At 41.9% G+C, this 57,671-nt stretch carries 50 protein-coding genes, 1 tRNA gene and 1 rRNA gene (1 of these 52 running past the window's edge); 23 read left to right on the forward strand and 29 right to left on the reverse strand.

Features of this window, described 5'->3' with window-relative positions; genetic code table 11:
* Positions 1 to 3: 3 nt before the first annotated feature.
* Positions 4 to 121, forward strand: a 5S ribosomal RNA gene (gene rrf, locus NWP22_RS01905).
* Positions 122 to 172: 51 nt separating this feature from the next.
* Here the strand turns inward: rrf and nadA are convergent.
* Complete coding sequence (gene nadA / locus NWP22_RS01910) at positions 173 to 1,147, reverse strand: quinolinate synthase NadA (protein WP_271732313.1); 975 nt, start codon at positions 1,145 to 1,147, stop codon at positions 173 to 175.
* A 150-nt stretch (positions 1,148 to 1,297) separates the two neighbouring features.
* Between nadA and NWP22_RS01915 the strand changes: the two genes are divergently transcribed.
* Entirely contained in the window at positions 1,298 to 2,203 is a 906-nt protein-coding gene (locus NWP22_RS01915) for a TIGR04168 family protein (protein WP_271732311.1), read from the forward strand.
* A gap of 145 nt (positions 2,204 to 2,348) precedes the next feature.
* Positions 2,349 to 2,433 (forward strand) — tRNA-Ser (locus NWP22_RS01920).
* 92 nt (positions 2,434 to 2,525) lie between these two features.
* Here NWP22_RS01920 and NWP22_RS01925 read toward each other — a convergent pair.
* Both NWP22_RS01925 and NWP22_RS01930 read right to left on the reverse strand, forming a co-directional pair.
* Positions 2,526 to 3,428 (reverse strand): S1 RNA-binding domain-containing protein, encoded by a 903-nt coding sequence (locus NWP22_RS01925; RefSeq protein ID WP_271732309.1) that lies wholly within the window; start codon positions 3,426 to 3,428, stop codon positions 2,526 to 2,528.
* A 175-nt stretch (positions 3,429 to 3,603) separates the two neighbouring features.
* Positions 3,604 to 4,353, reverse strand: coding sequence for a dienelactone hydrolase family protein (locus NWP22_RS01930; protein WP_271732307.1), 750 nt, complete (start codon positions 4,351 to 4,353; stop codon positions 3,604 to 3,606).
* Positions 4,354 to 4,560: 207 nt separating this feature from the next.
* Between NWP22_RS01930 and NWP22_RS01935 the strand changes: the two genes are divergently transcribed.
* Positions 4,561 to 5,544: a GntR family transcriptional regulator gene (locus NWP22_RS01935; protein ID WP_271732305.1), complete on the forward strand. Its 984-nt coding sequence runs from the start codon at positions 4,561 to 4,563 to the stop codon at positions 5,542 to 5,544.
* 73 nt (positions 5,545 to 5,617) lie between these two features.
* Here the strand turns inward: NWP22_RS01935 and NWP22_RS01940 are convergent, their stop codons facing one another.
* The 4 genes from NWP22_RS01940 to tig form a co-directional block, all read right to left on the reverse strand.
* A complete protein-coding gene (locus tag NWP22_RS01940) occupies positions 5,618 to 6,529 on the reverse strand; it encodes an alpha/beta fold hydrolase (protein WP_271732304.1) in 912 nt (303 codons plus the stop codon).
* Positions 6,530 to 6,626: 97 nt separating this feature from the next.
* Positions 6,627 to 7,961 (reverse strand): ATP-dependent protease ATP-binding subunit ClpX, encoded by a 1,335-nt coding sequence (gene clpX / locus NWP22_RS01945; RefSeq protein ID WP_271732303.1) that lies wholly within the window; start codon positions 7,959 to 7,961, stop codon positions 6,627 to 6,629.
* A 9-nt stretch (positions 7,962 to 7,970) separates the two neighbouring features.
* Positions 7,971 to 8,669 (reverse strand): ATP-dependent Clp endopeptidase proteolytic subunit ClpP, encoded by a 699-nt coding sequence (gene clpP / locus NWP22_RS01950; protein WP_271732301.1) that lies wholly within the window; start codon positions 8,667 to 8,669, stop codon positions 7,971 to 7,973.
* 265 nt (positions 8,670 to 8,934) lie between these two features.
* Complete coding sequence (gene tig / locus NWP22_RS01955) at positions 8,935 to 10,356, reverse strand: trigger factor (protein WP_271732300.1); 1,422 nt, start codon at positions 10,354 to 10,356, stop codon at positions 8,935 to 8,937.
* Between the two features lie 769 nt (positions 10,357 to 11,125).
* Between tig and NWP22_RS01960 the strand changes: the two genes are divergently transcribed.
* The 4 genes from NWP22_RS01960 to NWP22_RS01975 all read left to right on the forward strand — a co-directional run bounded on the left by NWP22_RS01960 (position 11,126) and on the right by NWP22_RS01975 (position 16,285).
* Complete coding sequence (locus NWP22_RS01960; protein ID WP_271732298.1) at positions 11,126 to 12,157, forward strand: aspartate-semialdehyde dehydrogenase; 1,032 nt, start codon at positions 11,126 to 11,128, stop codon at positions 12,155 to 12,157.
* Positions 12,158 to 12,312: 155 nt separating this feature from the next.
* Complete coding sequence (gene dapA / locus NWP22_RS01965; protein WP_271732296.1) at positions 12,313 to 13,200, forward strand: 4-hydroxy-tetrahydrodipicolinate synthase; 888 nt, start codon at positions 12,313 to 12,315, stop codon at positions 13,198 to 13,200.
* Between the two features lie 310 nt (positions 13,201 to 13,510).
* Positions 13,511 to 15,283: a ribonuclease J gene (locus tag NWP22_RS01970; RefSeq protein WP_271732295.1), complete on the forward strand. Its 1,773-nt coding sequence runs from the start codon at positions 13,511 to 13,513 to the stop codon at positions 15,281 to 15,283.
* 624 nt (positions 15,284 to 15,907) lie between these two features.
* Positions 15,908 to 16,285 carry a Mo-dependent nitrogenase C-terminal domain-containing protein gene (locus tag NWP22_RS01975; RefSeq protein ID WP_271732293.1) on the forward strand — a complete coding sequence of 126 codons (378 nt, stop codon included), beginning with the start codon at positions 15,908 to 15,910 and terminating at the stop codon, positions 16,283 to 16,285.
* Positions 16,286 to 16,352: 67 nt separating this feature from the next.
* Here NWP22_RS01975 and NWP22_RS01980 read toward each other — a convergent pair whose 3' ends face one another.
* Entirely contained in the window at positions 16,353 to 18,293 is a 1,941-nt protein-coding gene (locus NWP22_RS01980) for a caspase family protein (protein WP_271732291.1), read from the reverse strand.
* Between the two features lie 443 nt (positions 18,294 to 18,736).
* On the opposite strand from NWP22_RS01980, the gene rpmF reads away from it, so the two are divergent.
* Positions 18,737 to 18,910, forward strand: coding sequence for a 50S ribosomal protein L32 (gene rpmF, locus NWP22_RS01985; RefSeq protein WP_271732290.1), 174 nt, complete (start codon positions 18,737 to 18,739; stop codon positions 18,908 to 18,910).
* A gap of 94 nt (positions 18,911 to 19,004) precedes the next feature.
* Here rpmF and NWP22_RS01990 read toward each other — a convergent pair whose 3' ends face one another.
* From NWP22_RS01990 to NWP22_RS02040, 11 genes are all read right to left on the reverse strand, one after another.
* Entirely contained in the window at positions 19,005 to 20,387 is a 1,383-nt protein-coding gene (locus NWP22_RS01990; protein WP_271732318.1) for an aldehyde dehydrogenase, read from the reverse strand.
* A 53-nt stretch (positions 20,388 to 20,440) separates the two neighbouring features.
* Complete coding sequence (ureC, locus tag NWP22_RS01995) at positions 20,441 to 22,147, reverse strand: urease subunit alpha (protein ID WP_271732289.1); 1,707 nt, start codon at positions 22,145 to 22,147, stop codon at positions 20,441 to 20,443.
* Positions 22,148 to 22,213: 66 nt separating this feature from the next.
* A complete protein-coding gene (locus NWP22_RS02000; RefSeq protein ID WP_271732287.1) occupies positions 22,214 to 22,591 on the reverse strand; it encodes a GxxExxY protein in 378 nt (125 codons plus the stop codon).
* Positions 22,592 to 22,633: 42 nt separating this feature from the next.
* Positions 22,634 to 22,939 carry an urease subunit beta gene (locus tag NWP22_RS02005; protein ID WP_271732286.1) on the reverse strand — a complete coding sequence of 102 codons (306 nt, stop codon included), beginning with the start codon at positions 22,937 to 22,939 and terminating at the stop codon, positions 22,634 to 22,636.
* Between the two features lie 21 nt (positions 22,940 to 22,960).
* Positions 22,961 to 23,263: an urease subunit gamma gene (gene ureA, locus NWP22_RS02010; protein ID WP_271732285.1), complete on the reverse strand. Its 303-nt coding sequence runs from the start codon at positions 23,261 to 23,263 to the stop codon at positions 22,961 to 22,963.
* Between the two features lie 22 nt (positions 23,264 to 23,285).
* On the reverse strand, positions 23,286 to 24,119 hold the full coding sequence (locus NWP22_RS02015) for an urease accessory protein UreD (RefSeq protein WP_271732284.1): 834 nt from the start codon (positions 24,117 to 24,119) through the stop codon (positions 23,286 to 23,288).
* A 73-nt stretch (positions 24,120 to 24,192) separates the two neighbouring features.
* Positions 24,193 to 25,488 (reverse strand): photosystem II assembly protein, encoded by a 1,296-nt coding sequence (locus NWP22_RS02020; protein WP_271732283.1) that lies wholly within the window; start codon positions 25,486 to 25,488, stop codon positions 24,193 to 24,195.
* Complete coding sequence (locus tag NWP22_RS02025; RefSeq protein WP_271732281.1) at positions 25,481 to 26,419, reverse strand: SPL family radical SAM protein; 939 nt, start codon at positions 26,417 to 26,419, stop codon at positions 25,481 to 25,483. The genes NWP22_RS02020 and NWP22_RS02025 overlap by 8 nt, the downstream gene beginning before the upstream one ends.
* A gap of 451 nt (positions 26,420 to 26,870) precedes the next feature.
* On the reverse strand, positions 26,871 to 28,508 hold the full coding sequence (gene groL, locus NWP22_RS02030) for a chaperonin GroEL (protein ID WP_271732280.1): 1,638 nt from the start codon (positions 28,506 to 28,508) through the stop codon (positions 26,871 to 26,873).
* 101 nt (positions 28,509 to 28,609) lie between these two features.
* A complete protein-coding gene (gene groES / locus NWP22_RS02035; RefSeq protein WP_200989836.1) occupies positions 28,610 to 28,921 on the reverse strand; it encodes a co-chaperone GroES in 312 nt (103 codons plus the stop codon).
* 417 nt (positions 28,922 to 29,338) lie between these two features.
* Positions 29,339 to 29,620: a hypothetical protein gene (locus tag NWP22_RS02040; RefSeq protein WP_271732278.1), complete on the reverse strand. Its 282-nt coding sequence runs from the start codon at positions 29,618 to 29,620 to the stop codon at positions 29,339 to 29,341.
* Positions 29,621 to 29,952: 332 nt separating this feature from the next.
* Here NWP22_RS02040 and NWP22_RS02045 point away from each other — a divergent pair, with 332 nt between their 5' ends.
* Positions 29,953 to 30,630, forward strand: coding sequence for a response regulator transcription factor (locus tag NWP22_RS02045; RefSeq protein ID WP_271732315.1), 678 nt, complete (start codon positions 29,953 to 29,955; stop codon positions 30,628 to 30,630).
* Between the two features lie 394 nt (positions 30,631 to 31,024).
* Here the strand turns inward: NWP22_RS02045 and asnS are convergent, their stop codons facing one another.
* Both asnS and NWP22_RS18280 read right to left on the reverse strand, forming a co-directional pair.
* Positions 31,025 to 32,416 (reverse strand): asparagine--tRNA ligase, encoded by a 1,392-nt coding sequence (gene asnS, locus NWP22_RS02050; protein WP_271732277.1) that lies wholly within the window; start codon positions 32,414 to 32,416, stop codon positions 31,025 to 31,027.
* Between the two features lie 221 nt (positions 32,417 to 32,637).
* Positions 32,638 to 32,850: a hypothetical protein gene (locus tag NWP22_RS18280; protein WP_334310750.1), complete on the reverse strand. Its 213-nt coding sequence runs from the start codon at positions 32,848 to 32,850 to the stop codon at positions 32,638 to 32,640.
* A 119-nt stretch (positions 32,851 to 32,969) separates the two neighbouring features.
* Here NWP22_RS18280 and NWP22_RS02060 point away from each other — a divergent pair, with 119 nt between their 5' ends.
* Positions 32,970 to 33,251, forward strand: coding sequence for a DUF6439 family protein (locus NWP22_RS02060; RefSeq protein ID WP_271732276.1), 282 nt, complete (start codon positions 32,970 to 32,972; stop codon positions 33,249 to 33,251).
* A gap of 41 nt (positions 33,252 to 33,292) precedes the next feature.
* Here NWP22_RS02060 and NWP22_RS02065 read toward each other — a convergent pair whose 3' ends face one another.
* Both NWP22_RS02065 and rlmD read right to left on the reverse strand, forming a co-directional pair.
* Complete coding sequence (locus tag NWP22_RS02065) at positions 33,293 to 33,742, reverse strand: ATP-binding protein (protein WP_271732275.1); 450 nt, start codon at positions 33,740 to 33,742, stop codon at positions 33,293 to 33,295.
* Positions 33,743 to 34,169: 427 nt separating this feature from the next.
* Positions 34,170 to 35,528, reverse strand: coding sequence for a 23S rRNA (uracil(1939)-C(5))-methyltransferase RlmD (gene rlmD, locus NWP22_RS02070; protein ID WP_271732274.1), 1,359 nt, complete (start codon positions 35,526 to 35,528; stop codon positions 34,170 to 34,172).
* Positions 35,529 to 35,670: 142 nt separating this feature from the next.
* Here rlmD and NWP22_RS02075 point away from each other — a divergent pair, with 142 nt between their 5' ends.
* The 3 genes from NWP22_RS02075 (at position 35,671) to purF (ending at position 40,600) form a co-directional block, all read left to right on the forward strand.
* Positions 35,671 to 36,156 carry an allophycocyanin subunit alpha-B gene (locus NWP22_RS02075; protein ID WP_271732272.1) on the forward strand — a complete coding sequence of 162 codons (486 nt, stop codon included), beginning with the start codon at positions 35,671 to 35,673 and terminating at the stop codon, positions 36,154 to 36,156.
* Between the two features lie 264 nt (positions 36,157 to 36,420).
* A complete protein-coding gene (gene purL / locus NWP22_RS02080; protein WP_271732270.1) occupies positions 36,421 to 38,802 on the forward strand; it encodes a phosphoribosylformylglycinamidine synthase subunit PurL in 2,382 nt (793 codons plus the stop codon).
* Positions 38,803 to 39,079: 277 nt separating this feature from the next.
* Positions 39,080 to 40,600, forward strand: a complete 1,521-nt coding sequence (gene purF / locus NWP22_RS02085) for an amidophosphoribosyltransferase (protein ID WP_271732269.1) — start codon at positions 39,080 to 39,082, stop codon at positions 40,598 to 40,600.
* A 189-nt stretch (positions 40,601 to 40,789) separates the two neighbouring features.
* On the opposite strand, the gene NWP22_RS02090 is transcribed toward purF, so the two are convergent.
* Genes NWP22_RS02090 through NWP22_RS02100 form a run of 3 tightly spaced genes read right to left on the reverse strand, consistent with a single transcriptional unit; the run spans position 40,790 to position 42,696 of the window.
* Entirely contained in the window at positions 40,790 to 41,071 is a 282-nt protein-coding gene (locus NWP22_RS02090; protein WP_271732268.1) for a hypothetical protein, read from the reverse strand.
* A 6-nt stretch (positions 41,072 to 41,077) separates the two neighbouring features.
* Complete coding sequence (locus NWP22_RS02095; protein WP_271732266.1) at positions 41,078 to 42,118, reverse strand: ABC transporter permease; 1,041 nt, start codon at positions 42,116 to 42,118, stop codon at positions 41,078 to 41,080.
* Positions 42,119 to 42,177: 59 nt separating this feature from the next.
* A complete protein-coding gene (locus NWP22_RS02100; RefSeq protein WP_271732264.1) occupies positions 42,178 to 42,696 on the reverse strand; it encodes an adenine phosphoribosyltransferase in 519 nt (172 codons plus the stop codon).
* Positions 42,697 to 43,276: 580 nt separating this feature from the next.
* Between NWP22_RS02100 and NWP22_RS02105 the strand changes: the two genes are divergently transcribed.
* Positions 43,277 to 43,924 carry a DUF3038 domain-containing protein gene (locus NWP22_RS02105; RefSeq protein WP_271734133.1) on the forward strand — a complete coding sequence of 216 codons (648 nt, stop codon included), beginning with the start codon at positions 43,277 to 43,279 and terminating at the stop codon, positions 43,922 to 43,924.
* On the forward strand, positions 43,921 to 45,030 hold the full coding sequence (locus NWP22_RS02110) for a DUF4335 domain-containing protein (RefSeq protein WP_334310771.1): 1,110 nt from the start codon (positions 43,921 to 43,923) through the stop codon (positions 45,028 to 45,030). Before NWP22_RS02105 ends, NWP22_RS02110 begins: the two co-directional genes overlap by 4 nt.
* Before the next feature lie 15 nt (positions 45,031 to 45,045).
* Here the strand turns inward: NWP22_RS02110 and NWP22_RS02115 are convergent, their stop codons facing one another.
* The 3 genes from NWP22_RS02115 to NWP22_RS02125 form a co-directional block, all read right to left on the reverse strand.
* Entirely contained in the window at positions 45,046 to 47,310 is a 2,265-nt protein-coding gene (locus NWP22_RS02115) for a transglycosylase domain-containing protein (protein ID WP_271734132.1), read from the reverse strand.
* Positions 47,311 to 47,651: 341 nt separating this feature from the next.
* Positions 47,652 to 48,122, reverse strand: a complete 471-nt coding sequence (lspA, locus tag NWP22_RS02120; protein ID WP_271734134.1) for a signal peptidase II — start codon at positions 48,120 to 48,122, stop codon at positions 47,652 to 47,654.
* 217 nt (positions 48,123 to 48,339) lie between these two features.
* Positions 48,340 to 48,942: a biotin transporter BioY gene (locus tag NWP22_RS02125; protein WP_271734130.1), complete on the reverse strand. Its 603-nt coding sequence runs from the start codon at positions 48,940 to 48,942 to the stop codon at positions 48,340 to 48,342.
* 1,084 nt (positions 48,943 to 50,026) lie between these two features.
* Here NWP22_RS02125 and NWP22_RS02130 point away from each other — a divergent pair.
* From NWP22_RS02130 to pstB (NWP22_RS02160), 7 genes are all read left to right on the forward strand, one after another.
* Positions 50,027 to 51,535, forward strand: coding sequence for a sensor histidine kinase (locus NWP22_RS02130; protein WP_271734129.1), 1,509 nt, complete (start codon positions 50,027 to 50,029; stop codon positions 51,533 to 51,535).
* Positions 51,536 to 51,645: 110 nt separating this feature from the next.
* Complete coding sequence (locus NWP22_RS02135; protein WP_271734128.1) at positions 51,646 to 52,479, forward strand: response regulator transcription factor; 834 nt, start codon at positions 51,646 to 51,648, stop codon at positions 52,477 to 52,479.
* 646 nt (positions 52,480 to 53,125) lie between these two features.
* A complete protein-coding gene (gene pstS, locus NWP22_RS02140; RefSeq protein WP_271734127.1) occupies positions 53,126 to 54,196 on the forward strand; it encodes a phosphate ABC transporter substrate-binding protein PstS in 1,071 nt (356 codons plus the stop codon).
* Positions 54,197 to 54,311: 115 nt separating this feature from the next.
* Positions 54,312 to 55,277 carry a phosphate ABC transporter permease subunit PstC gene (gene pstC / locus NWP22_RS02145; RefSeq protein ID WP_271734126.1) on the forward strand — a complete coding sequence of 322 codons (966 nt, stop codon included), beginning with the start codon at positions 54,312 to 54,314 and terminating at the stop codon, positions 55,275 to 55,277.
* A gap of 72 nt (positions 55,278 to 55,349) precedes the next feature.
* Positions 55,350 to 56,279 (forward strand): phosphate ABC transporter permease PstA, encoded by a 930-nt coding sequence (gene pstA, locus NWP22_RS02150; RefSeq protein ID WP_271734125.1) that lies wholly within the window; start codon positions 55,350 to 55,352, stop codon positions 56,277 to 56,279.
* 68 nt (positions 56,280 to 56,347) lie between these two features.
* Complete coding sequence (pstB, locus tag NWP22_RS02155; protein WP_271734124.1) at positions 56,348 to 57,160, forward strand: phosphate ABC transporter ATP-binding protein PstB; 813 nt, start codon at positions 56,348 to 56,350, stop codon at positions 57,158 to 57,160.
* 53 nt (positions 57,161 to 57,213) lie between these two features.
* A protein-coding gene (gene pstB, locus NWP22_RS02160; protein WP_271734123.1) for a phosphate ABC transporter ATP-binding protein PstB crosses the window boundary here: on the forward strand, positions 57,214 to 57,671 show its 5' portion. The gene runs 346 nt beyond the window's last position; 458 of the gene's 804 nt are visible here — the first part of the coding sequence; the start codon lies at positions 57,214 to 57,216; the stop codon falls past the right edge of the window.

The following is a 57,671-nucleotide window of genomic DNA, read 5'->3' on the forward strand; positions in this document are numbered from 1 at the left end:
TTTCCTGGTGTCTATGGCGCGGTGGAACCACACTGATCCCTTCCCGAACTCAGAGGTGAAACGCTGCAGCGGCCACGATAGTTGAGGGGTAGCCCTCCGCAAAAATAGCTCGATGCCAGGTTTAATATTATACGACAAAACACCCCCCCAAGGGGTGTTTTGTTTATACAGATTAACTGCTCATCTCCAGCATCCGTTGTATTGGTCGCAGCGCAGCCTGGCGGATATCCTCTGACATTGTGATTTCCGGAATACAATTTTTCATCGCTAAATATAATTTTTCCAAAGTATTTAACCGCATAAATGGACATTCGTTACAAGCACAGTTGTTCAATGGCGGGGCAGGAATAAAGTGCTTTTCCGGGGAAAGTTTCTGCATTTGGTGAATAATACCCGGCTCTGTAGCCACTATAAATTCTTTTGTAGGGCTGTTTTGACAATATGTGAGTAAGGCGGCTGTTGAGCCGATGAAACTTGCGTGGCGCAATACGCTAGTTTCACATTCTGGGTGAGCGATCGCCTCAGCTTGTGGGTGTGTAATTTTCAACTCCACAATCTTCTTTTCAGAAAATGTTTCATGAACAATACAGCTCCCGTCCCATAGCAACAAATCTCGTCCGGTTTGTTCCATCACATACCGTCCCAAATTCCGATCCGGAGCAAAAATAATCGGCTGTGTCGGTGGTATTTGTTGCACAATCTTGACAGCATTGGAACTGGTGCAGATAATGTCACTCATGGCCTTAATGTCGGCAGAGCAGTTGATGTATGAAACCACTAGATGATCTGGATGTGCTGCTTTAAAAGCTGCAAAAGCTTCTGGTGGACAACTATCTGCTAAAGAACAACCAGCATTTAAATCTGGTAAAAGCACTAACTTATCAGGGTTAAGTATCTTTGCTGTCTCCGCCATAAAGTGAACACCAGCAAAGACAATCACATCTGCATTTGTCTGGGCTGCAGCTTTGGCTAATTGCAAGGAATCCCCAATAAAGTCGGCGATATCCTGAATATCCGGATCTTGATAGTAATGAGCCAGGATCACTGCATTGAGTTCCTTTTTTAGACTCTCAATGGCAGTAAATAAATCTAGTGGTAGTTCACCAGTTTGGGTTTTGTTTTTTTGAGGTAGTGCGGTGGTAAACACAGTTAGGAGTTGCCTTAAGTTCCACGTTTTTGTTCTGTGGATTCAATTATAGTAGTTTTTACCAAAAATAGTAGGGGGTCGATATCCCGTCTGTTCTGTGCAAATCCGGCGGAGTTTCATATGCTGGATATAGACGGCAAGGAAAGTGGCATGACCAGTCAGAAAACCAAATCAATAACCCTAAAAATTGCTGTAGTTGGAGATGTTCACGACCAGTGGGAAGTAGAAGATGGCATTGCACTCAAGTACCTAGGTGTTGACTTGGTGCTGTTTGTGGGCGATTTTGGCAATGAATCGGTGGATGTGGTCAAAGCGATAGCCTCCCTGGATATTCCCAAAGCAGCAGTGATGGGAAACCACGATGCCTGGTATACTGCCACGGAATGGGGACGGCGGAAATGTCCATATGACCGTTCTAAGTCAGATTGGGTACAAGAACAACTCGATTTATTAGGACCTGCCCACGTAGGTTACAGTCGGCTGGATTTTCCCACCTGGAATTTAACTGTGGTGGGAGGTCGTCCTTTTACCTGGGGTGGACCAGAGTGGAAATTTGCGGACATCCTGCAACAACGGTATGGTGTGACGAGTATGGAGGAATCCACTGACCTGATTGTCAAAGCCGCAAACAGCGCCGCTCATGACACGATTATTTTTCTGGGACACAATGGACCTAGTGGTTTAGGCGATCGACCCGAAGACCCCTGCGGTAAGGACTGGCATCCCATCGGTGGTGACTTTGGCGACCCAGACCTGGGCGCGGCGATTTCTCAGGCTCTCACGTCCGGTAAAAAAATTCCTCTGGTGACGTTTGGTCATATGCACCGCACCCTCAGACATACAAAAACAGTCCAGCGCAAAGCTGTATTTAAAAGTCCAGAGGGAATCATTTACCTAAACGCAGCAAATGTACCCAGGATTTTGGAAAATCAGGGGCAAAGGCTGCGCAATTTTTCCATTGTCTCCCTAGAAGCCGGTGAGGTCTCCCAAGTCTCCTTAGTCTGGGTAGGCTATGATTTCCAGGTGACTGTAGAGGAAATTCTCTATAGGCGATAGCCCAGGATGCCAAAGATATTTTTCTTTAGTAGTGCCATCTGTGTAGATGATCAGATATATTATGATATGTCGGCTTGTTAATATTTGGCAAAGGCGCTATAATCCTATATTGTCGTATGTTTATTATAAGTTCGACAGTTTTATTGGAGAGGTGGCAGAGTGGTCGATTGCGTCCGACTTGAAATCGGATGAGGCTAAAACCTCCGGGAGTTCGAATCTCCCCCTCTCCGTTTGCAAATATATTAAGCTTACCCGGGTTAGAAAACCGGGTAAGCTTAAGCCAAGACGCAAAAGCGCAAATAATTGCCGTGAAACTATGCCCCTATTCCGCAGATTTCTTACTAGCTCGATTAGCACGCGCTTCGGCTGAAGCCATTACTTCATCAAAATTCTCCAAGATTTCACCAGGGAAATTTTCTAAAATTCTTGTAGAAAGAGCAACACGACCTTTACCTTCATCTAAGTCAATAATTACAGCCTTAATTGTTTGACCAATTTGAAAGACCTTTTCTAGAGAGTCAATGAATTTTTGGCTGACTTGCTTAATATGTAGCAAACCACTCAGACCATCTAAATCTACAAATACTCCAAAAGGTTTAATACCAGTAACTTTACCTTCTACTAGCTCATTTAGTTCTAATAAGCTGAAGTTGCTAGAACGAGTAGCCAAACGTTGGGAAAGTATAAGTTTTTTAGTGTCAGGATTAATTTCTAAAAAACTCACGGTCAAACTTTGGCCTTTTAGCGCTTCTAGATTATCACGTTCGGCTAAGTGCGATCGCGGAATAAACCCTCGCAAGGAAAGCAGGTCAACAGTAACACCACCTTTATTCACACCGGTGACCCTGACTTGCACCGTTTGACCGCCTTCTTGCATTTCGGCGAGTCGTTCCCAGATTTGCCGAATTTCCAACTGTTTTCGGGAAAGGGTGACTTGACCTTCTGCATCCTGATCTCGGATAATCAAAAACTCTAGTTCCTCATGCAATGGCAGCACCTCCGATAAATCGGTCACTGCTCTCAAAGAAGCCTCATCACGGGGGAGAAAAGCGGATGATTTGCCACCAATATCTACATAGGCTCCATTAGGGTCAAGTTGAAATACTTTCCCGCTTACAACTTGTCCCTTTTGAAACTGGTAGTCGTGTACTTCTAGTGCTTTGGCAAAATCGTCCATAGTAAAAGACGAATTGGCTAGTTGAGAAAGTTTCGATTCGGAGTTCATGACGATTAAAGATAAATTATTATTTGATGTGATGCCACTGGAGTTGTACTAAACCCCTAACAAGTTCCGAGCTAGTAGGAGTGTTAGGTAATTATGGCATGATTATTTGGTAGGGAAAACAACCTAAAATAGCTTGAATAGTCCCCAATCCAGGGACTTTCCCCTGCTTTTGTCTCTAGGCTCCTAACACACTGCCAAAAAGTTGTTTCACCTGCTCCCAAGCATCACCTGCGGCTTTAGGATTATAGCTGGCGCGATGGTTACAGAAAAATCCGTGTTCAGATCCATCGTAGCGAAACACTCGATGAGAAATTTTATATTTTTCTAATTCTGCGGCAATTTCATCGACCTCTGCTGCGGGGATGCTGACATCTTCCAAGCCAAAAAAAGTATATATTGTGCCTCGGATATCCGGGGTACGGGTGATGGTAGGAGCGCCACCGCCAGGGGTGCGAGTAGTAATACCAGCACCATAGAAGGAAGCAGTAGCTTTAATATCTGGTAGGGTAGCAGCAAGATAAGCCACATGACCACCAAAACAAAAGCCAATACAGCCAAAGCTATCGGGTTTCAGGTGGGGCAGGGTCTTGAGATAGTCAATGGCTGATTGAATATCACGCAATAACTCTGATGCTTGAGTCTGTTTCCAAGCATATTTTCTGCCAATTTCAATATCCTCTGCGGTGTAGCCTGTTTCAAAATCAGGGGCTTGACGTTGAAAAAGTGCCGGGGCGATCGCCACATATCCTTGTTGAGCAATTCGTTCTGTAACTTCCCGAATGTGAACATTGACACCAAAAATCTCTTGTAATACCACAACACCAGAATAAGAACCAGGTGCTTGTGGCTGTGCTAAATAAGCGGATATTTGTAGATTATCTTGCGAAATCTTCAACTTTGCTGTCTGTATAATTTTTTCTTCCATAAAAATTTCTACCTGTGTTGTGTAATTAAGTATTTAATGATTTGATATCAATATGGCAGTAAATGTAGCTATTTCCCAAGAAAATTATCAATTAGCAAAAATTGCGGGAAAAAATTTTCCCTCGAAAAAATAAATGTGTACATAACATCTTTAATACTAATCGATACACTCGGTTAGTTGCCTTTACTAATATCAATAGGTTTGGTCATGATTAAATTCCGTATTCAGCCAGACAGTGAAATACCCGCTTCCAGTCAGCTATTTAATCAAATTCAGTTTGTCATCGCCTCCCGACAATATCCACCTGGATATAAATTGCCGAGCACAAGAGCGTTAGCAATGCAAACTGGGTTACACCGTAATACCATTAGCAAAGTTTACCGGCAGTTGGAAGAGGACGGTTTTGTAGAAAGTATAGCTGGTTCGGGAATTTATGTGCGGAGTCAAGGTCATGAATACGGTAGCAAGCTGCAATACCCATTCATCAGAAAAGAAACTGAAGATGGGTATAAACTAGTGCAAAAAGCACTGGATGAGATGTTATCTCAAGGCTATTCACTGCATCAAGCGCGGGAGATATTTTTAGGTGAAATTGATTGGCGCTTAAGTTGTAGCGCCCAAGTATTGGTTGCAGTTCCCTCCCATGATATAGGTGTCGGGGAATTGATGGTATATGAATTAAAAATATCTCTAAAGATACCTGTACAGTTGGTAGCGATAGAAGAATTAACGGCCTTGTTAGATAAAACTACTTCGGCTACAGTGGTCACAAATCGTTATTTTATCAGCGATGTAGAGGCGATCGCCGCCCCAAAAGGCGTACGTGTGATTCCCCTGGATATCTACGACTACAGCAAAGAACTGGAACTACTCAAAAGCTTACCGAAGGAGAATTGTGTAGGTATAGTGAGTCTGAGTTCCGGGATTGTTCGTGCTGCACAAGCAATTCTTCATGGTTTACGAGGCGATGAACTATTAATCATGACTTCCCAGCCAAAAGATGCTTATCAAATCAGAGCCATTGTCAAGCGGGCGGAAGTAATTATCAGCGATCAAGCCAGTTTCCCAACAGTACAGGCCGCACTACAAGCATCACTAGAAGAGATTATTCGTCCACCCAAACTGATTAAAGTGGAAAATTATATTGGGGCTACATCGATTAATTTGTTAAAACGTGAACTGGGACTTTAGCCACATAGCCTTTCCCAATATGAAATTTATCTGTGTTTATCTGTGGTTTAACTTTATGGCTACGCCACGCCAGCTATTGGTATACCTGACTCACCTGTAGAAACTCGTCTAATACTTGTAAGTAAGTTGAAGCATCTTCTAACATAGGAAAATGGGATGTATTAGGAATAATGGTAAACTTAATATTTTCGCTCCCTGATGCGGCCTGACGACCCATTTGCGCCGGAATAATTTGGTCATACTCACCAGCCACCAGCAAAACTGGTACTTGCACCTTGGCAAACTCTTGGGGCATTATCTCCGCTTGCGCTTTACTAACTGAGGTATAAATTGTACCTAAAGCTGTATCATAGTCTGCTTGCAGAAAATCTTGCAAAAAAGCCTGACGTTCAGAACTAGCAATTGGGCTATGCAAGAATCTAGCCATAAATATTCGGTCAACTAATGGTATTTTACTTAGCCACTTAGGACGAAATTTGACTACATAACCACCAAATTTATGAAAAGCCGTAAAGGCTTTTTCGTCGTACTGAAAAATACCACTACAGGTTAAAATAGCTCGTTCTACTCGTTGGGGATAGCGGTTAATAAACAATGTTGCAATAGATGCACCCATGGAATGAGAGTTAATATAAACGCGTTGGAGTTGCAACTCATCTAGTAAAGTTGCTAAATCCTCAGCATACTCTTCTAATTCATAGCTTAACTCTTTGATTGCTACTGATTTGTCTGGGTTTGACTGGGACGTTACAACAGATGCACCGGATTCGACTATATTAGGTTTTCCGCGAGAACGACCAAAACCCCGCAGATCGTAGAGTAAACAATCAAATTGGTCTGCTAAAGCATCAGCCGTACTTTTCCAGTACCTCGCTGACCCCCCCCAACCATGAATAAAAACCATTACTGGCTTTACCGAAGAACCAGATGGTTTTTTCACCCACTCATAGTAATGCTCAACACGACGAACACAAATATAAGGCATTTTTCCAGAGTCGAAAATCAAAAGTCAAAAGTCAAAAGTCAAAAATCAAAAGTCAAAAGTCAAAAGTCAATGACCAGTGACCAGTGACTAATGATACCTACGCTGATTCTGGCTTAGGTAGGGAAGAAGGATGTACTATTAATTCAGCTGTTGAGCGCTTCTCTACCATTTCCTTAGTAATCATGCACCGAGTGACATCCTCGCGGGATGGTAATTCGTACATGACATCAAGCATTAGTTCTTCCACAATACCCCGCAAGGCTCTAGCGCCCGTTTTCCTGCGGTAGGCTTCTTGAGCGATCGCCCGCAAAGCATCCTGTTTAAAATCTAATTGAACGTTATCCATGTTGAGCAGCTTCTGGTACTGTTTGACCAAAGCACTGCGTGGTTGGGTGAGGATTGCCATCAGCGCTTCTTCATCCAAAGGATCTACTACAGCTACCATTGGTACTCGTCCGATAAATTCAGGAATCATACCAAACTTAACTAAGTCATCGGGTTCGAGATGGCGCAGAGTATCAGCAACCCGCTTTTCTTTGGACTGACTGTCCCCCGGTTGGACAAAACCCATTGACTTTTTACCCACTCTCTGATCTACTACCTTCTCTAAACCCACGAAGGCACCACCACACACAAAGAGAATATTGCTCGTATCAATCTGGATACAATCTTGATAAGGATGCTTACGACCTCCTTGAGGTGGCACATTGGCGATTGTTCCCTCTAACATTTTCAGCAAAGCTTGCTGAACGCCTTCACCGGAAACATCGCGGGTAATGGAAGGATTTTCACTCTTGCGAGCTACTTTATCTATCTCGTCAATGTAGATAATTCCTCGCTGGGCTTCCTCCACATCCAAATCTGCCACTTGTAACAGTCGCAGCAGAATATTTTCTACATCCTCACCAACATAACCTGCTTCTGTGAGTGTCGTGGCATCAGCCACAGCAAAGGGTACATCCAAGATTGTGGCTAAGGTTTGAGCCAAAAGGGTTTTGCCACAACCAGTTGGACCAATTAACAAAATATTGGACTTTTGCAGTTCTACAGCATCGTCTGCGCCATTTTTACCTTTCGATTGAATGACTGCCAGCCGTTTGTAGTGGTTATAAACTGCCACAGACAGAACTTTTTTGGCCTCGTCTTGACCGATAACGTGTTCGTCTAGATAATTTTTAATTTCTCTAGGCTTGGGAATTTGGTTAAATGAGAGATTAGAAGAGCGGGCACGACGTTTTGGAGGTGTTTCTGACCTTGGTGCTGGTTGTGACGCAGCCGTATTCGTGTCCAGTAGCTCTTCGTCTAGGATTTCATTACACAAGTCAACGCATTCATCGCAGATGTAGACTCCCGGACCTGCGATTAATTTACGAACCTGCTCTTGAGACTTGCCACAAAAAGAACATTTTAAATGGGAGTCGTACTTAGACATACCAGCCTCTTATTTCAGAATGGTGACGTTTTCCCCGGCGGTGGGAATATTTTGTCTGGAGATGACTTGATCAATCAAACCGTAGTTTTTTGCTTCTTCTGCCGACATAAAAAAGTCGCGTTCGGTATCTGCCTCAAGTCTTTCTAGAGGCTGACCAGTATGATGACCGAGTAACTGATTCAACTTAGCCTTCACATAAAGAATTTCTCGCGCTTGAATCTCAATATCAATGGCTTGACCTTGAGCCCCACCCAGTGGTTGGTGAATCATGATGCGAGAGTCAGGTAAAGACATCCGTTTACCAGCAGAACCGGCGGCCAACAGGAAAGCCCCCATACTTGCGGCTAATCCAAAACATATAGTAACAACATCCGGGCGTATTTGTTGTATTGTATCATAAATTGCCATCCCCGCGTAGACAGAACCCCCGGGGGAATTGATATACAACTGAATATCTTTCTCCGAATCTTCCGCGTCTAAGAACAGCAATTGAGCAACAATGGAATTAGCAACAGCATCATCTATGGGAGTACCCAAGAATATAATCCGCTCTCGCAGCAAGCGGGAGTAAATGTCAAAAGCACGTTCTCCCATGCCAGACTGTTCTACCACCATCGGTACAATGTTGCTGGGTCGGCTCAAGTGAGAGCTAATTTTGATTGTGCTTAAACTATGGATGGGATGATTTCCCGACTGGGATAGAAGCATATAAGAATAATTGAGAATTAAGTTAGGAGGGGTTTGCTGGCAGTTATTGCCGCCTTGTGAACTGATGCAGTTTTATTTGAGCTATTTGTTAACCATTATGCCTCATATATATAGCTGTGGGTAAACACCCCACCCACGCTAATTTTCAGGCAATATTTCCCTCACAGAGGTGATTAATCACTCTGCGACAAGGAAGTACCGAGTAGGAAAGATTGTTACTCAGCACTTTCTTATACAGACACGATAATTCGCGTCTGTACACCAATTATATTGATTCTGTACTAGCAGAGGTGCTTTGTTCCTCGCCCTGATCTACAGGTGTCTCTAACTCGCCGGAAATTTCTGCTGCTGAACTCAGAGATCCTTCAGGAACAAGTTCCACTGATGAGTGTTGTAGAAGCCAATCGACTATTTTTTCAGTTAACAGTTCGTTTTCCACCACTGAGCGCATTCTTTGGGCGTCAACTTCTTGGTCTGCGTACTGTTCCATCACTTCAGCCACTCTGGTTTCCACTTCTTCAGGCGTGACCTCGATAGATTCCCGTTTACCTACTTCCAGTAATCCCAAAGACTGTTTCAGACGTTGAATGGCTTCATCGCGCGATCGCTCCCGTAATTGGGGTATGATTTCTTGGGTAAACAGCTGTCTCACATCTAATCCTTGCTGAGAAAGCCGCATTGCAGTTTGTGTTAGCATCGCGTCTATTTCCTTATCAATCAAGGTTTGTGGTAGGTCAACCTCCACGTACTTCAACATTTCTGCCAACAAAGCTTGCTGCTGGTTGGATTTAGTTTTTTCCTCAGCCTCTTTTTGATATCGTGCTTCTAAAGAAGCACGCAGTTCATCCAAGCTCTCAAATTCACTAACTTCCTGAGCGAAGTCATCGTTTAATTCTGGTAGTTCTTTTTCCTTCAGTTCTTTAAGTGTAACTGTGAAAATTGCTGCTTTTCCGGCTAAATCTTCGTTTGCGTAAGGATCTGGGAACTGAGCAGCAATTTCTCTGGTTTCTCCCGGATTCATCCCCACCATCCCTGATACAAAGCCGGGGATAAATTTATCTTCTTGCAATTCCAGTTGAAAATCTGTGGCCTCGGCTCCCGGAATTGCTGTCGGTTCGGTTGTTTCCTCTTCGCCTTCACCTTTGGCCAGCACACCTTTAAAATCAACCACAGCCACATCACCAATTTGAGATCCACGTCCTTCCACAGGGATCAGCGTCGCCAACTGTTCCCTTTCCTTTTCTATGACTTCATCAACTCGACTGGATTGGTATTTGATTTCCTCCGCTTTAGCTGTTAAACCGGTATACTGTAGCAGATTAACCTCTGGTTCTACATCTACAGCCGCTAAAAAGGTTAGGGGTTTTCCTGGTTCATAATTACTAATCAATTCCTCAAAAGAAGTCCGCAGTTGTGGTTGTCCAATTGCGGGTATTTCTTCCTGTTTGAGTGCCTTTTCCACGCCATCTTGAAGTATTTCTTCGAGGGCTGCTGCTTTAATACGAGTTATACCCAGCCGTTGTAGCAATATTGGCCGCGGTACTTTACCTTTACGAAACCCAGGAATACTTGTACTACTGGCTAAGTTTTTAATTACCTGTTCATAAGTTTGCTTAGTAATTTCTGGCGTAATCTCGATTTCCAAGCCGATTTGGCTGGCGGGAAGTTTTTCCTGGGTAACTTTCATGCTTCGTCTCTGTATTTATTTCTGATTTTTTTGTCTCCCAGTTGGCACTTGATGCGATTTACCGCTTCTGTGGCTTGATTGCTCTTGCCCTGGGAATGGGGGGAACCCACAAGTTACTCAAAATCCCATATTATTATATGGATGAGTCTTTTCAGTAGATATCCAGTTTACTGCTCATGGCAAAGGACTTGACAATTTATTGCCATAAGTTTAACTATGGAAACTCGCAGTTATGCAAGAACTTTAGCAGTTCTTGTTTTTTCAAATACTGTGATATCTTGTTTCTCAAGTTGTATCTTATGCTAGGAATGGTTCTACTGTTGGTTCTGTGTACCTTGTGGGGCTGAAAGTGACTGTTACCTAAACAGGAAGCTACATTTTTAACTGTGCTGGTTGCAGTCAATCTGAATCATAGTACACCCATCGTGATTCGCAACCCACTTGACAATCTCGATAGTTGTTCGGTTAAAAACTGTCAGCATTACACCATGCTCAAGTGTAGACACTCCTTTTCTTGTACTGGACATGAGGTTGTTGTATAATATTATTATATAATTTTCGGGATAAGTGGAGGAATTGAGCAGCAATAGTAGTTAAATTAAATGTCTTTAACTTCATGTCACCTATAAAATCAATGCACTTTTTGCCGAAAAATCCCATAGAATTAAAAAAAATATTCAAAATAGACCATCACTATTTAGAGATTTAAGTATAAAATATCATCCGGTTGAAAAACAATACAGAGAATCTGGGAAAGGAGAAAGCCGATTTGTCAAAATCATATAGTGTAGGTATTTTGGGAGCAACTGGTGCTGTGGGCACAGAGTTGCTGGAATTACTAGAAAGCCGGAACTTTCCAGTGGGGGAGTTGAAGCTATTGGCATCAGAGCGCAGTGTAGGGAGATCGCTGCGGTTTAAAGGTGAGGATTTACCGGTAGAATTAGTGAGCGATCGCACCTTGGAAAATCTGGACTTAGTTCTAGCCAGTGCTGGGGGTTCTACATCGAAAACTTGGGCAGCAGTGGCTGTGGAAAAAGGTGCGGTAGTAATAGATAATTCCAGCGCCTTTCGGATGAACCCGGAAATTCCCTTGGTAGTACCAGAGGTGAATCCCCTAGCGGCCGCTAACCACAAAGGTATTATCGCCAACCCCAACTGCACAACAATTTTGATGACAGTGGCAATTTGGCCTCTGCATCAAATTAACCCTATTAAACGGATTGTAGTCTCAACCTATCAATCAGCCAGCGGTGCAGGTGCCAAGGCCATGGCAGAAGTCAAAACCCAAGCTAGCGCTATACTACAAGGACAGCAACCGGTGACGGAAGTTTTGCCTTACCCATTGGCGTTTAACTTATTTCCACATAACTCAGCTTTAAACAATTTGGGTTACTGTGAGGAAGAAATGAAAATGGTCAACGAAACCCGCAAGATTTTTAACGACCAACAAATTAGAATTACTGCTACTTGTATTCGGGTTCCTGTACTACGCGCCCATTCCGAAGCAATTAATTTAGAATTTGAAAATCCATTTAGTCCAGATACAGCCAGGGAAATTTTAAGTCACTCTCCTGGCGTAAAATTAATCGAAGATTGGGAAAAGAATTACTTTCCCATGCCCATGGAAGCCACATCTCAGGACGATGTTCTAGTGGGGAGAATTCGTCAGGATATTTCTCACCCTTGCGGCTTGGAACTTTGGCTTTCTGGTGACCAAATCCGTAAAGGGGCGGCGTTAAATGCAGTCCAAATTGCCGAATTATTAGTAGAAAAAAATCTACTAAAATCTGCAAAAAGATAGGTTTATACTGAATAATAGCAATGGAATTTCAGTTATTTTTGGGGAGAAAAATCAAGATGAGTGAATTACCCTTGAAACAAGTTCAGCAATAGGTTATTAAAATAGAGAACCACCAAGAGATAAAAAACTAAAAGGCTAATTAGGAGTGAAACAGGGTGGGAGAATTTGGCAGAGTTTTAACCGCTATGATTACGCCGTTCAAGGCAGACGGCAGTGTCAACTATGATGTAGCCTCAAAACTAGCAGCACATCTAGCTAACAACGGTACAGATACATTGATAGTATGTGGCACAACGGGTGAATCCCCTACCCTAAGCTGGGAAGAGGAATACCAGTTGTTTGTGGAAGTATTGCAAGCGGTGAGTGGAAAAGCCAAGGTGATAGCAGGATGTGGTTCTAATTCCACAAAAGAAGCGATCGCCGCCACCCAAAAAGCTGCTACAATAGGGGTGCATGGTTCATTACAGGTTGTACCTTATTACAACAAACCACCACAATCGGGTCTCTACCAGCACTTTCAAGCCATCGCCCAAGCTTGTCCAGAACTGCCAATACTGTTATATAATGTTCCTGGGCGTACTGGTCAAAATCTGAGTCCAGATACAGTTGCTAAGTTAGCGGAAATTGATAATATTGTTGGTATCAAAGAAGCTAGTGGCAATTTAGACCAGGCGAGTGAAATCCGCCGGTTGACACCAAAAGAATTTGACATTTACTCTGGAGATGATTCCCTAACCCTGCCCTTGTTAGCAATTGGAGCTACAGGCGTTGTGAGTGTAGCTTCTCATCTGGTAGGCAATCAACTACAAGAGATGATCCAAGCTTTTAGTGTGGGAAAAATCGCCAGTGCTAATGAAACTCATCTACAACTATTTCCATTGTTTAAAGCTTTATTTTTAACTACAAATCCCATTCCAATTAAACAAGCATTGAAACTTCAAGGTTGGGATGTCGGTTCAACTCGTCTACCCCTGTGGGAAGCTGACTCAGATGTTACTGATAAGTTAAGAGCAGTGCTGGAAGAACTTAATTTAACTAGATAGTAACTTATTGAATGCTTACTAACTTGAGTGAGAGTAATTTTAACTGGTTTACCAGAGAAATTACTCCGCTAAGACTGTCATAGATATCTGATTTTGTAGATGTAAAAGTGTAGAAGCCCACCGCACAGTAGAGAGATTAGATAAAAGTTATATATGTAAAATGCTTTTTTTTTATAACAGGAATAAATGAACAATCTCACGCAAAATATAGCTGCTTTCAGATAGGAAGCTGGTATTTGATTTCATAACAAGATTGCTGAATTTGAATTTATTAACTCTGAAGAAAAACAACAACAATCCAAGGAAAATAATGGTAAACAACGAAACTAAATCTGCCCTCAAAATTATTCCATTGGGCGGATTACATGAGATTGGCAAAAATACTTGCGTTTTTGAGTATGAGGACGAAATTATTCTTTTAGATGCGGGATTAGCCTTTCCGACCAAAGGAATGCTAGGGGTAAATATTGTCCTACCAGATACAACCTATCTACGGGAGAATCGCCAGAAAATTAAAGGTATGATCGTCACCCACGGTCATGAAGACCATATAGGCGGTATTGCCTTCCACCTCAAGCAATTTGATATCCCGGTAATCTATGGTCCTAGACTAGCAATGGCAATGCTAGAGGGTAAACTAGAAGAAGCAGGGGTACGCGATCGCACCGATTTAAGATCAGTTAGACCCCGGGATGTGGTGCGCATTGGTCAACATTTCTTTGTGGAATATATTCGCAATACCCACTCCATTGCCGACAGCTTTACAGTGGCTATTCATACCCCTTTAGGTGTGGTCATCCACACGGGAGACTTTAAAATCGACCATACACCTGTAGACGGCGAAAACTTTGACTTGCAAAGGCTAGCAGAACACGGTGAACAGGGTGTACTTTGCTTACTGAGTGATTCAACTAACGCAGAAGTACCAGGATATACCCCTTCAGAACGCTCTGTTTATCCCAACCTTGACCGGGAATTTGGTAAAGCTACCGGGCGCTTATTTGTCACTACCTTTGCTTCCAGTGTGCATCGGATCAACATAATTTTACAGTTGGCGCAGAAGCATAAGCGGGTGGTATCAGTTGTTGGTCGCTCCATGCTGAATTTGATTGCTCATGCTCGCAATCTGGGTTACATCAAGTGTGATGATAGTCTGTTCCAGCCATTGCATGCAGTTCGCAATTTGCCCGATGAAAAAGTCTTGATTTTGACAACTGGCTCACAGGGTGAAACCATGGCAGCCATGACCCGCATTGCCAACAAAGAACACTCCCAAATCAAAATCCGCCCAGGGGACACAGTAATATTCTCTGCTAACCCCATTCCTGGCAATACGATCGCGGTGGTCAACACCATCGATAAATTGATGATTCAAGGGGCAAACGTGGTATATGGACGGGACAAGGGTATTCACGTTTCTGGTCACGCCTGTCAAGAAGAACAAAAACTGATGATTGCCTTAACTCGTCCCAAGTTCTTTGTACCATTTCACGGTGAACATAGAATGCTGGTTAAGCACTCGGAAACCGCTCAGAGTATGGGTATTCCTGCCGACAACATGGTAATTATCCAAAATGGCAACATTGTGGAATTAACACAAGATTCTATCCGTGTGGCGGGTACAGTCAGATGTGGTATAGAACTTGTGGATACTACTAGTTCTGGAATGGTGAGCGCTCAAGTTCTCCAAGAACGACAACGTATGTCAGAAGAAGGTATTGTCACCATCGCCACCGCCATTGATTGGAACGGCCAGCTCCTGGCTAAACCAGAAACTCATCTGCGGGGTGTAGTAACTAATGTAGAGCGATCGCTTGTGCAAAAATGGGTACAACAGCGCATTGAAGAAATGCTCAGTGTGCGCTGGTCAGAATTTGCCCAAGTTCGTGAAGGGGAAAGACCCGAAGTAGACTGGGGTGGATTGCAAGGGATGCTAGAGCGAGAGTTGCAACGCTCTATCCGTCGAGAACTACAATGTCAACCAACAGTAACTTTGTTGATGCAAATTCCCGAAGAACCACCTGTCAAGGTTGCTGATGGTAGAAGACGGCGGACTCGCCCCACAGCCCAGGTAGCATCCTAATCATCGCGCCGCACCGGGGTTGAAGATTTGAGAACCCCTGACTTTGACGAGTCGGGGGTTTTTTGGTTCTTCTTAACTAATGATAATAATAGGACTTATGCAAGATTGGACTAAAAACCTGGTTCTGATGTAGGGGTGATTCATGAATTACCCCTACTTTCGTTCTGTTTTGCGTAAGTCCTGAGACATTTAAACGCGGCGATGAATTTAAAACAAGAAGCGGTCAGATTGACCGTGTTAGCCTGTGGACTTCGGTTCATAGTTATCACGTAAGTCATTCTATGGAGCAGATCGGACAAAAGTACTATTTTGGTTTACCAAAGATATTCCCAGCCTTTTTTATGTTAAGTTTTATAAAAGTTACACTAAACCCTGTCTAATGACAGATGGCTTTATTAAAATTTAAAGTATGTCAAGTTATGAATAAGATTGCATGATCACACTACCGATATAGCGACAATTACGATTAACTTGACGTAGTCATAAGTTGGATTATGGCCTAAGTGGCTAGTGTAACGCCCGATTGTGACTTAGTCAGAGAATAATTCCTCCGGCAAAAATCATTGCTACGTTGTATATATTCATCAGTAAGGTGAATAACCTCATTAATATAGAGGATTAACCATGAAGGTATTTGATAATACCACAAAGAAGTTTTTGTTAACAAGCTGGGTATCTTTTAATCAAGGCGATACTAACAAAGCTCCTATAAGTCAGTTACAAGATTCAACTTCCCAGTCTAACCGTGATCTCCTCCAACCCCTGCGCCATTGGGTAGATAGCATTCCAGTTAATAATCGCCAACGATCTCATCTGTTGTGTAAACTGATTCCGGCTCAATGTCCCTTTGAGCGCGATATCAAATTATTTGGTAAAACCCTGTTTCACATTCCGCCCATGTGTAAACTCAATCCTTTATACGAGGAACTCGTGGGTTTACGTTTCCGCGCTCTGTGCTACCTTGCTGACGAATGTGGCGAGGATGTGTCGCAATACTGCTAATACTCAATGCTTTGTTCTTCAGTGAAAAGTTAAGAGTTGGGGGTTAATCCTTAATTCCTAACTCTTTTTAATTCTTCTGGGTAGCCCGCCATTTTTGGATGGCTTCTTGAGCATCTTCGTAAGTTCCTGTCATCTCTGGGACTAAAGTAGCGGTTTCAATTGCTGCTTCGATATTACCTTGCTCTGCTCGAGTCTTCGCCAGTGCCAAAATTTGTGTACTCCATTCATTGATGGATTTTTGGGCGCGATCAAATCCTGGTTGACCTGGTGGTACTCTTTTAGCGACTTCAATGGCACGATTATATGATGATGCTTGTCCCGGTCTAATTAACGCCTCAGCTGCATCTATAACAATATTATTACTTAAATATTGTTTAGCTTCTAACTGCCATTGGGTAATTGCCAGTTGTGCTTGAGAATAAAGGTCTTGGTCAAGAGTAATTAATTGGGCTGCAGCAATGGCACTTGTATATTCTTTTTTTTCGGCACGACCCTCTGCTAACTCTAGGATCATGCGACTCCAAACTTGAATATTCTCCTGAGCTTGTTTGTAGAGTGGGTCACCTGGTTGAATTGCCTTAGCATTGGCGATCGCTTTGCTCAGATCACTGGCTTGGGTTGCTCTCAGAGACATTCTTGATAATTCTGAAACTGCTTGACTGCGCTTTTTAGACTCAGAATTAGAGGAAACTTGGGCATTAGATGGGGTTTGTTGTCTCGGAGTTAATGGTGGTGTTTCAGAGGCTGAAGAATGATTTTGTTCAACTGTTTCGGTGGGAGGTGATGAAGGTGATATTTCTGTAGTCTGTTTGACTTGCAAATATCTTACTTGATTGCGGAGAATAACTATAGAAATCAAAGCGACTACCAGCATAGTACCGCCTCCCCAAAATAAAAACTGTTTCCATAGCGGGGGATCTGTCTGATTCTCGGGTAATGGCGAGTCATCGGCTTGAGGTACATGATGAATGAAGCTCTCCCCTGTAGTAGTTGGGGTGTTCTCTTGGTTGAGATACTGCCCCTGCTGTGAGCCTGGGACTTGTGATTCTGATAATTTGCCAATATCTGGTATAAAGTTCGGCAAATTCACAGAGGGTGATTGACTACCCAGGGTAGTTTCCACACCCAGGTATTCTCCCCACATAGTCACGTTTTGCGTCTTGGGTAAATTGGGGGGGGTTGTTGCGCCCAGAACAGGCGCTGTGACGGACACGGCAAAGCTTTCCTCCGGAAAAATAACTGGTTCGGCTTTAACTGGTTCCTTGTGGCTTTGCATCTCAAACTGCGGTAATATCGCTTCTGGGTGAGATGGAAATATCGTTACCGGGGTTTGGACAGGTCGCCAATAGTGTTGACATAATTCTGGGGTAAGAACACTTAAATAGCTGTCTAGATCGGCTAAGTGAGTGGCATTACCAGAACGCAAAGCTTCTAATAATGCGGCTGTGAAGAACCCATGACCCAGTTCGCTACTTTCATGGGAGAATTCATCACATTGGCAAGAAAGAATGGCCGCAATTTGTAGTTCTTTAGCCAGTTCTATGGTTTCTGCTCCCACGGGGCTATTTGCTTGGGTGCCAAAAGCACGATTGATGTCCAGCAGCAGCACTGTATTAACTTCAGCCAATTGCAGACTTTGCATCAGCGATCGCAATTCTATGCCAGTTTCTGCCACCAATTCCGGATTTCCTTCCACTGGCATTAAGTAATCTTTGCCCTTGTAACTCACCCCATAACCGCTAAAGAATAACCACAGATGATCTTGTGGTTGCCAACAACCCGCGGTCAAATCCTCCAACAACAGCAGAATATTCTGCTTAGTGGGATAGGTCGATATATCCCCAATGGGAGGCGAGGACTGTGTCATCAATAAACAGCGCTGCTGTAGTAACCCTCCCTCTTCAACCAAAAAACTATTTAACACCTCGGCATCTGCTTGAGCGCAACGTAAGGGTTGAAAGAACTGATATTGATTGATGCCAATTGTGATCGCCCAGTAATTTGCCATCCCGCTCTTTGTAGGTTATTGATTCTTGTATTGCCTAAAATTGCGCTCGGCTTTGCTGAAAAAACAAAGCTAACCTATGTTTTATACTTTTTGCAGAATCTGATCCAGTAACTGAAATATAAGCATTTTTTATGCTATCATGATTAAATTATGATATTTATTAAATATCATATTACCAGTGATCACTGAGGTCGATTAGGCTACACTCAAGAATATTGCTCAAGCAAGATCATTGATCATCCTCTTTACATTTATTTATTGGCCAAATTGGCAAAAAGATCCGGATATTTCCCTGAATTATTTGACTGTAAACGGCAATTGATTTGTAAATATTCCCAAATTGATCGCGCAAATCGGAATTTTGCCATTTGAAACCGCCCCTATAAAAGTCGAGTTTATAGCTTAGAATAGGGAGGTTGTCAAAAATTGCGAGATCCGCTAGTATGGCTGTCCCTAAGAAGAAAACATCCAAATCAAAACGAGATAAGCGTCGAGCCACCTGGAGACATAAAGCTGCTGTCGAAGCCCAAAAGGCTCTTTCTCTGGGTAAGTCAATTTTGTCTGGACGTTCTACCTTTGTCTATCCCACCGCTGAAGAAGACGAAGCAGAATCATAATTTTCTGGACAAGCTAGGCTTTAGATTTATAGGTTACGGTAATGAGTAATCGGGAAACCCCGTTACCCATTACTGGTGGTCTTCAATAGAAGTTCTAGCCCAGAATTCGTTTTAAGGCAGATAATTTGCCTTGGTAGGGAGCGTATCGCCAGTCTAAATCCAACCAAAAAGAATTTTTTAACACACTTTTGTCATGAGAAAAGGTGTCAAAACTTGCTTTTCCATGATAGCTACCAATCCCACTGTCACCTACACCACCAAAGGGTAAAGATGACACACCTACTTGCATTACTGTGTCGTTTATACACACTCCACCCGATGAGGTTGCCTGTAAAACTTGTTTTTGCAGGGTCTGATTCTGAGTAAATATATATAAAGCTAAGGGTTTGGGACGGGAGTTAATTAAGGCGATCGCTTCTGTAATATCTGTATATTCAATTATAGGCAGGATAGGGCCAAATATTTCTTCTTCCATGACTGGATCTGTTAAAGAAACATGATCAAGTAACGTAGGAGCGATATAAAGTTCCTCAGCTTTGGTTTCTCCCCCTATAATAATTTGCCCGTTTTCAATCAGATTAACCAATCTGTCAAATTGCTTTCGACTGATTATCCTGGCATAATCTGGACTATTTGCCGGATTATCTCCATAAAATTCTTTGAGGCATTTTTTCAGACCATCTACTAAATCTTGTTTGATTTTTTGATGAACTAACAAATAATCAGGTGCAATACAAGTTTGTCCTGCATTGATAAATTTTCCCCAAGTTATGCGTTTAACCGTATGTTCAAGATGAATATCAGTATCTACAATACAGGGACTTTTACCGCCTAATTCTAAAGTAACTGGTGTGAGATGTTTAGCTGCGGCGGCCATGATAATTTTGCCAACTTTTGTCCCACCAGTGAAAAAGATATGATCAAACTTTTCTGCTAGGAGTTTTTCACTGGTTTCTATACCTCCTTCTACTACGGCGATATACTCTGACGGAAAATACTTACCAATGATTTCAGCTAATAAATTAGAAGTATGGGGCGCAATTTCTGAAGGCTTGATAATAGCACAATTACCCGCTGCGATCGCACCTACTAAAGGAGAAATAATTAGCTGTAAAGGATAGTTCCAAGGACCGATAATTAAAACCACCCCTAGAGGTTCTGGATATATTTTAGCCGAGTAGGTGAAAAACTTCCAGGGAACTGGTGCTTGTTTCGGTTTAGTCCAACTCTTGAGGTGTTTGATAGCGTAATCTATTTCAGTGACTACACCAATTTCTATAGCATAAGTTTCAAATTCCGGTTTATGTAAGTCTGCTTTTAGTGCTTGAATTATTGCTTGTTCATTGTCAAGTACTGCTTGTTTAAGAATTTTCAGTTGTTCCAGGCGAAAAGTAATATCTTTTGTTTTACCAGTTTGAAAAAATTCCCGTTGATTATAGAGCATCTCAGGAATATTGAGTAAATTGTCACATAACATATTTGTAACTATTTGTCCAGGCATTTAAATTTATTCTCCAGTAGTTAAATGATCTAAAACAGAAAATATCTTTGCGCCATGGGTAAAACCTTGGCGGGTTCACAAGTCAACAATTCACCATCAGCTCTCACCTCATAGGTTTCTGGGTCAACTTCAATGCGTGGGAGCGCATCATTTAGCCTCATATCTCCTTTACTGATTTGACGTGTCCCCGAAACAGCAACTATGGACTTTTGTAAACCCAATTGGCTGTTAATTTCCCTTTGTACTGCAGCTTGGGAAACAAAAGTTAAAGATGTAGCGTGACGCGCACCCGCAAAACTAGCAAACATAGGGCGCATATGTACTGGTTGGGGTGTGGGAATACTAGCATTAGCATCACCCATCTGTGACCACGCAATCATCCCACCTTTAATGACAATTTCTGGTTTCACACCAAAAAACGCTGGTCGCCACAAGCACAAGTCTGCTAGTTTCCCTGGTTCTACAGAGCCGACATACTGAGAAATACCATGAGTAACTGCAGGATTAATCGTATATTTTGCAATATATCTCTTGGCGCGATTATTATCCGCAAGTCCATCCCCCGCAAGGCTCCCCCGTTGCACCTTCATTTTATGGGCTGTTTGCCAGGTACGAATTATTACTTCTCCTACCCTACCCATAGCTTGAGAATCGGAGGCAATCATACTAAACGCGCCTAGGTCATGTAGAATATCCTCAGCGGCGATGGTTTCTCGGCGGATACGGGACTCAGCAAAAGCCACATCTTCGGGAATGCTAGGGTCGAGGTGATGACATACCATCAACATATCTAGATGTTCCTCTAAGGTGTTGACAGTGTAAGGGCGTGTGGGGTTGGTAGAAGATGGTAAAACATTGGCTTGTCCGCAAACCTTAATAATATCTGGAGCGTGTCCACCCCCTGCACCTTCAGTATGGTAAGTATGGATAGCACGATGTTTAAAAGCGGCGATGGTATCCTCTACAAACCCGGCTTCGTTGAGAGTGTCTGTGTGAATTGCTACTTGCACATCATATTCATCAGCTACACCCAAACAAGTATCAATAGTGGTGGGGGTAGTTCCCCAGTCTTCATGGAGTTTTAACCCCATCGCACCTGCTAAAATTTGTTCTACTATTCCTTGGGGTTGACTGGTGTTACCTTTACCCAAAAAGCCTAAATTCATGGGGAACGCATCAGCAGCTTGTAACATCCGGTGCATATTCCAAGGTCCAGGGGTGCAGGTGGTAGCGTTTGTTCCTGTAGCAGGTCCAGTACCACCACCCAACATAGTAGTAATCCCAGAAGCGATCGCCACCTCAATTTGCTGAGGACAAATAAAATGAATATGACTATCAATACCCCCAGCAGTGATGATCATTCCCTCCCCAGCTAAAGCTTCCGTACCCGGGCCAATAATAATATCTATATTGTCTTGAATATAAGGATTTCCCGCCTTACCGATTTTGAAAATTTTACCGTCTTTAATGCCAATATCTGCCTTGACCACACCCCACCAGTCGAGAATTAAGGCGTTTGTAATCACTAAATCTACCGCGCCATCGGCGTTAGAAATGGGGGATTGTCCCATTCCGTCTCTAATAACTTTACCGCCACCAAATTTCACTTCATCGCCATAGGTGGTAAAATCTTGTTCTACTTCAATAAATAATTCTGTGTCAGCTAGTCTAATGCGATCGCCTACTGTAGGGCCATAGGTTTCGGCGTAGGCTTGACGAGAAATTCTATAAGGCATAGTAAATTGCTCCTAATTATATTTAAACGCAAAGGTACGCAAAGGAAAGCGCAAAGGTACGCAAAGTTAGAGTTGGTGAACTACACGTTTGATTCCTTCTTTGAGGAGGGTGACATTAAAGTTGATGAGGAGACCAAGTTTACAGTTAGCCAGTTTTAGGTAAGTTAAAAGTTGTACTGCGTGAATTGGTTTAAATGATTCTACGGTTTTGACTTCAATAATTACCTTATTTTCTACCATTAAATCTAATCTATAGACACAATCCAATTTGACATTTTCATACATCAGGTGTAGTGGAACTTGCTTACTCACATTTAATCCCTGTTTCCTCAATTCATAATCCAAACATTCCTCATAGGCCGACTCTAATAAACCTGGACCTAGGACAGTATGCACCCGCATTGCACAACCAATAATTATCCGACTCAAATCATTCTCATCCATACCTTTGCGTCCCTTTGCGTCTACCTTTGCGCCCCTTTGCGTTTAAAGACTTCCATTAACTTTGCTATTAAACCCGTAAACTTGACGACTCCCTACTAAGGGTATTAGGGTAACTTGTTTTTGGTCTCCCGGTTCAAATCTTATTGCTGTTCCTGCGGGAATATCAAGTCGCATTCCCCGCGCTTGTTCCCGGTCAAAATCTAAGGCTGGATTCACTTCATAAAAGTGAAAATGGGAACCTACTTGAATCGGTCGATCGCCTGTATTTGCAACTTGTAGTTTAATGGTAGGACGACCTGCATTTAATTCTATGTCGCCATCTGGTGTAATAATTTCCCCTGGAATCATGGTTTTACTTTTACCTAATAATTATCTAATGGGATTATGTACAGTTACTAACTTAGTACCATCGGGAAAGGTTGCTTCTATCTGGACTTCTTGTACCATTTCGGGTATACCTGGCATAACATCATCTTTTGTTAATACGGTTGTCCCATAAGTCATTAGTTCTGCTACAGTTTGCCCATCTCTTGCTCCTTCTAAAATAGCAGCGGAAATATAGGCGACTGCTTCTGGATAGTTTAATTTTAAACCCCTATTTTTACGTCTCTCTGCTAATAAGGCGGCGGTGAAAATCAGCAGTTTATCTTTTTCCTGGGGTGTCAGTTGCATTCTCTTATCCTCTATGCTTTGTTCAAACCTGCCATACTCTGGGTACGCAGCTACTACGATTTAAAACGGATACTCGTAGTAATTGCCAAATAGCTGTAAACCAGTTTCTCACTTCTGATGTGGAAGTACCACGATATCGACACAAAAATCCATTTTGTAACTGTGTCATACCGATATCCCCAGTACCCACCCATAAATTCCGCATTTTTGCCAAGGTTTCCCCAGAAATAGGGTTTCCTACCCAAACCAGACTACCTACTATTGGTTGTCCCGCTAAACCATGAGGACTGTGAAAAACCTCTTCGCTACCGGGTAACCATTGGCGATCAATCCACAGGGGAAGGCCTTCCTGCCAAATTTCTGTGTGCGATCGCCATTCTCCTTGGAAAAATTTTTCACCCCTCGCAGTCCGACCAAATCGGGTAATTTCCCAACCTAACCAACTGGCTCCCGGTGCTAATTCTACCCGTAAATCTTGGCGATAAATTGCTCCGTTAAATATTATTGTTTCTTGGGGGAGCCATTCTAAACAAGCACCTGCATCAATTTGGATGTTTATATTTTGCCTGGCTTGTAGTCCGTTACTTCTGTATATTTTACTGGCTGCTGCTGTGGTAATTAATGCTTTTGCTTGGGGTTGGAGGTGGAGGTTATAGGATAGGCGATCGCCCCCTACGACACCCCCCGCAGTGTGTAATATCACACTATGACAAATTTTTGCCCCCTCTGGATAAAAAGGCCGTTGTACCTTCAGGGGTGCTTGCTGGTGACTGTGAATTAACTCGGTATTATTCAGGCGATCGGCATATACTAGATTAAGTTTGCCATGCCAACCTTCTGCGGGATTAGAACTCATTTATAAAATTAAACCTTTACACCTTCAGGACTGAGTTTATATAATTAAAAAACTTTAAATTTTACCCTTTTCATCAAGCTTTGATATTCTGCTGTTGTGCCAAAATTACATAATCATCTAATTTATAGTGAGAATCATGCTTTTGATCAAAATATTTCTGGATCATTGGACTCATATTTACTTGCTTCGGTAAATTTTCCGTAGCAAACCTAGCAAATTTAGCAGGATCGGATGATCGGGAATCTGTAGATGTTAAATATCTATACCAAACCAGCTTTAAACCTAAATCAGAAACAAACTTAATAACAATATTTCTTTCCTGTTCTAAATCTTCACTTTGTGGACATTTATAAAACTTAAATAATTTCTTATCTTGTATTACTAGGATAACATAACCTTGTGCATTTAAACTTTTAGCAATAATTTGTTGATAAATATGATGAACCTGTATCCTTTTATTTCTATCAGAAAAGAAACAGTGCGAAATAATAATGAAGTCAAAAAAATCACCAGGTAAATTAGCAGCTTGATAATTCCAACTAAAAACGTCAGAAGTAACAAAGCGAAAGTAGGTATTAATAGGCGTTATCTGGGACTCAATATATCGGCGCCAAAACTGCAGTCCTCTAAACTGGAAATCATCTTGCTGTTCTAAAGAGTAATAAGATATATGAATTGGAGGAATTTTACAAAAATTAACAGCACTTTTAAAAAATAAAGCTAAAGCATAAGCAACTGTTCCTGGACCTGCTGCAATATCAAGAATTTTTACCTGACTTGGTAGTAAGCCATCCTGATAAACCAAAAACCAAGCTAAATATAAACAATATACATTCTCTAAAAAAAACTTCATAAAATAGACATGGGGAGTTAAACTGAAATTATAGTTTGGATCTTGTCCAATTTTTAACTTATTAATGTCTTTTACGGCATCTTTTATTCTAATATCTAACTGTTCTTGAGAAAATTTTCTAAACTCTACTTTTAGATATTCAACCAGAGTAGCTTCAAACTCATCAAATATTTGTTGGTCGATACCGGTAACCTGTAGTTTATATTCATCATGCTGAACTAAATTAAAATTTTCATTGACAAATTTAATAAAGTTTTTTTCTGGTACTAATGTTATATTATCTGTTTGATGACGCTCATCTGTTATTTGTTTAGTTAAATTTGCTACTTCCCTTTTATAGTCTTGAGAATAACGGTCAAGTTGCAATTTATCTCTAAATAATTTCTCTATCCAGGAAAAACTTGCACCTGATTGTTGAATAGCTTGCAATAATTGCTCTGCTTTTTTAGTATCACCACGTTTTAATGCTGAGTTAAATTGCTGACTACGCCACCAATTAGCAATCGGATTACTCATATCCAAATCCCTCTTTACCTTCTTTAATTTCTACACCAGGAAGTTGATTAAATAGTTTTTCTTTAAATTTGACATAGCTAAAATTTTCTGCATTATACCACCAATCATATTTTTGCTTTATCTCCCTGGCTTCCTGACGAGTTGATGCTATGAGAGAACGATTATGATTAAGATGAAAATCTTGAATTACGACTCTATCAGCAACAGCTAACTTACTAATAAAAGCAGCTTCATCACTGGGTAAAGTAGGTAGTAATGGAGTGATTGTAATAGATATTTTTGGTACGAAACCTTTGAAGGAGTCAATACTTTGCTTAAGTTTAATTATGGCATTTAATCTGGCTTTAATGCTAGGCGATCGCGATTCAAAATCTTTTCTAACTGATTCACTTCCAGTGGGAATACTCATATTAATACGTAAGCGTTTAAATCGTTGTAAATAATCAATATCTCTTGTAATAATTGGACTTCGAGTTTGAATTACTAATGTTGGTGTGGCATAGCCATCATTCCTAACATCTAGCATTACGTCTAACAACCTCCGAGTCAACTGATGGCGAGATTCCAGAGGTTGATAAGGATCTGTAACGCTACTCATGTAAATTCTGGGAGGAGTTTGAGGGTGTTGCTTATACCATTTTTGTAATTCCTTAGTCAAAACTTGGGCAGAATTTTCTTTAAAAATTACCCATTTACCCCAATCATCCCGCATCTTACTATTGGGACTAAATGCAGCCGCATAACAATAACTACACCCATACTGACAACCCCGATAAGGATTCAGCGTAAAATCATAATCACCAATAAAACCAGTTGCCTTTGTCAGTAATGATTTAGCATTTTGTCCATAAACATTAGTGTCTCCAAATTTTTCTCTAACTAATTTATTTAGTTTTACTTCGTAATAACCTTCATATTTTAAGTGTGTCATGTCAGAATATTAGTTACTTTTTGGGGTAATTGGGATAATAAAGTTTGTGGTCGTTCATTTGATATTAAAGATTATAAGCTTTGTATTTCTTCTATTAATCACGTAAGAATTGCTCTAATATTCTTTGAATCGCTAGGTTGCATAACAACCTCATTCCTCATCATGTTCATGTGGGGAAAATTGGGTAAATCAGGAAAATATCGACATTGTGCGCAAATTTATAGCATTTCCTAAGCAACTGAGGTACGCCTAAATCTTTCTAAACAAGCTTGTTACCATTGAATCTGTACTTCACAAAATTGAGACACGCTATATTTAATTAAGTTGATGATATTATAAGACGTCTTTTTTATTAATTATTACATTTACTCACTCTGGGTTGTGATTGCCACAAAAAAAGCCCCACCCACAAGGGAATGGAGCTTTTTTAATTTATGTGACTTAGAGAGTATTAGTAATCGAAGTCACCGCCACCCATACCAGCGCCACCAGCAGGAGCAGCGTCTTTAGGTTCTGGCTTGTCAACGATAATACATTCGGTTGTCAACACCATACCAGCGATCGAAGCAGCATTTTGCAGAGCAGAACGAGTTACTTTCGCAGGGTCAACAATACCAGCGGCTAACAAATCAACGAATTCATTGGTAGCAGCATTGTAACCAACGTTGAATTCTTTCTCTTTGACCCGTTCAGCAATGACAGCACCATTCTGACCGGCGTTTTCAGCAATCCGCTTCAGAGGCGCTGGTAAAGCCCGAACTACAATCAAAGCACCTGTTAATTCTTCACCGGTAAGGGTGCTGTTAGCCCACTCTTCCAGGCTAGGAGCCAGATGAGCTAAAGTTGTACCACCGCCGGGAACGATACCTTCTTCTACAGCCGCTTTGGTAGCGTTGATAGCATCTTCCAGGCGTAGCTTCTTATCTTTCATTTCGGTTTCGGTGGCAGCACCCACTTTGACCACAGCTACACCACCAGAGAGTTTAGCAAGACGTTCTTGTAACTTCTCTTTGTCGTAGGAAGATTCGGTTTCTTCCATCTGACGACGGATTTGTTCACAACGAGCCTTAACAGCAACTTCATTACCTTCAGCAACAATGGTGGTGTTGTCTTTGGTAATGGTCACACGGCGAGCTTTACCCAGGCTTTCTAGCTTGGTGTTTTCTAGCTTCAAACCAGCGTCTTCGGTAATTAATTGACCACCAGTGAGAACGGCGATATCTTCGAGCATAGCTTTACGGCGATCGCCAAAGCCAGGAGCTTTTACAGCCGCAACATTTAACACACCACGCAGACGGTTAACCACCAAGGTAGCTAAAGCTTCTTTTTCAATATCCTCAGCGATAATCACTAAAGGACGACCAGCACGAGCTACTTGCTCGAGAACTGGTACCAAATCTTGTACCAAAGCGATTTTTTTATCGGTGAGCAGCAGGAAAGGCTCATCAAAAACCGTTTCCATGCGTTCAGCATCGGTGGCAAAGTAGGGAGAGATATAGCCCTTGTCAAAGCGCATCCCTTCGGTAATTTCTAGCTCGGTGGTCATAGATTTCCCTTCTTCGAGAGAAATTACGCCTTCCTTGCCTACTTTGTCCATTGCTTGGGCAATCATCTGGCCGACTTCTTCATCGTTACCAGCTGAAATCGAAGCAACTTGGGCAATGGATTTAGAATCTTCTACTGGACGGGCGTGTTGAGCAATCTTATCTACTAAAAAGCCTGCAGCCTTATCAATACCACGCTTCAGGGAAATTGCATTAGCACCAGCTGCAACGTTGCGTAAGCCTTCTTTGACCATGGCGTGGGCTAAAACGGTGGCAGTGGTGGTACCATCCCCAGCCGCGTCGTTGGTCTTAGAAGCAGCTTGACGAATCAACGCCACGCCTGTATTTTCAATGTGGTCTTCTAATTCGATTTCTTTGGCGATGGTTACACCGTCATTAACGATTTGGGGTGCGCCAAATTTCTTTTCGAGGACTACGTTACGACCTTTAGGGCCTAGGGTGACAGCTACAGCCTCAGCCAAGATGTCAATGCCTCGCTCGAGGGCGCGACGGGCGTTTTCGTTATAGATAATGCGCTTTGCCATAGGTATCTCTATTCAGGGAGTAAGTCAAGATTTTTGATTGGACTTTAGGGGTTGGGCTTTGGGCGTGGGGTTCGCCCCCTTGCGTCTGTACCCATTCCCCATTAGTTGACGACTGCTAAGATATCTTTTTCAGAAAGCAGTACGTATTCTTCTGTGCCGAGCTTGATATCAGTGCCAGCATACTTGGAGTACAGCACTTTATCGCCGACTTTAATGTCTAATGTCTGACGGCTACCGTCATCGTTACGCTTGCCAGGTCCAAGGGCTACTACTTCGCCTACTTGGGGTTTTTCCTGGGCGTTGTCGGGTAAAAACAGTCCACCTGCGGTTTTTTCCTCGGGGGCGCTCACTTTTACGAAAACGCGATCGCCTAGGGGTTTAACTGTAGAAACGCTTAAAGTTACAGCTGCCATAAATATTTTTTCTCCAGAGTTAGCACTCTCAACTCCTGAGTGCTAATCTACCTAAAAGCAGCATAAAATGGCAATAATTAATTGAGTACGGGTTCCCGCACCAGCATATGGCAGCAGTACTTAAGTATAAATACTGCATCATTTGGATATATCGGGTTTTGCTGGGTAAGTTACGAATATTTTTATATAGATAAATTTATGTGCAAAACCGGGAAATTGTTATAAAACTGTAATCAGGGTGCCGATCGATGAGTAAGACTACACTGGTAGGGTGACGCCGTTAACTCGCCAAAATTACTCAGTTTCTTGATGACAAAGCCCTAAGTAATTGTCTAAAAATCTGAGCAATGGCAGAAATTCAGCCAGAGAATTTTATCTGTGCTGACCAGACAGTTACTCACTTCTGTGCAAAACAAGTTAGTCTTGGATATTGGGAACACTGACTAAAGCCCAAGGGTGAATTAAACAGCAAGTCTCCCACTTACATCCTATAAGACTACAGCCTATCTCTTGCGGGTTTGTTGCTGTAGACCGATAATGGTGGTCTACCCATATGGTTCCTGGTATTGCCGAGCAAAACCAGAAGTTATTGAGCCAGTCATCCCAAAACACTCGATAGGCATAATGGTGGTGCAAGAATATGCATTTTGACCCATCTTCTGCCGATAACTCCTCTACTTGCTTGCGAACATTTGTCAAGGCTGAACATCACCAGGATATAGTAAAGCAGTAAGCCTCTGAAAGGGCGGTTTTTTTTAAGTTAGGGTCATCTTCAGCCAATATGTACCTCGTGAATTAGAAGCATGATTATTTAATCAGTGTTTTTTTCACCCGCCACTTTCAAAGCGATATATAATAACGCATTATAAATACTACTGCTCTACGTATCCTTACTGAAAGTTGCCCATGATCCCGTCGTCTTATCAAAAGTAATCACCACTTTTAAGACTTCCAGAAGGCAAAGGCAAGTTAAGTAGAAAAAGGACAACACCTCAATGATCCACCATAAAGGATAACCACTCAACACCTTGATGGACCGAAGCGCGAAAAGTGCCAATGCTATGAAAGAGCCCAGCATGAAAGATCACAAAAGACTGCTACTGATTGACGATGACCCTAACCTCATCTTGCTGGTGAAGGACTACCTGGAATTTAGAGGCTATGAAGTTAACACTTCCGAAAATGGACGAGAAGCCCTGGGAATTCTTCAACAAGATATTCCAGATATGATCATCTGTGACGTCATCATGCCGGAGATGGACGGATATACTTTTGTAGAACAACTCCGACAAAATGAACGCACCGCCTGGATTCCCGTGCTTTTCCTATCAGCGAAGGGCCAAAGTGCAGAGCGAGTTAAAGGTCTGAACAAAGGGGCTGATGTTTATATGGTCAAGCCCTTTGAACCAGAAGAACTCGTAGCACAAGTAGAATCTTCGCTGAAGCAAACTACTCGTTGGAAAGAACACCAAGCTAAAGGAGGAGAAAACGGTTCCCGAATTCAGGTTCCCTTTGATGTACAGTTAACCCCAACTGAACTGAAAGTGGTACAGTTTGTCGCTAGGGGTTTAGCTAATCGGGAAATTGCTGAAGAACTAAATGTGAGTCAGCGTACAGTTGAAAGCCATGTGTCCAATATGTTGGGCAAAACTAATCTCCACAACCGTACTGAACTAGCGCGTTGGGCGATTGAAAATCAAATGGCTTAATCTCTGTGCTGATTTCCCAAGTTCTGAGTTTTGAGTTACACAGAATAGCTCAAAACTCAAGCTTGTTTTGACATCCTGACTTTAGTTTGACGGCTAACAAATTATGAATTGTGAAGCTAAATTTGGGTTTTTTTAATTCAAACTTCATAATTCATAATTCATAATACAGTCCTCAACTGCCATGTTCCAACCCGGATATCACCTAAAATTATCAATACATCACTCCACCTAAATTCCCCGTCTTCCCAACTGGAAATAACCATAGAGTGAGTTACGTCTCAAAATTACAAATATTTATCGCTACAATATGACCCTGTGTACCTCACCCACCCTAAGTTTTTTGTGGTCTTTTAGTGTGGGTTAAGGCTGCAAGAGATTTATATCATGGCTTATACTAGAAATCGGCGCTTTGTGGTGTGCGAGGGAAGGGAATCACATCCCGGATGTTTCCCATACCTGTGATAAATTGCACCAGTCTTTCAAAGCCTAAGCCGAAACCAGCATGGGGAACAGTACCATAACGGCGTAAATCCATGTACCACCATAAATCTTCCGGCTGCATTCCCTGCGCTAAAATACGGCGTTCCAATACATCTAACCTTTCTTCTCTTTGAGAACCGCCGATAATTTCCCCAATTTTAGGTGCCAGAATGTCCATGGCGCGAACGGTTTTTTCATCCTCATTCAAACGCATATAAAATGCTTTAATTTGTGCTGGATAATCTGTGACAATTACAGGCTTTTTAAACAGCTGTTCTGCTAAATATCTTTCATGTTCTGATTGTAAATCTAAGCCCCAACTCACTGGATATTCAAATTTGACATTGGCTTTTTCTAATAATTTGACTGCTTCTGTATAAGTTAATCGCTCAAATTGATTATTAATAATATTGTCGGCTGTGGCTAAAACAGTATTATCAATGCGTTGATTGAAAAATTCCATGTCTTCTGGACATTTCTCTAACACATATCCAAAAACCTGTTTGAGAAATGCTTCGGCTAAATCCATATTACCATCTAGGTCGCAGAAGGCCATTTCTGGTTCCACCATCCAAAATTCGGCGAGGTGGCGCGAGGTATTGGAATTTTCCGCCCGGAATGTGGGGCCAAATGTGTAGACGTTAGTAAAGGCCATGGCCATGACCTCGGCTTCTAGCTGACCGCTAACTGTTAAATAGGTGGGTTTACTAAAAAAGTCCTGGGTGTAATCTACTGTTTGAGTTTCTGTGCGGGGTATGTTTTTGAGGTCGAAGCTGGTGACGCTGAATAGTTCACCCGCGCCTTCGCAGTCGTTAGCCGTAATTACAGGTGTATGTACCCATAAAAAGCCCCTCTCTTGGAAAAATTGGTGAATCGCTGTAGAACAGGCGTTTCTCACCCGGAAAACTGCACCAAAGGAGTTAGTCCGCGATCGCAAGTGTCCTATTGTGCGTAAAAATTCAAAGGAGTGGCGTTTCTTTTGCAGAGGGTAGGTTTCGGGATCAGCTTCTCCATAAACTTTCACAGCCGCGGCTGTTAATTCAATGCGCTGTCCCTTCCCTTGAGAAGCCACTAGTAGCCCACTCACCTCCACCGAAGCACCTGTATTCAGCTTTTTAATAATGGCTTCGTAGTCTGGTAAATCCTGATTGATGACCACTTGCAAATTAGCTAGTGAGGATCCGTCATTGACTTCTATAAACGCAAATCCTTTTAACTCCCGTTTTGTTCTCACCCAGCCTTGAACCACGAGAGAATCATCAGGTTGACCAGTGCGTAATACTTCTGCAATTCTTCGATTTGACATACTATATAACTTCTATTTTGTCAACTAAGACAGATATTAAACAATATTAACATTTAAGTTGCTCCCCAAGCCAAAATCGGGATTACCCACCACAATATCCAGCCTACAATAAATACCATTCCACTCAAGCGGACGGCTGGACAGAAAGGTTTTGTCAAACTAGTCCCAGAAAATAACTGGCGTTCTCAGTTGATTTCTAGTAGTTTTAACTGCTGTTTAATTTACTGGGCAGCTGATATTTCTGCTGTCTGGTGTTTATCTTGTGCTAATTCGTGTTGATGCTGTTGCCATTGTGCCTGTTTTTGTCGATGGCTTTGTACCTGATTGTAACGTTTCTTCAAGGAGTAGAGCCATCGCTCTATATTTTCCAGTTCTTGATCCAAATCCGTTTCTTGACTTTCCCCTGGCGATGGTGATTCTTGACGCGGTTTCATTTTCAGGTAGTAAACTATGATTAAATGCTGGTCAATCCCCAAAATTTTAACTTCTGAATCAGCACTATTTTATATAAGTAATTTATCTTCTCTTTACGCATCACTTAGCACTTAGAATCATGTCTCAACCTACTCAGCTTTCTCAAACCAATCCATTGAATGAACTTAGCACTCTAGAACTAGCCCAAGCCTTAATGGAAAGGCTAAGTATCTCGCCTAAGGATTGGCATCGCCTCAAGTCTAACCGCAATTCTCGCGCTAGTGAACAAGCCGCGGCCGCCCTTTTGTACCTTGTCCAAAATCAGCCCGAAGAAGCCATAGTGAGATTACAACAAGCTGTTGGTTGGTTAGACCGATCAATTTCTGCACCTCCCTGTCCCAGCCATGGAAATCAGGGATAAAGTAGTTGTTTTCCCAATACCAATGACTAATGACCGCTCCCCTACCTTCTCAAAGACAAACGGGGGCTATTTTCCATTTCTTTACACAGTCTCAATTCTGTACCTTTACGATTCCACTCTACTTGATCAAAAATTTGATGCAGAAGACATAAACCACGACCATTTTCTGATTCATCTGGTGGTAAATAATCTGTGGGGTTTTCATCATCAGCCGATACAGGAACAAAGCCTTGACCCTGGTCTGAGATTACCCACCAATATTGATTGTTGATTAGGGAAAAACGGACTACAACTGTTTTACTAGGATCAAGATTATTACCATGTTTTGCGGCATTTACTAGGGCTTCTTGGAGTCCTAGGCGCAATTCTGCTTGCAGTTTTCCTGGAATTTCAGCTAGGAGTAAATCTAAAATTGGGCATAGATAAAGAGTTGAGGCAAAACTAATTGTGCCCCAATAACGTCCAACTGGACGAAGGGAAATGGTCATCACAAGAGAAACCCCGCAGCTTTCAGTTAGCTAGACATTAGTTTGCTATTGATTACAGGCACCCTGATACAAAAGTGAGGTGGTCACGCTGCCTTCAAACTTGCGTCTTTAAACACTAAATTTGGGAAATCCTAGGGAGAATTGACTCTGTTTATGAGATGAGATTGTTGATACATATAACGCCTATAAAGACAACTGCTCGTGCAGTTAGCAAAGAAAATTATTGGTAATATTCAAGAGTATGAGGATAATCTTGGTATTGCCGATAGTTGCTTTACCAAAGCTTATTCATGTTGCTTGGGGTGGATGGGAATTTAATCTCTGTAACAAAATCGTTTTTTTTAGCTTAATTAGATTTTAGCATTTTTAGTATGCATTAGACTACAAATTTGAAATGTAAGTTTTTCTTCCACACTCAGTATTACTGATACTAATGTGATAACACCATAAAAGCAACCGCTTCTACATGAGCTGTTTGGGGGAAGAAATCAGCAGGTTGTATGCGTGTCATGTGATATAGCCCATCTTGGCATAACAATTTTAGATCGCGAGCCAGAGTAGCTACTTTACAACTGACGTAAACTATGCGTGGAGGTTTCAGTTCTAATAAAGAATTAATCACGGCGCGATCGCACCCTTTGCGCGGCGGATCAAGTAACACCACATCTGGTATTATGCCCATTTCCGGCAGCAAATTCTCTACTGCGCCTACTTGGAATGTAACATTATTAATTCCATTGTGCTGGGCATTGACAATAGCTTGCTCTACAGCTTCTGGTTGTAATTCTAATCCTATAGCTTCCCGAACTTGTTTGGCTAAAGGTAAAGTTAAAGTACCAATACCACAATAAGCATCAATTAGCAACTCCTGTCCTTGAAGATTGAGTTCTGACTGAATTATCTGCAACAGTGCTTCTGCGGTTTCTGTATAAACCTGGAAAAACGTATCTGGACGGACTTGAAATTCTAAATCAGCAAAGACTTCTCGCAGGTGAGAAACACCAGCAACGCAACGAGTTTCAGCGCCAAAAATGGCATTTGTGCGATGGTGATTGCGATTTAAAGACACACCCACCAGTTGGGGATAGCGCTTTAACCATTCCTGGGCTTGCTGTTCAATTCCTGGTAAATTCCACTCCTTCACTACCAAAGTCAATAACATTTCGCCAGTTCGCCGTCCAATACGTAAACCCAAATGGCGGATTTGTCCTTGGTGTTTTCGTTCATCGTAAATTTGCCAACCGTGTTGTTGGATGTCCTGCTTTACTTGTACCAGTAAAGGATTTAATCTCGCATCTTGAACAGGACATTGATTTAAATTCACTAATCGATGGCTACCTTTTTGGTAGTAACCAGCTTGTACCTGACCTGTGGCGGAAACTCCTAGAGGATAAGTGGCCTTATTGCGATAGCCCAAAGGTGCATCTGTGGTTAACACCGGATCGACTGGTGGATTGACAAAACCACCAATACGCTGTAAAGCTTGGATAACTTGATCATGCTTCGCTACTAGCTGATATTCATAATCAATATGTTGCCACTGACAACCACCACACTTGTCAGCCACAATACAACTTGCTCTGACCCGATGAGGAGATGCTTGCAAGAGGTGATGAAGTTGAGCATGAGCGTATTGAGGTTTAACTTGTACTAAGCGAACTATAGCGCGATCGCCTGGAACAGTATCGGGGACAAAAACCACAATTTCCTCAAAACGTCCCACACCATCACCTGTACTACTCAAGTCGGCGATCACAATTTCAATTAACTCACCCTGGTGTTTAGTCATTAGTTATTAGTCATGGGTCATTGGTCATGAGAAAATCACAATCCTTGTGCTCACTCCCATCATCTTCCTAATTTTCCTTTCTTTGTGTACCTCAGACTCGCTAAACTAGCAAATAATATTTCGCACACAAGAGCGTATAATTATGACCGTAATTAGCCAAGTTATTCTCCAAGCCGACGACCAACTGCGTTATCCGAGCAGTGGCGAACTCAAAAGCATCAAAGAATTTCTCCAAACCGGAGAACAAAGGACACGCATTGCTGCGACCTTAGCGGAGAACGAAAAAAAGATTGTTCAGGAAGCAACCAAAAATCTGTGGAAAAAGCGCCCTGACTTTATCGCCCCCGGCGGTAATGCTTACGGCGAACGTCAGCGTTCCCTATGTATCCGTGACTTTGGTTGGTATTTGCGCCTTATTACCTATGGCGTACTTGCAGGCGACAAAGAACCAATCGAAAAAATTGGTTTAATCGGCGTGCGAGAAATGTACAATTCTTTAGGTGTTCCTGTACCAGGCATGGTAGAAGCTATTAGCGCCTTGAAAACTGCCTCTCTTGACTTACTAAGTGTGGAAGATGCGACCGAAGCAGCACCCTACTTTGATTACATCATTCAAGCGATGTCTTGATCAAACTGGTGTTGGTTCTAGGATTGTGAATGTTAAGGTATTAGACCCATAAGATTTCTCATTTGATCATAACGTCCTCACATTTGGTCATGGCTGTGGCAAAAAATCTGTCAAGTTATTAACCAGATGTGGGGAAATTTTAGCAGATAGTCGCCACTATTTGAAGGGTAAATATGCAAAAAAGTCTTAATTAGTGGTTGCAAAGTGCATATAGGGTAACTAAATCGATACAATAATTCTCTGTACTCTTGGTGCATTATTTCCATGACCGCCACTTCCTCTACTCCCTTTTCCCCTCAAGAAATCGCCGCCGAAGGATTAAAACCAGAAGAATATGCAGAAATTGTCAGACGCTTAGGACGACATCCCAACAAAGCTGAACTGGGAATGTTTGGAGTTATGTGGTCTGAGCATTGCTGTTATAAAAATTCCCGTCCTTTACTTAAGCAGTTTCCCACCACAGGAGCGCGCATCCTGGTTGGACCTGGTGAAAATGCCGGAGTTGTAGACTTAGGCGCTGGACTGCAATTAGCATTTAAAATTGAATCTCATAACCACCCATCAGCCGTCGAACCCTTCCAAGGTGCCGCCACAGGTGTAGGCGGTATATTAAGAGATATATTTACAATGGGGGCGCGTCCCATTGCCTTATTAAACTCTTTACGTTTCGGTTCTCTAGATGATCCCAAAACCCAAAGGTTATTTACAGGTGTTGTAGCGGGTATTTCACATTATGGTAATTCCGTTGGAGTGCCGACTGTTGGGGGTGAAGTATATTTTGACCCGGCTTATTCGGGTAATCCCTTAGTTAACGTCATGGCACTGGGATTAATGGAAACACCAGAAATCGTTAAATCCGGTGCTGCTGGTATTGGTAATCCTGTGTTATATGTCGGTTCTACCACGGGAAGAGACGGTATGGGGGGTGCCAGTTTTGCTAGTGCGGAATTAACAGATGAATCAATGGATAACCGTCCCGCCGTACAAGTAGGTGACCCCTTTATAGAAAAGTCTTTAATTGAAGCTTGTCTGGAAGCATTTAAAACTGGTGCTGTTGTCGCCGCCCAAGATATGGGTGCTGCGGGTATTACCTGTTCTACTTCAGAGATGGCGGCTAAAGGTGGTGTGGGTATTGAATTTGATTTAGATAAAATTCCTGTGCGGGAGTTGGGGATGGTTCCCTATGAATACCTGCTGTCTGAATCTCAAGAAAGAATGCTATTTGTAGCCCACAAGGGTCGAGAACAAGAGCTAATTGATATTTTCCACCGTTGGGGACTTCATGCTGTGGTTGCGGGTACTGTGATTGCTGACCCCATTGTGCGGATTTTCTTTCAGGGTACAGTCGCAGCAGAAATTCCGGCTGAGGCGCTGGCGGAAAATACCCCTCTTTATGAACGGGAATTGTTAGCAGAACCACCAGAGTATGTTCTGGAAGCTTGGAAATGGTCACCTGATTCCTTACCAGCTTGTACAATTGCGGGGATTGACATTGAAGGTAAACTCCAATCCTGGGATAATATTCTGTTAACTTTGCTCGGTACGCCAACCATCGCTTCTAAAAATTGGGTTTATCGTCAGTATGACCATCAAGTCCAGAATAATACTGTGATTCTGCCTGGTGGTGCTGATGCTGCTGTGGTGCGCTTACGTCCCCTAGAAACAAGGAAAAATGAAGAATTAGAACCTGAAAGTTTGACATCAGGTGTGGCGGCAACTGTAGACTGTAATCCTCGTTATGTTTATCTTGATCCCTATGAGGGAGCTAAGGCCGTGGTGGCAGAAGCAGCTCGTAATCTCAGCTGTGTGGGTGCCGAACCTCTGGCGGTGACAGATAATCTCAATTTTGGTAGTCCAGAAAAACCCGTTGGTTACTGGCAATTATCCCAGGCTTGTCGCGGTTTGTCTGAAGGTTGTCTAGAATTGGCAACACCAGTTACAGGCGGGAATGTCTCTCTGTACAATGAAACCTTTGATTCTCAAGGTAATCCCCAACCCATTTATCCTACTCCTGTGGTGGGTATGGTGGGGTTAATTCCTGACTTAACAAGGATTTGTGGTCAAGGTTGGCAAGGTAATGGTGATTTAATTTATCTTTTGGGATTACCTCTGACATCCTCTGTTAGTTTGGGTGCATCTGAGTATTTAGCTACTATTCACAATAGTGTTGCTGGCCATCCGCCAAGGATAGATTTTGATTTGGAACGTCGTGTACAGCAAGTTTGCCGCTTAGGTATTCGTGCTGGTTGGATATGTTCGGCCCATGATTCATCTGAGGGGGGTGTGGCTGTTGCTTTGGCTGAATGTTGCCTTTCTGGTAACTTAGGTGCCCAAATCCAGATAGAAATTCCTGAACATCAGTTAAAACGTCTGGATGAAGTGCTGTTTGGTGAAGGTGGGGCAAGAATAGTAGTTTCTGTAACACAATCACAGCAAGAAAAATGGGAATATTACTTAGGTGAACATTTGGGGGCTAATTGGCAAAAACTTGGTACAGTAGGTAATTTGGGTGATTCTGAACTAGGTTTGAGGATTTTAACCAATGATAACCAAATCTTAATCAAACTTACTATGGAACAGATGAAAGATCCCTATTTCCGGGCGATCTCTAACCGTCTTGCTCGCCTAGGTAATACTCCCAATTAATTTTTCTATCCCCTATATGGGGATAATTAACCTCTGTGAGCAGAATTACGGTACTGTTTTAATAGATGGTTAAAGATTCGTTAAGGATTTGGCAACTATCCAGCGACATAATCCCAGGGACTAAATAATTACTAATTCGTAGTTTGCAATTCGTAATTAATTCCAGAACAAAATCCAGCATAACTCACTCCATTTATTGGTGGGGTAGTAATTGCGAATTAAAAATTATCAATTACCGATTATTCCGACTTGACACCCAAACCAGGAGCAATAGCTAATGATTCCCATCCATTCCGTCACTATGGCTACACCGCACAAGCTATCGGATGAATACCACAATCAGGAAATAGACCCAATCAATAGTCAAGAGCATCGACCTGACAAACCAGAAGAAGCTTGTGGTGTTTTTGGCATTTACGCTCCAGAAGAAGATGTTGCCAAAATGACCTACTTTGGATTATACGCTCTGCAACATAGGGGTCAAGAATCAGCTGGGATTGCAACGTTTGAAGATGCAAAAGTACACCTACACAAAGACATGGGCTTAGTTTCTCAGGTCTTTAATGAGTCCATTTTGGATCAGTTACCCGGAAACCTCGCTATTGGTCACACTCGTTATTCCACTACTGGTTCTAGCCGCAAGGATAATGCCCAGCCGGCTGTGGTGGAAACCCGACTAGGTTCATTAGCTTTAGCACATAATGGTAATTTAGTCAACACTGTGCAGCTGCGGTCAGAGTTAGTCAAGACCCAAGTGAGTTTAGTCACAACAACAGACTCGGAAATGATCGCTTTGGCGATCGCTCAAGCCGTCAACGCTGGTGCAGATTGGGTAGAAGGAGCAAGTAGGGCATTTCACCGTTGCCAAGGCGCTTTTAGTTTGGTGATTGGGACTCCCGTTGGTGTCATGGGTGCGCGGGATCCCAATGGTATCCGCCCCTTAGTAATTGGAACTTTACCCGGGTTACCAGTCCGTTATGTCTTGGCTTCGGAAACTTGTGGTTTAGATATCATTGGAGCCGAATACTTACGAGATGTGGAACCGGGGGAATTAGTTTGGATTACTGAAGCAGGTTTAGCTTCCTACCATTGGAGTCAAAAACCTGCTCGTAAGTTATGTATCTTTGAGATGATTTACTTTGCCCGTCCTGATAGCATCATGCACAACGAAAGTTTGTACACCTATCGCATGAGGTTAGGGCGACAAATAGCGGCTGAATCCGCTGTAGATGCTGATATTGTCTTTGGTGTTCCTGATTCAGGAATACCTGCGGCCATTGGATTTTCCCAAGCCTCTGGTGTCCCCTACGCCGAAGGACTGATTAAAAATCGCTATGTGGGTCGAACTTTTATTCAGCCCACACAATCTATGCGCGAGTCCGGGATTCGCATGAAACTTAACCCACTCAAAGATGTATTGGTGGGTAAACGAGTAATTATTGTGGATGATTCCATTGTTCGGGGTACAACCAGCCGGAAACTGGTTAAAGCATTACGTGAAGCAGGTGCTAGCGAGGTACATATGCGCATTTCTTCCCCACCAGTCACACATCCATGTTTTTACGGTATTGATACTGATAGTCAGGATCAGTTGATTGCTGCTACCAAGTCAGTGTCAGAAATTGCCGAGCAGTTGGGAGTAGATAGCCTGGCTTATCTGAGTTGGGAGGGAATGCTGGAAGCAACCCAGGAAGATACTAATAGTTTCTGTTCAGCTTGCTTTACTGGAGATTATCCCGTAGCTATTCCTGAGCAAGTCAAACGTTCTAAATTGATGTTAGAAAAAGTCGTGGTTTAAATAATGGGGCGGGCAAAATGTCCACCCCTGAAGTGAAATTCTCTATTTCTTTCTCCTTTTTCTCTGTGCCTCTGTGGATTATTCATAGGGTATCTCATTATACTGCGCTACACCCTTAGTGGGCATACTGCCCACTCCACAAGAGTTTTATCATTCATATAGTACTTATCTACCTGCGAACTACTATATTTAACGATGCTGCATAAAATCTACTTTCGGCAATAACGGATCTATGACAATTCCCACGCCGCTAAAACCCCAACGTTTGAGCAAATTACCCAACTGTGTAGCAAGAACAGATTCTACGGCAAAGCGGTTAGCTAATTGACCAGCATGGGTATTGAGATAGCTTAAAGCATCAAAGTTTTCCCTAAACAGTAATAAATAGCCGGAACTTTCAGCATCGGGATGGGCTACGAGATAACGACCATCAGTCGAGGAACGCAATATATAATAAATTTCAGAAAACATACTCAATTAAGATTCCAAACGAATCCGGGGGTCGGCTACCTTTAATAGCAAATCCGCCATTAAATTGCCTATATTCAGTAATACGGCACTCATGACGAGGCTAGCCATGACTAAATACTGGTCTTTTGCCATTACCGCCTGTAAAGTCAATCTCCCTAAACCGGGCCAGTTAAAGAATTGTTCGGCAATAAATGCACCACCTAATAAACCAGCCAATTCAAAGCCTAACAAAGTAATTAAAGGATTTATGGCATTGCGAAGAGCGTGAACATAAATCACCCGATTTTCTGGTAGTCCCTTGGCGCGAGCCGTTTGGATATAATCTTGACGTAGAACATCCAACAATTCTCCGCGAGTGATTCTTTGCAACCCGGCAAAACTAGTGATACTTAAGGCAATGGTGGGTAAAATCATGTGCCAGCCAATATCAATGATTTTGCCAAACCAAGACAAATCAGCATGATTGATGCTAGTCATACCACCCACGGGAAATAAAGGTGAGGTGATTTGAGCAAATATGAGCAGAAACAAAGCAGTGATGAAACTAGGAAACCCTTGTCCTGTGTAGCTAATCAGTTGTAAAATGCGATCAGTCGCTTGATTTTGTTTCACAGCTGCGAGAATACCAAAGGGAATTGCGATCGCCCAGGTACAAAATAAAGAAGCGATCGCTAAAAGTAAAGTTGCTGGTATCCTTTCCCACAACAGAGAAGCTACTGAGCGTTGGTAAACAAAACTGGTACCAAAATCTCCTTGGGTAAAAATTCGCCATAACCATAGTCCAAACTGTTCTGGCCAAGATTTATTTAAACCAAACTGTTGCCTTAATTCCTCAATGCGTTCTGGCGAAATTGTCGGATTTTGGCGCAACGTATCCACATAATCCCCCGGGGATAGTTTCATGATCACAAACGACAGCGCCGTTGCCAATAACAAAGTGAACAGTGCTTGCAATATCCGTTTCACCACATAAACAAATGTTTCGTTCGTGACTAGCCCTATAAAGCCCTCGTGACAGGTCTTCCAGGAAATTTTCTGAGAAGTCATAGCAATTTAGTCATTTTTTATTAGTCAATTTCTCAGGATATAGGAGAGATTAACAATGATTAGTATTCAATTAGGGAGACAATGGGCACATCTGGTAAATGTTGACGTCCTTGTAAATCCTGTAGCTCGATGATAAAGCCAAACCCTACCAATTCGCAGCCAATCTTCTGCACCAACTTAGCGGTTGCACTAGCCGTACCACCTGTGGCAATCAAGTCATCTACAATTAAAACGCGACTATTTGGATGCAAAGCGTCTTGATGCATTTCCAGGCAGTCTGTACCATATTCTAATTCATATTCAATTGAGTGAACTGCTCCTGGTAACTTTCCCGGCTTCCGTACCGGAATAAAACCCGCTCCTAATTTGTAAGCTAGAGGAGGTCCAAAAATAAACCCACGGGACTCCATACCCACAACATAATCAGCTCTTAAGCCTAAACCAATGCATTTTTCCGTAAAAAAGTCAATAGTGTAGCGCAATCCCTCTGGGTCGCGCAGTAAAGTAGTGATATCGCGAAATAAAATTCCGGGTTTAGGAAAATCTGGGATATCGCGAATTAGAGACTTTAAATCCATAAAATTCACTTATGAGGGGGTAGGAGGGGGATTAATGACCAATGACTCATGACTAGTCCCTGAAAAATCCTACACTATAATCTCATACCCTGATCATTGACGCTCTAATTTAGCCAGATTAGCTAATTTTACACGGTAATACAGCCAGGGAAGGTAAGGGACAATAATATATTAGCCTTTGGGGGTTTCCTGATTTTTGATAATATATTCTTTTACTATACTCAAAACAACTAAATCGGAGGTGATTTTTGATGGCGTTACTTAGAGCAACTTGGCATCTGTACCGCACAAAGCAGGTAGATACTGCAACTGTAATACCACTCCCACTTACATAAAGACTTCTACAAAGCCACGGTCTCCAAGAGAACTACCTCCGACAAAAAAATCGGTAAATCAGTTTCTGACTGACAAGAAGAGATTTATTTACCTAATTTTTACCGAACTTTGGACAGCAGAAAAAGTAATCAATGCTTAAGCACTACAAACAAGTTTGAAACAGGTTCAAGCCTGTTCTAGCTCCTTTAAATTAGTTGTACTAGTTTTATTCTGCCTATTAGCTCTGCACAAGGTAATTTATAGAATGAATGTCTCAGCCAGCTTAACGCCATTGAATAGTCCACCCCCCCCATCCTTGCCGATGATTCTGGATACTTTACCAGACCCTGCGATGCCTATGGTAAGCTTCGCCAAGGCAGCACAGGGTTGTCCGGCTAGAACCCGACTGCAAGTTGATCTAATTTTACTGGCAATTGAAGCTTTAGAACTTGGTAGCTCCGAAGCTATTCTGGCTTTTGCTGATGAGTTAGAACTGAAAGGAATTATTAAAAACCGAGTAAATCTATGGCGAATGCGGAGCTCTAACCCACTGCGAAGAGCTCATATTCGCCGTCCCTTGACTATCATGGAAGCAAAAGCTTTAGTAGTTATTGCCAGCTACATCGCGCGGCGTTTAACCGTTGTCATTCGCCAAATGTTGATGACATATCAGCAAATGAGTGAAAAGCAGATACCTTTGGTACAGAATTTGCGCCTATCGAATTACCTAGAGCGATTTCGAGTACATTTCAGAAGTAGAATGAATCCCCGACGTTCTACCGTAATGGCATTAGATTCTGACGATAAATTAGATGAACTAGCAATCAATTTGTTGGGACAATTACTATTTTGTACTGGTACAGCTGGAATGCAGCGATTTTGGATTAGTCTTTTTGACGGTGAAGTAGAATGAATATTCAACGTAAGTACAGTCTACCTAATTGTACACTGCTGTTAGAGGGTTTCAGTGATGTAGCCAAAGCAGCATACTATCAAGGTATGCGTCCAGAATTATCCATATTGGTCAATGCAGAATGCTATATATCTGGCTATAGTCAGCCCCTAGTAGGCGGACGAGAATTTTTTGAGAGTCTAGTCCGGGCTGTGAGTGGCTATGCTCAAGAATTTTTGAGTAATGTGTCAAACCCCCAAGCACATAATCAAGACTCAGAATTAGTGGAGTTACAAAAAATTTACACTAATCGGCACCGGTTAATTGTGCATTCTGAAATAGCTGTAGATGTTTTTCAGTCTCAGCCTAACTATAATCAACCGCCCATTCAAATGGATTTGAATACAGTGCAGTTATTTGACCTGGTTGAAGCTGTGGATCAATTTTTTGCTGACAGCCAAACCCTACCAGAGTTGTCATTAGAATTACAGCCCGTGCCTAGAAGTTACGGTAGTCCTAATGAATTTCTACTCAAGCAGGGAGTAGCGGCAAGTATAGGAATTTCAACTGTAGCAGTTGCCGCCATCGCTTTGAGCCTAATTCCTGCCCCTGAGACGCGCCCACCAGCAACCCAGGAGCAAGAAGAGACTGTATCCATAGCACCCACCCCCAATTCGGCTGCATCAGAGAACATAACACCCCCAAATATACAAACTCCAGAGAGTTCCCCAGCAACTGACCTGAATGTAGCCACTCCAATCGTGGATACAGCACTCAAAATCAGAGATTTAGAAGCACTCTTAAATTCAGCTACAGAAATTACTAATTCATCCCAACTACGTCTTCTGAATGGAAAAATTTATAAACAAATTGATCTAGGTTGGACTAGTCGCTCAGAATTAAGAGAAGATTTAGTCTATCGAGTAGGTGTAAATCCTGATGGTGCGATCATTGGTTATAAAGCGGTAAATCAAGGAGCAAATGAGGGCATAGAATCAACTCCTCTACCCAAATTGCTGCACAGTCCCGCTAATGGTTCTCTCACAAATGAACCAATAGCCCAATTTAAAGTAGTTTTTACCAGAGATGGTATTCTGCAAGTTAGCCCTTGGCGGGGATATCAGTGATTATTCACCCCCTCCTTATCTGGTAATTTGTCTCATATAATTGCCCCAAAGTTGGGCTGCTTGCCCGCTGCTGCCGGATGTGGGAGAATTATTGTCATTACCCAACCAAATGCCAGTTACAAACCGGCGACTGGGGATTGAACCAATAAACCAGAGATCAACGTTTTTATCAGTGGTGCCGGTTTTCCCACCTTCCCCCAGTCCGATAGCCGCGGCGCGTCCAGTACCGCTAGTTACTGCTTGGCGCATCATCTGGTTGATTTCATCGGCTACACCTGTGGGTAAAACTCGCTGGTTAGCGTCCGGATTTTCGTCAAAGGAATAGACAACACGACAAGTTTTTAAATCCTGACTATTTTGACAATCACTACTGTCTATAATCCTGCTAATTGCGTGGGGTGGATTCCAAACACCACGATTGCTAATGGCGCCAAAAGCACCAGTCATTTCTAAAACATTGACTACACTTTGACCCAGTACTAAGCCGGGAACTGCTTCGAGTGATGACTTGACTCCTAAACGTCTGGCGGTGGATACGACTCTATCTAGCCCCACCTCCCTGGCAATTCGCAGAGCAATGGGATTTTCTGACAGGGCGAAGCCAGTCGTCATATCTAAGGAATTCTGGGCACCGGTTCTACAAGGCCTATAGGTAAAGCCTTGCCAGGGTAGAGCCGCGCAAGAATAAGTTTTAGAGGCTGGTATTCCCCTCTCTAGGGCGGCTGCAAAAGCGAAAACCTTGAAAGTAGAACCCGGTTGTCTTTGGGCTTGAACAGCACGGTTAAACTGGCTTTTTCCAAAATCAGTCCCGCCTACCATCGACAAAATACTACCAGTTCTAGTGTCTAGGGTAACGATCGCTCCTTGAGAAAAGCCAAAGGTAGAACCAGCTTTATTGATTTGATTACGCAAAGCTGTTTCCGCCTCTGCTTGCATTTTGGGATCGAGCTGGGTTTCAATGATAAAATTTCCTTCTCTGGCAACTCCTACCCCCAAGATTGATTCCAATTCCTGGAATACATACTGGTAAAAGTAAGGAGCAATGGTACTGGCTTGCCGTTCGCAAACTTTGGGGTTAATCTGGACTGGGGAGCGCCTAGCTCGATTGGCCTGTTCTGCGGAAATTTTCCCCATGTCCAACATTCGCCTAATCACGCGATTACGATAGTCAACTAGTTGTAGCCTATTGGGGTTATTTCCACAAAAATTAAAAGCGTTGGGAGCAGGTAAAATTCCCACTAATGTTGCAGCTTCTGAGAGAGTTAATTCTCTGGCTGACTTATCAAAGTAATAACGAGCCGCATCCTCAAAACCGGATGTATCCACCCCCAAAAATACTCGATTTAAGTAAATGAGTAATATTTGATCTTTACTGTAAAAAGTTTCTAGCTTCAAGGAAACAATAGCTTCCCGCAGTTTGCGTCCCAAGGAGTCTTGAGCGCCTACATAGTCCCGGAACAAACTTCGGGACACTTGCTGGGTAATGGTGCTAGCCCCCTGCTGTACATCTCCACTGCGTGTATTGACTAACACAGCTCGCAAAATCCCTAAAGGGTCAACGCCAAAGTGCCAATAGTAACGACTATCTTCTGAGGCCACTATGGCTGCGGGTAAATAGCCAAAGTCCTCTAAACTCTTAAGGTCTACATGAGAGGTACTCCGAGGCTCGCGTAAGGGTGTCGAGCCATCGCGGGCATAAATCACTATAGGGGCGCTGCTAGCAGTGGGTAAGGGTCTGACGGAAAATTTTAGCCATTCCACCCCTATGACTAACCCCACTAAGGCGCTCACACCTGCCATACTATAGGCCGCCCAAGTTGCTGCTTTTATATGCAAGGGTGCTGGGTCAAAGTATTGTAGCCGCACTGAAGCTGCGAGTTCTGGCGGTCCCAAAGTAAAAATGTCACCGTGACGCAGTTCTAATCGATTAATTCGGCGTTTCCCCAGATAAATACCATTAGTGGAGTTTTCATCTTTGATGACAAAAACAGGGGTGCGTTGAGTTGAATCCCGTGAGAGTGATAGGTGAATTTGGCTGACAACTGGATTGCGAATGACTATATCACAGGATTTGGAACTACGACCTACTATATAGCGATCGCCTAACAAGGGATATACCTCACGTTCGTCCCCCGTATCCTGCACCCATATCTCTGGTACTTTAGCATTAGGCTTCAGCGCCAACTTGGAAAAGTCAACCCTCGCTTGAAGTGTCTGTACTGCTTGAGTCAGTTGACCAAGTACAGTTTGTGGCTTATGAGGAGGTTGGGGGGAACTCATAGGCTATTTACATCAGAATTATTGGCAAACATTCGGGCGATTTGACAATCTCGATACAGATATTCCACCATTGTACACATCAGTCACAGCAGAAATTAGCTATAGGTAGTTTTTACTAATTCAATCTTACACCAAGAAAATATCGACTCATCAAACCTACCAACTCGGGTTCATTACTCTTTCCAAGCATACAATATTGTGAGTCCATACTCCCTGACTATCTATAATTTCTGAAAATATTAGGGTAATATCTTTAAGGATTAATTGACATTAAAATTCTCTCTGACATGGGAAGTTGAGGGGATACTTTGATTTTCATTTATCAAGTGTTCAGATTAGCTTTAACTGTCACTATGACTGGGTGCTTTTTCCCAAGAAGCAATTAATAGACAAATAATACCAATAGTAATAAATGAATCTGCCATATTAAATACGGCAAAATTAATCAAGCGAAAATCCAGGAAATCAACCACATACCCCAAAGCGAACCGATCAATACCATTCCCCATAGCTCCGCCTAAAATCAAACCATAGCCTAACTGATTCCAACGACTTAAATTCTGGCCAAACCATGCTAGTGCTATCAATAACAAACTCACGACCAACGATAGCCATCTTAACCACTCTACTTTCCCGCTGAACAGACTAAAAGCTGCCCCAGTATTAGTAACATAAGTGAAATGGAATACATCTGGTATAATTGGTAATGTCTGTTCCAGGCTAAAGGTCTGCACTATCCAATATTTTGTTAGTTGATCTAAGAAAAAAGCAATGAAGGCAGTAATCCAAAAGAGATGATTTTTTAAACGCATGAAACTAGCAACTAGGGCGTGAGAGATAGTAGAGGTTAATGTCAATAAAAATAGTATTTACTAAATGGATATCAAAATCACCATCTCCTCTTTGTCTATAAAAGTACATATAATTACCGAGAAAATGTACAATTAGTCCCAATCATTTCAAATTGGTCAAAAGCCTATAAATGGATTTTTCGATTTTTACTTGACTGTCGTACTAGCTCTGCCATAACTAATAAAACATTAAATGACGTAATACATATGCTATTACGGTAACAGCACACACTACAGCTAGTTGACCGGGCAGTGCAAACCAAGAATATTTAAGGATTGCTTGCATTAGAGGCAAATTTTCCGTACCTTTCCACTGAAAAATATAACTGATGATTAAATAAGTAATACCGCAGAAGTGGACAGTTAACAAGCCACTCAAACAACTGAAAGCCAGGGTTTCCAGCTTAGGTCTAGCTTGAAATGCCAAAGATCCACAAATCCACGCTCCAGGGATAAAACCTAACAGATAACCGAACTGAGATAGTTTAACATATCCAATACCGCCACCATCGGCAAATACAGGTAGCAAGGTTAAACCCATGACTAAATAGGCGATTTGCGATAGTGCGCCAGCATTTTTACCTCCTAAACAACCTACTAACAGTACCGCACCAACTTGACAGGTAACACCCAAAGAAAAAATCTCAGTTCCTTGATTATTCCCAGTCCAAGGTAAGGCAATACTATAGGCTTCTAGGAAAGTACCGCCCATGGTGAGGAGCAAACCAACCATAGACCATAGTAATTGAATAGTTCCCACATTTTCTACACTTCCAGCCATTTTATTTGCACAAATACTCAAACAATGTTTTTATCAGTTATTTATGTATTCAACTATTAGGGACAGTATTGAATTATACATATTTATACTGACTTAGTCGTTATGTTTTATTATGACAAACATTATCCTCCTGATTTCCTTAGTCAAGGTATCAGAAAAAAGTATTAGATGTGTATTTTTGTGAGTTACTCCACAGACTAACCCGGAAGTGAGCACGGAGGTGATTTTTGTTTTAGCTGAAAATTCTCAGCCCCAGAATTGAATTATCGGGAGAAAGTGAACAACAACAGCAAACAGCGGCTAATAGTCCAGGTTGACAAGATCAATATAAAATATCACTAATTCTTATCAGCTTAATTAAAACATATATTATCATTTCTTACTTCTTTAGATAGATGAACGTATAAATTTCCAGTCTATTAGAGCAAAAATAGTCTCGACTATCACAAATCAATTCATATTAGGCTATTGTTTGCTCGTCAGATATGTTCCTCATGGTAGATGAATAAATAATCTTAAATATAGTTAAATCTTTAATAATGTAAATCATGTATCAGAGTTTTTATGAATTAAGTTAACTCTCTATGCCCATATTTCTAAATACACATTCAAACCCTAATATCAATATATACGTTATCTTTTAGATTGCTTATTCTGTGAAAATTAGATGTTAACTATTAGTTATTGGCTGAATAGTTCAATGTCACTTGTCAATTTAGCACATTTACATTAAAGTCACGTATAACCTCATTGATATTTTTATAAAAGCAGTGGTTTGTCAAGTTATAGTGCAGATAATTTTGTATTTGATATTGAGTCATGGAAATCAAAAATTATCCTAAATTCAGTTTAAAAGTATCGATGAAGGTGGAGTTATAAGATTTCATATTTTATAAATTCCATAACTTGTAAGTTTATTTTTATAAATTTTTTATGTTATTAGTAAAATTCAAATAAATAGCACATTTTATGAAATAATTTTAAATTATTACCAAAGACCAATAAATATATGTCTTTTTAAGAGCTATTATCTTGATTTTTGAATGCCTATGGTTCTGACTTATGAAAGGGAGATATTAAGTTTATGGATTATAGCGAAGATAGGTTATTTTTTGCAAATTTTACCAGAAATATACAGACAGAAATAGATTTAAAATTTGCTTATTTCCTGATAGATCAAGCTGTAGAACCAGCTTTCTGCTTAGGAGAAAATTACCAGTTGATTTTTGTCAATGATGCAATTTGCAAAATGACTGGCTATTCCCGTGAAGAATTACTTTCAATGAGGCTTTATCATCTAGATATAGATTTTGATATCCATAGATTATCAAAAATAAAATCAGAAGATTATTTTACGTTTAAATCTCGCTATCGTAATAAGCAACAGCGCATATTTACAGTTGAAACTTCTATTATATACCTGAAAAAAACAGGTCAAACTTTTGCCTGTGCTGTTGTTCGACCTCAGAGGGATGAAGCCATAGATTTGAGCATAAAACCGGTGAATATCAATATATTATTCACCTTACCAGAAACAATAGAAGCCAACATTTTTCTGATTCAGGGAAACAGAATATTTTATGTAAATTCTGCCGTACAAAAATTTACTGGATATAGTAAAGAGGAACTACTAAATAATTTTGATTTTAACGGAATAATTAAGAGGAAAAAACCTATAAATTTATGCTTGCAAAAAGAATTACCTGACTTTGAATACCAGGAGATAAATATCCTCACATCAGATGGTACGGAACGCTTGCTAATTGGCGTGGTAACTAAGCTTGATGGAATTTTCAAGTTACCTGTAAAACCAGAAGAATTAATCATAGCTATTGATATTACAGATTACAAAAATTTAGAGTCAAGTTTTAATAACGCTTTACAACAAGCTAAACAAATAAGCGAACTGAGAGCGCAGTTTCTTTCTATGGTCTGTCATCAACTTCGTACTCCACTAAATATTATTTCATTTTGTAATAGCTTAGTTGCAGAAGAAATAGACAAGCATACCAAGCAAAAAATAGAATCATTACTGGAAAATATAGAAAAAGCCATCGCACAAATCAGCCAGATGTTAGATGATACTTTGTTGTTTGCTCAAGCAGAATCAGGCAAAATAAATTTTGACCCTAAACCACTGGATTTAGTGAAATTTTGTCATAATTTAGTGGCGGAAATGCACATTATTTCCATGGAAAAAAGAATAAATTTTCTGACTAATTTTGAATTTATCAATGCTTTTTTTGATGCAAAATTATTAGATTATATATTGAAGAATCTCCTAGAAAATGCCATTAAGTATTCTCCTAAGAATAGCATGATTGATTTGATTATGACTTACCAAGAAAAATCTATTTTTTTTCAGGTAAAAGACCAAGGAATTGGCATTCCAACCAGAGACAAAGAAAGATTATTTGAAGCATTCTACAGGGGAAGTAATATTGGGAATATCCCCGGTAATGGACTAGGATTATCGATTATTAAAACGCTAGTAGATTTACATGGTGGTCAAGTGAATCTGGAAAGCGAAGTAGATAAAGGTACTACCATTACTGTGATGTTACCACTAGTTAAAGAAGCCTCTTTTCTATGAGAATTAGAATGTTTTGATTACTATAAGTGTTAATTGATTTAAGTATTTAAGATTTGTCAATTTAAAAATCCCCATGTTCCATTTAATATTATAATTTTGGTTGCTATAAAATGAAGTACGAATCGGTCAAAAAAATTCTGGTAATTGAAGATGATCATGTTACCCGCCATCTTTATGTACAGGGTCTTGAAGCTAAAGGGTTTGATATTATAAACGCTCAAAATGGTTTAGCTGGTATCCAACAAGCACAGGAGTATGTACCTGATTTAGTACTTTGTGATCTGACAATGCCGGATATAGATGGTTACACTGTCCTCACCATGCTACGTCAAGATCCTGTTACAGCAATTATTCCCTTTATTTTTATCACGGGTAGCTGTACTAGAGAGGCTATTCGCAAAGGTATGGAGTTAGGTGCAGATGACTATGTTACTAAACCCTTTTCACTAGACGAATTACTCAGAGCAATTAATACCCAGTTGCAAAGACAAGCTGTGCTCAAAACTTGGTGTGCTGCTAAATTCCAGGAAGCTCAAAAATCAGGATCCGCAGATAAGACCACAGCTTTGAACTCACCTCAATCAATATTTCCCTGTGCTCCCCAATTAAAAAAAGTTTTTGAATTTATTGAAGCCCATTATCACGAAGGAATTACACTGTGTGATGTAGCTGAAGCAGTTGGTTACTCACCTGCTTACTTGACTAACCAGGTGGGAAAGCAGACAGGAGAAACTGTCAATAGCTGGATTGTTAAACGCCGGATGCAAGGAGCGCGTTTTTTACTGCAAAATGATTACCAAACAGTTGAGCAAATTGCCAGAGCATTGGGTTATCAAGATGTTTCCCATTTCTCCCGCCAGTTTCGTCAACATCATGGTTTACCACCTCATGCTTGGCGTAAGGAACATCAAGTTGGGTGTTTCAAAGTCGAACTTAATAATTAGAAAATTCTCAATGAAAAATATCCCCAAATATTATTTAGGGATAAAATTTATACGCGATTTCATCTGCTAATAAGTAATATTTTTGATATTAACCCGCTATGCCGTTAGGTGAGCGGGACATTCTTAAGGGAATTCTGTGGTTTGAGGCTTTGGGTGATTAGCTTCTGAATAAATGGCGATCGCTAAAAAATTGCGGAAAAATCATGTTTGAACCTGAAAATAATACTGGATAGTTTGGTTTTTCCTGAAAATTTATAATTTATACCATAAAATTTAAGAAATTACGTAGCATTTTTTTTATTTTCAATGTAGCAAATAGATCAGAAAAATATATTATTTTGCCTTTGTTAACCTTTTGTTTACCTTCAGACGTATCTTTTAGAGGTATTCTAATATCGCTCATCTGGATAAATTAACTAAAAATTCACAGGTCTACATGTAATCAACAAGAGTCGCCTAGCAGCTAAAACATCGCTGTTAGATATGTAATTTAGCTTAGGGGCTTGTGGCGCGGGGCAAGACTCAGATAATCCCATTGCTACCGCCATAACCCTAGACTGTGATGCCGGTGATGTTGTCATGACCAATGAAGCAAGGTCTTTTTGATATAACTCCGTAGTACTTTCGCAAACTGGACGTATTTTTCATGGTTCTTAATCGCAAAGTTGTGTTAGCCATCGCTTCACTACCAATCATGTTGGTAGCAACAGCCTGTAGCCCAGGAGCGGATGGTGGTGGTGGGCAGAAAATAGCTATTACCGGAGCCGGGGCAACATTCCCCGCACCTCTTTTTCAGAGGTGGTTTGATGCCTATAATCGCCAAGTCAACCCCAATGTCCAGGTGAGCTATCAGTCCGTAGGAAGTGGGGCGGGTTTGGAGCAGTACATCAATAAAACCGTAGACTTTGGGGCCAGCGAAGCACCCATCACCGACTCTGCAAGTCGGCTCAAGTCCTTCAAAGAAGCTCATAATTACGATCCGATCCAAGTTCCCATGACCGGAGGCTTTTTATCCTTCTCCTATAACTTACCAGGAGTTAAAGATCTCGAACTGAGACTCTCCCGCAAAAGTTATTGTGATATCGTAACCGGAAAAATTACTCGATGGACTGATCCAGCCATCGCCGCAGATAACCCTGGTTTAAAGATTCCCGACCTACCCATTACCTTTGCGCACCGGTCTGATGGGAGTGGTACTACCTTCGTATTTACCAACCACATTAAAACTGTCTGCCCAGACTGGACAGCTGGGGCAGGAACTTCAGTAGACTGGCCTGTGGGAATTGGCGGACAAGGTAACGAAGGCGTAGCCGCTGCCATTCAGCAGAATGAGGGAGCCATTGGTTACTTATCCTACGCCTATGCTGCCCTAAACAAAATCAATTCCGCCTTAATTGAAAACAAAGCTGGAAACTTTATAGCCCCATCTCCAGAAGCAGCAGCCAAAGCTCTACTAGATGAGCCGGTACCCGATGATTTCGCGCTCCTAGTTCCAGACCCTTCGGGTGTTGATTCCTACCCTATAGTCGGTCTAGCTTGGGTGATGATCTATCGACAGTATGAGGACGATGCTAAATGGCAAGCCATGCGTAATGTCTTGGAATGGTCTTTGGGACCCGAAGGCAAGGCACTTTCGGAGGAACTTCTTTATGTCCCCATTCCTGACCCTCTAGTGCAGAGAATTAAAGCAGTATTTGACACGGTGAACGCCAAGTAATAATCCGAGATGATTGGGAGTGTCTTTGACATCTAACACTCCCAAAATTCATCCCGACACCTGAGTTGGGACATCACCATGTCACAATAACCACTTATAGAGCAAAAATCAAGTCATGATGTCGGCAGATAAATCAACTCAATTAACCGGGAATAGCCTGGAAAAGCAAATCAGTCCCGCTAGGGTTCTAGATGTGGGATTTTGGGGACTAACCCTGATACTAGCCATCAGTGCCGGAGCAGTTTTACTATGGGTAATCATACAGACCGCTATAGCAGCTACACCAGCCATTGAAAAATTTGGTCTGGGTTTTTTAGTCGGTACAACCTGGAACCCTGTCACCAACGTTTATGGGGTACTACCTCAGATATATGGAACTTTAGTCACTGCCTTGATTGCCCTGTCAATTGCTATCCCCTTGGGCATCGGAGTAGCCATCTTTTTAACAGAAGGATTTGCGCCTAAATGGGTAACAACTCCCATTGCTTTTGCCATTGAACTGATCGTCGCTATTCCCAGCGTGGTGTTGGGAATTTGGGGTATTTTTGTCCTCATTCCTGCTATCAGACCTATTTTTACCTTCCTTAACACGTACTTCGGCTGGATTCCTTTTTTCGGTGGCGATTCTGTTTTTGGCAATAGTCTGCTGATTGTGGGCTTGGTACTGGCAATTATGATTGTGCCCATTATCATCTCTATTACCCGGAGCACCTTTGAAGTCCTACCCAGTAATCTCCGCAATGGTTCCTTAGCTTTGGGAGCAACCCGTTGGGAAACAATTCTCAGAGTGCTGATTCCCGCAGGGTTATCTGGCATTATCAGTTCTGTGATGTTGGCTATGGGTCGAGCCATGGGGGAAACCATGGTGGCGGCTATGCTCGTTGGTAACGCCAACCGCATTAACATATCATGGCTGCAACCCGGATCGACGATCACAGGTTTGATTGCTTCCCAATTTGGAGAAGCGGGACGCACTCAAGTTGCGGCTTTAATGTACGCTGGCGTAGTGCTAATGCTTTTATCTTTAGTAGTGAATATTTTAGCTGAGATGATTATTCGTCGATTCCAAAATATTGAGTAAAATATCACGCCTTTTCCCCAGTTTTGAGTACGAGTGTATGCAAGATTAAGTTTACGAAATATCAATTAAATTATGGGTACTCCAGATAATCAGTATTCCTTTGGGTATGATAGCGATAGCGTGGCATCGGCCACGGACAGTGGTTTTGATATCAGTGAGAAAACCATGGCACCCCATCGCCGGATCATGGGGCGGGTGTTGACCATTTTAACTATGGTGTTTGCCGCGGCGGTAATTATCCCTCTAATTTGGGTGCTGGCGAGTGTGTTTCAAAAGGGGATTAATTCCATAATATTTCCAGATATTTTTACTAAGCTCCCCCCGCCTCCTGGTTTATCTGAGGGTGGCTTTGGTCATGCCATTATTGGAACTTTAATGACTCTGGGTATTGGTACATTGATTTCAGTTCCTTTTGGTGTGATTGCGGCTATTTACTTAGCTGAGTTTGGTCGGGGAACTCGGTTGGCCTACTTGGTGAAGTTTTCCTGTAATGTACTCACCGGTGTCCCCGCTATTTTGTGTGGCTTATTCGCCTATGCAATTGTGGTGATGCCATTAGGGTCATTTTCGGCTTTTTCCGGTGGGGTGGCTTTGGCGGTGTTAATGCTGCCTATTATTATTCGGTCTACAGAAGAGGCTTTGTTATTAGTGCCTAATGAGTTGCGTTTGGCTGCAATGGGTATTGGGGCGACAAAATTTGAAACCATTGTCCAGATTGTCTTACCAGCAGCTCTGACTTCAATTATTACTGGTATAGTTTTATCTGTTGCCCGGGCTGCCGGAGAAGCGGCTCCCTTGCTGTTCACCTCTTTTAACAATAATTTCTGGGCCACTAATGTTTGGGAACCTGTGGCAACCTTACCAGTGTTAATTTACTTTTTCTCGATTATTCCCTATAAGGCTTCCCAGAGTTTGGCTTGGGCCGCCGCCTTGATGTTATTGTCAATTGTGCTGTTGTTTAGTATTTTGGCTCGGTACTTGAGTCGGCAGAAGAAGTTATAAGATCAGGGAATTCAATTCTTTTGGCTGCAAACTCAGCCAATTTCTATACACTCTACATTGAGAATACTATGGAAAAGAAAATTAGTAATAGCAGTCCCGTTGATAGTAGGCGCATTTTTGAGGTCAAGGATTTATCGGTTTACTATGGGGGTGCGATCGCCCTTCAGTATGTGACAATGGATATTCTGGAGGGCAAAATTACCGCTTTAATTGGTCCTTCGGGCTGTGGTAAAAGTACTCTCCTGCGTTGTTTCAATCGGACTAACGCCTTGATTCCGGGTGCGAAGGTGAAGGGATACCTTACTTACCGAGGACAAAATCTCTACGGTGCTACAGTTGACCCGGTGGTAGTCCGCCGCAGGGTGGGTATGGTATTTCAGCAGCCTAATCCTTTCCCGAAGACGATTTATGACAATGTAGCCTATGGTTTGCGGGTGAATGGCATTAAGGGAAATATGGATGAGATTGTTGAAAATTCCCTCCGCCGTGCAGCCCTCTGGGATGAGGTTAAAGACAATCTCCACAAGTTGGGGACTTCTCTTTCAGGGGGACAACAGCAGCGTTTGTGTATTGCTCGCGCTATTGCGGTTCAGCCGGATGTGATTTTGATGGATGAACCTTGCTCGGCTCTTGATCCTATATCGACGATGCGGATTGAGGAGTTAATGCTTGATCTCAAACAGCATTACACTATTGTCATTGTCACCCATAACATGCAGCAGGCTTCTAGGGTTGCAGATTATACTGCTTTCTTTAATGCCGAAGCCCTGGAAGGGGGAAATCGCGTCGGGTATCTGGTAGAGGTAGATACCACCGAGAGAATTTTTTCCAGTCCCCAGGATCAGCGTACTCGCGATTATGTGAGTGGTCGTTTTGGCTAAGGAACCACCAGAGAAAGATTCTCTGGGGCAAAAATCCACAATACACTATTATTATGCCTACTAACACTACTACAGTGAATGACACTGAAACTGTTTTACGCACAGAGAATCTGAATGTGTACTACGGTAATTTTTTGGCTTTGCGAAATATTTGGCTGGACATCCCGAAAAATCAGGTGACAGCTTTTATTGGTCCGTCTGGCTGCGGTAAAAGTACATTGCTGCGATGCTATAACCGTCTCAATGACGTCATCGATTCCTTTCGAGCAGAAGGCAAAGTTTATTTTTACGATCACAATTTGTATGCACCCAACATCGACCCTGTACAGGTGCGCCGCCGAATTGGGATGGTATTTCAACGACCAAATCCCTTTCCTAAATCAATTTATGAGAATATTACTTTTGGAGCCAAAATCAATGGCTATCAAGGGAATATGGATGAATTAGTCGAACGCAGTCTCAGACAAGCTGCTTTGTGGGATGAGGTCAAAGATAAACTACGACAAAGTGG

The sequence above is a fragment of the Anabaenopsis tanganyikae CS-531 genome (genome assembly GCF_029891675.1).
GTDB lineage: Bacteria > Cyanobacteriota > Cyanobacteriia > Cyanobacteriales > Nostocaceae > Anabaenopsis > Anabaenopsis arnoldii.

Bases quoted from the DNA above. Each gene is read 5' to 3' on its own strand.
- NWP22_RS01915 (WP_271732311.1), top strand. From the start codon at position 1,298: ATGACCAGTCAGAAAACCAAATCAATAACCCTAAAAATTGCTGTAGTT.
- NWP22_RS01925 (WP_271732309.1), bottom strand. From the start codon at position 3,428: ATGAACTCCGAATCGAAACTTTCTCAACTAGCCAATTCGTCTTTTACT.
- NWP22_RS01930 (WP_271732307.1), bottom strand. From the start codon at position 4,353: ATGGAAGAAAAAATTATACAGACAGCAAAGTTGAAGATTTCGCAAGAT.
- NWP22_RS01935 (WP_271732305.1), top strand. From the start codon at position 4,561: ATGATTAAATTCCGTATTCAGCCAGACAGTGAAATACCCGCTTCCAGT.
- NWP22_RS01940 (WP_271732304.1), bottom strand. From the start codon at position 6,529: ATGCCTTATATTTGTGTTCGTCGTGTTGAGCATTACTATGAGTGGGTG.
- clpX (WP_271732303.1), bottom strand. From the start codon at position 7,961: ATGTCTAAGTACGACTCCCATTTAAAATGTTCTTTTTGTGGCAAGTCT.
- clpP (WP_271732301.1), bottom strand. From the start codon at position 8,669: ATGCTTCTATCCCAGTCGGGAAATCATCCCATCCATAGTTTAAGCACA.
- tig (WP_271732300.1), bottom strand. From the start codon at position 10,356: ATGAAAGTTACCCAGGAAAAACTTCCCGCCAGCCAAATCGGCTTGGAA.
- NWP22_RS01970 (WP_271732295.1), top strand. From the start codon at position 13,511: ATGGTAAACAACGAAACTAAATCTGCCCTCAAAATTATTCCATTGGGC.
- NWP22_RS01975 (WP_271732293.1), top strand. From the start codon at position 15,908: ATGAAGGTATTTGATAATACCACAAAGAAGTTTTTGTTAACAAGCTGG.
- NWP22_RS01980 (WP_271732291.1), bottom strand. From the start codon at position 18,293: ATGGCAAATTACTGGGCGATCACAATTGGCATCAATCAATATCAGTTC.
- rpmF (WP_271732290.1), top strand. From the start codon at position 18,737: ATGGCTGTCCCTAAGAAGAAAACATCCAAATCAAAACGAGATAAGCGT.
- NWP22_RS01990 (WP_271732318.1), bottom strand. From the start codon at position 20,387: ATGTTATGTGACAATTTACTCAATATTCCTGAGATGCTCTATAATCAA.
- ureC (WP_271732289.1), bottom strand. From the start codon at position 22,147: ATGCCTTATAGAATTTCTCGTCAAGCCTACGCCGAAACCTATGGCCCT.
- NWP22_RS02000 (WP_271732287.1), bottom strand. From the start codon at position 22,591: ATGGATGAGAATGATTTGAGTCGGATAATTATTGGTTGTGCAATGCGG.
- NWP22_RS02005 (WP_271732286.1), bottom strand. From the start codon at position 22,939: ATGATTCCAGGGGAAATTATTACACCAGATGGCGACATAGAATTAAAT.
- ureA (WP_271732285.1), bottom strand. From the start codon at position 23,263: ATGCAACTGACACCCCAGGAAAAAGATAAACTGCTGATTTTCACCGCC.
- NWP22_RS02015 (WP_271732284.1), bottom strand. From the start codon at position 24,119: ATGAGTTCTAATCCCGCAGAAGGTTGGCATGGCAAACTTAATCTAGTA.
- NWP22_RS02020 (WP_271732283.1), bottom strand. From the start codon at position 25,488: ATGAGTAATCCGATTGCTAATTGGTGGCGTAGTCAGCAATTTAACTCA.
- NWP22_RS02025 (WP_271732281.1), bottom strand. From the start codon at position 26,419: ATGACACACTTAAAATATGAAGGTTATTACGAAGTAAAACTAAATAAA.
- groL (WP_271732280.1), bottom strand. From the start codon at position 28,508: ATGGCAAAGCGCATTATCTATAACGAAAACGCCCGTCGCGCCCTCGAG.
- groES (WP_200989836.1), bottom strand. From the start codon at position 28,921: ATGGCAGCTGTAACTTTAAGCGTTTCTACAGTTAAACCCCTAGGCGAT.
- NWP22_RS02045 (WP_271732315.1), top strand. From the start codon at position 29,953: ATGGACCGAAGCGCGAAAAGTGCCAATGCTATGAAAGAGCCCAGCATG.
- asnS (WP_271732277.1), bottom strand. From the start codon at position 32,416: ATGTCAAATCGAAGAATTGCAGAAGTATTACGCACTGGTCAACCTGAT.
- NWP22_RS18280 (WP_334310750.1), bottom strand. From the start codon at position 32,850: ATGAAACCGCGTCAAGAATCACCATCGCCAGGGGAAAGTCAAGAAACG.
- NWP22_RS02060 (WP_271732276.1), top strand. From the start codon at position 32,970: ATGTCTCAACCTACTCAGCTTTCTCAAACCAATCCATTGAATGAACTT.
- rlmD (WP_271732274.1), bottom strand. From the start codon at position 35,528: ATGACTAAACACCAGGGTGAGTTAATTGAAATTGTGATCGCCGACTTG.
- NWP22_RS02075 (WP_271732272.1), top strand. From the start codon at position 35,671: ATGACCGTAATTAGCCAAGTTATTCTCCAAGCCGACGACCAACTGCGT.
- purL (WP_271732270.1), top strand. From the start codon at position 36,421: ATGACCGCCACTTCCTCTACTCCCTTTTCCCCTCAAGAAATCGCCGCC.
- purF (WP_271732269.1), top strand. From the start codon at position 39,080: ATGATTCCCATCCATTCCGTCACTATGGCTACACCGCACAAGCTATCG.
- NWP22_RS02090 (WP_271732268.1), bottom strand. From the start codon at position 41,071: ATGTTTTCTGAAATTTATTATATATTGCGTTCCTCGACTGATGGTCGT.
- NWP22_RS02095 (WP_271732266.1), bottom strand. From the start codon at position 42,118: ATGACTTCTCAGAAAATTTCCTGGAAGACCTGTCACGAGGGCTTTATA.
- NWP22_RS02100 (WP_271732264.1), bottom strand. From the start codon at position 42,696: ATGGATTTAAAGTCTCTAATTCGCGATATCCCAGATTTTCCTAAACCC.
- NWP22_RS02105 (WP_271734133.1), top strand. From the start codon at position 43,277: ATGAATGTCTCAGCCAGCTTAACGCCATTGAATAGTCCACCCCCCCCA.
- NWP22_RS02110 (WP_334310771.1), top strand. From the start codon at position 43,921: ATGAATATTCAACGTAAGTACAGTCTACCTAATTGTACACTGCTGTTA.
- NWP22_RS02115 (WP_271734132.1), bottom strand. From the start codon at position 47,310: ATGAGTTCCCCCCAACCTCCTCATAAGCCACAAACTGTACTTGGTCAA.
- lspA (WP_271734134.1), bottom strand. From the start codon at position 48,122: ATGCGTTTAAAAAATCATCTCTTTTGGATTACTGCCTTCATTGCTTTT.
- NWP22_RS02125 (WP_271734130.1), bottom strand. From the start codon at position 48,942: ATGGCTGGAAGTGTAGAAAATGTGGGAACTATTCAATTACTATGGTCT.
- NWP22_RS02130 (WP_271734129.1), top strand. From the start codon at position 50,027: ATGGATTATAGCGAAGATAGGTTATTTTTTGCAAATTTTACCAGAAAT.
- NWP22_RS02135 (WP_271734128.1), top strand. From the start codon at position 51,646: ATGAAGTACGAATCGGTCAAAAAAATTCTGGTAATTGAAGATGATCAT.
- pstS (WP_271734127.1), top strand. From the start codon at position 53,126: ATGGTTCTTAATCGCAAAGTTGTGTTAGCCATCGCTTCACTACCAATC.
- pstC (WP_271734126.1), top strand. From the start codon at position 54,312: ATGATGTCGGCAGATAAATCAACTCAATTAACCGGGAATAGCCTGGAA.
- pstA (WP_271734125.1), top strand. From the start codon at position 55,350: ATGGGTACTCCAGATAATCAGTATTCCTTTGGGTATGATAGCGATAGC.
- pstB (WP_271734124.1), top strand. From the start codon at position 56,348: ATGGAAAAGAAAATTAGTAATAGCAGTCCCGTTGATAGTAGGCGCATT.